General features: G+C 39.2%; 34 protein-coding genes and 6 pseudogenes. 10 read left to right on the plus strand and 30 right to left on the minus strand.

Annotation, left to right across the window (positions count from 1 at the left end; genetic code table 11):
- Positions 1-52 precede the first annotated feature (52 nt).
- The 7 genes from RT422_RS10680 to parA form a co-directional block, all read right to left on the minus strand.
- Positions 53-1,387 carry a GIY-YIG nuclease family protein gene (locus RT422_RS10680; protein ID WP_284035268.1) on the minus strand — a complete coding sequence of 445 codons (1,335 nt, stop codon included), beginning with the start codon at positions 1,385-1,387 and terminating at the stop codon, positions 53-55.
- Between the two features lie 9 nt (positions 1,388-1,396).
- The gene (locus tag RT422_RS10685) at positions 1,397-3,619 is read right to left on the minus strand and encodes a DEAD/DEAH box helicase family protein (protein ID WP_284035269.1); all 2,223 of its coding nucleotides are present in this window, start codon (positions 3,617-3,619) and stop codon (positions 1,397-1,399) included.
- 233 nt (positions 3,620-3,852) lie between these two features.
- The gene (locus RT422_RS10690) at positions 3,853-4,122 is read right to left on the minus strand and encodes a type II toxin-antitoxin system YafQ family toxin (RefSeq protein ID WP_313422241.1); all 270 of its coding nucleotides are present in this window, start codon (positions 4,120-4,122) and stop codon (positions 3,853-3,855) included.
- Entirely contained in the window at positions 4,119-4,409 is a 291-nt protein-coding gene (locus tag RT422_RS10695; RefSeq protein ID WP_060996076.1) for a type II toxin-antitoxin system RelB/DinJ family antitoxin, read from the minus strand. Before RT422_RS10695 ends, RT422_RS10690 begins: the two co-directional genes overlap by 4 nt.
- 147 nt (positions 4,410-4,556) lie before the next feature.
- A complete protein-coding gene (locus tag RT422_RS10700; RefSeq protein WP_313422244.1) occupies positions 4,557-7,424 on the minus strand; it encodes a DNA methyltransferase in 2,868 nt (955 codons plus the stop codon).
- Between the two features lie 206 nt (positions 7,425-7,630).
- On the minus strand, positions 7,631-7,846 hold the full coding sequence (locus RT422_RS10705; RefSeq protein ID WP_036590400.1) for a hypothetical protein: 216 nt from the start codon (positions 7,844-7,846) through the stop codon (positions 7,631-7,633).
- 10 nt (positions 7,847-7,856) lie between these two features.
- Positions 7,857-8,489, minus strand: coding sequence for a ParA family partition ATPase (gene parA / locus RT422_RS10710; protein ID WP_313422245.1), 633 nt, complete (start codon positions 8,487-8,489; stop codon positions 7,857-7,859).
- Positions 8,490-9,284: 795 nt separating this feature from the next.
- Between parA and RT422_RS10715 the strand changes: the two genes are divergently transcribed.
- Positions 9,285-10,652 (plus strand): replication initiation protein, encoded by a 1,368-nt coding sequence (locus RT422_RS10715; protein WP_284035272.1) that lies wholly within the window; start codon positions 9,285-9,287, stop codon positions 10,650-10,652.
- A gap of 43 nt (positions 10,653-10,695) precedes the next feature.
- Here RT422_RS10715 and RT422_RS10720 read toward each other — a convergent pair whose 3' ends face one another.
- Complete coding sequence (locus RT422_RS10720; protein ID WP_284035273.1) at positions 10,696-10,935, minus strand: helix-turn-helix transcriptional regulator; 240 nt, start codon at positions 10,933-10,935, stop codon at positions 10,696-10,698.
- A 169-nt stretch (positions 10,936-11,104) separates the two neighbouring features.
- On the opposite strand from RT422_RS10720, the gene RT422_RS10725 reads away from it, so the two are divergent.
- Positions 11,105-11,389 carry a hypothetical protein gene (locus tag RT422_RS10725; RefSeq protein WP_100271355.1) on the plus strand — a complete coding sequence of 95 codons (285 nt, stop codon included), beginning with the start codon at positions 11,105-11,107 and terminating at the stop codon, positions 11,387-11,389.
- A gap of 575 nt (positions 11,390-11,964) precedes the next feature.
- Here RT422_RS10725 and RT422_RS10730 read toward each other — a convergent pair.
- The gene (locus tag RT422_RS10730) at positions 11,965-13,137 is read right to left on the minus strand and encodes an NYN domain-containing protein (protein WP_284035274.1); all 1,173 of its coding nucleotides are present in this window, start codon (positions 13,135-13,137) and stop codon (positions 11,965-11,967) included.
- Positions 13,138-13,304: 167 nt separating this feature from the next.
- The gene (locus RT422_RS10735; RefSeq protein WP_284035275.1) at positions 13,305-13,793 is read right to left on the minus strand and encodes a hypothetical protein; all 489 of its coding nucleotides are present in this window, start codon (positions 13,791-13,793) and stop codon (positions 13,305-13,307) included.
- Between the two features lie 299 nt (positions 13,794-14,092).
- On the opposite strand from RT422_RS10735, the gene RT422_RS10740 reads away from it, so the two are divergent.
- From RT422_RS10740 to RT422_RS10760, 5 genes are all read left to right on the plus strand, one after another.
- The gene (locus tag RT422_RS10740; protein ID WP_284035276.1) at positions 14,093-15,400 is read left to right on the plus strand and encodes a MobA/MobL family protein; all 1,308 of its coding nucleotides are present in this window, start codon (positions 14,093-14,095) and stop codon (positions 15,398-15,400) included.
- The gene (locus tag RT422_RS10745) at positions 15,400-16,842 is read left to right on the plus strand and encodes a hypothetical protein (protein ID WP_313422249.1); all 1,443 of its coding nucleotides are present in this window, start codon (positions 15,400-15,402) and stop codon (positions 16,840-16,842) included. Before RT422_RS10740 ends, RT422_RS10745 begins: the two co-directional genes overlap by 1 nt.
- Before the next feature lie 267 nt (positions 16,843-17,109).
- Entirely contained in the window at positions 17,110-17,397 is a 288-nt protein-coding gene (locus RT422_RS10750) for a hypothetical protein (RefSeq protein ID WP_284035278.1), read from the plus strand.
- Positions 17,398-17,423: 26 nt separating this feature from the next.
- Positions 17,424-18,107, plus strand: a complete 684-nt coding sequence (locus tag RT422_RS10755; protein WP_284035279.1) for a DUF421 domain-containing protein — start codon at positions 17,424-17,426, stop codon at positions 18,105-18,107.
- Between the two features lie 296 nt (positions 18,108-18,403).
- On the plus strand, positions 18,404-19,663 hold the full coding sequence (locus RT422_RS10760) for an IS256 family transposase (RefSeq protein WP_313422251.1): 1,260 nt from the start codon (positions 18,404-18,406) through the stop codon (positions 19,661-19,663).
- Positions 19,664-19,761: 98 nt separating this feature from the next.
- Here the strand turns inward: RT422_RS10760 and RT422_RS10765 are convergent, their stop codons facing one another.
- The 3 genes and pseudogenes from RT422_RS10765 to RT422_RS10775 form a co-directional block, all read right to left on the minus strand.
- Positions 19,762-21,480 carry an AMP-binding protein gene (locus RT422_RS10765; RefSeq protein WP_095356901.1) on the minus strand — a complete coding sequence of 573 codons (1,719 nt, stop codon included), beginning with the start codon at positions 21,478-21,480 and terminating at the stop codon, positions 19,762-19,764.
- Between the two features lie 267 nt (positions 21,481-21,747).
- Positions 21,748-21,837: pseudogene (locus RT422_RS10770) on the minus strand (IS5/IS1182 family transposase); the annotation flags it as partial.
- Positions 21,838-22,023: 186 nt separating this feature from the next.
- Positions 22,024-23,250: pseudogene (locus RT422_RS10775) on the minus strand (IS3 family transposase).
- A 99-nt stretch (positions 23,251-23,349) separates the two neighbouring features.
- On the opposite strand from RT422_RS10775, the gene RT422_RS10780 reads away from it, so the two are divergent.
- A complete protein-coding gene (locus RT422_RS10780; protein ID WP_219300744.1) occupies positions 23,350-24,579 on the plus strand; it encodes a TerD family protein in 1,230 nt (409 codons plus the stop codon).
- A gap of 215 nt (positions 24,580-24,794) precedes the next feature.
- Here the strand turns inward: RT422_RS10780 and RT422_RS10785 are convergent.
- From RT422_RS10785 to RT422_RS10795, 3 genes and pseudogenes are all read right to left on the minus strand, one after another.
- Positions 24,795-26,000, minus strand: a pseudogene (locus tag RT422_RS10785) (DUF389 domain-containing protein); the annotation flags it as partial.
- Between the two features lie 391 nt (positions 26,001-26,391).
- Entirely contained in the window at positions 26,392-27,354 is a 963-nt protein-coding gene (locus RT422_RS10790; RefSeq protein ID WP_313422257.1) for a mechanosensitive ion channel family protein, read from the minus strand.
- Positions 27,355-27,364: 10 nt separating this feature from the next.
- On the minus strand, positions 27,365-28,618 hold the full coding sequence (locus tag RT422_RS10795) for a sodium:proton antiporter (protein ID WP_313422259.1): 1,254 nt from the start codon (positions 28,616-28,618) through the stop codon (positions 27,365-27,367).
- A 151-nt stretch (positions 28,619-28,769) separates the two neighbouring features.
- Here RT422_RS10795 and RT422_RS10800 point away from each other — a divergent pair.
- Positions 28,770-29,030: pseudogene (locus RT422_RS10800) on the plus strand (transposase); the annotation flags it as partial.
- A 406-nt stretch (positions 29,031-29,436) separates the two neighbouring features.
- Here the strand turns inward: RT422_RS10800 and RT422_RS10805 are convergent.
- The 12 genes from RT422_RS10805 to RT422_RS10860 form a co-directional block, all read right to left on the minus strand.
- Positions 29,437-29,961 (minus strand): PaaI family thioesterase, encoded by a 525-nt coding sequence (locus RT422_RS10805; RefSeq protein ID WP_284035283.1) that lies wholly within the window; start codon positions 29,959-29,961, stop codon positions 29,437-29,439.
- A 14-nt stretch (positions 29,962-29,975) separates the two neighbouring features.
- Positions 29,976-30,758: an SGNH/GDSL hydrolase family protein gene (locus RT422_RS10810; protein WP_284035284.1), complete on the minus strand. Its 783-nt coding sequence runs from the start codon at positions 30,756-30,758 to the stop codon at positions 29,976-29,978.
- Between the two features lie 35 nt (positions 30,759-30,793).
- On the minus strand, positions 30,794-31,378 hold the full coding sequence (locus RT422_RS10815) for a hypothetical protein (RefSeq protein WP_313422260.1): 585 nt from the start codon (positions 31,376-31,378) through the stop codon (positions 30,794-30,796).
- Positions 31,305-31,691 carry a hypothetical protein gene (locus tag RT422_RS10820; protein ID WP_284035309.1) on the minus strand — a complete coding sequence of 129 codons (387 nt, stop codon included), beginning with the start codon at positions 31,689-31,691 and terminating at the stop codon, positions 31,305-31,307. The genes RT422_RS10815 and RT422_RS10820 overlap by 74 nt, the downstream gene beginning before the upstream one ends.
- Positions 31,692-31,754: 63 nt before the next feature.
- Positions 31,755-32,576: a crotonase/enoyl-CoA hydratase family protein gene (locus tag RT422_RS10825; RefSeq protein WP_284035310.1), complete on the minus strand. Its 822-nt coding sequence runs from the start codon at positions 32,574-32,576 to the stop codon at positions 31,755-31,757.
- 15 nt (positions 32,577-32,591) lie between these two features.
- Positions 32,592-33,167: a TetR/AcrR family transcriptional regulator gene (locus RT422_RS10830; RefSeq protein ID WP_284035311.1), complete on the minus strand. Its 576-nt coding sequence runs from the start codon at positions 33,165-33,167 to the stop codon at positions 32,592-32,594.
- A gap of 5 nt (positions 33,168-33,172) precedes the next feature.
- Positions 33,173-33,598, minus strand: coding sequence for a hypothetical protein (locus tag RT422_RS10835; protein ID WP_284035312.1), 426 nt, complete (start codon positions 33,596-33,598; stop codon positions 33,173-33,175).
- 340 nt (positions 33,599-33,938) lie between these two features.
- Positions 33,939-35,516 carry an aldehyde dehydrogenase (NADP(+)) gene (locus tag RT422_RS10840; protein ID WP_284035313.1) on the minus strand — a complete coding sequence of 526 codons (1,578 nt, stop codon included), beginning with the start codon at positions 35,514-35,516 and terminating at the stop codon, positions 33,939-33,941.
- A 305-nt stretch (positions 35,517-35,821) separates the two neighbouring features.
- Positions 35,822-36,763, minus strand: a complete 942-nt coding sequence (locus RT422_RS10845) for a dihydrodipicolinate synthase family protein (protein WP_160000977.1) — start codon at positions 36,761-36,763, stop codon at positions 35,822-35,824.
- A 434-nt stretch (positions 36,764-37,197) separates the two neighbouring features.
- Positions 37,198-38,658, minus strand: coding sequence for an alanine/glycine:cation symporter family protein (locus tag RT422_RS10850; RefSeq protein ID WP_284035314.1), 1,461 nt, complete (start codon positions 38,656-38,658; stop codon positions 37,198-37,200).
- A gap of 141 nt (positions 38,659-38,799) precedes the next feature.
- Positions 38,800-40,080 carry an NAD(P)/FAD-dependent oxidoreductase gene (locus RT422_RS10855; RefSeq protein ID WP_284035315.1) on the minus strand — a complete coding sequence of 427 codons (1,281 nt, stop codon included), beginning with the start codon at positions 40,078-40,080 and terminating at the stop codon, positions 38,800-38,802.
- Positions 40,081-40,104: 24 nt separating this feature from the next.
- Entirely contained in the window at positions 40,105-41,058 is a 954-nt protein-coding gene (locus tag RT422_RS10860; protein WP_284035316.1) for a proline racemase family protein, read from the minus strand.
- 174 nt (positions 41,059-41,232) lie between these two features.
- Here RT422_RS10860 and RT422_RS10865 point away from each other — a divergent pair, with 174 nt between their 5' ends.
- Positions 41,233-42,009 (plus strand): AraC family transcriptional regulator, encoded by a 777-nt coding sequence (locus tag RT422_RS10865; protein ID WP_284035317.1) that lies wholly within the window; start codon positions 41,233-41,235, stop codon positions 42,007-42,009.
- A gap of 21 nt (positions 42,010-42,030) precedes the next feature.
- Here RT422_RS10865 and RT422_RS10870 read toward each other — a convergent pair.
- Both RT422_RS10870 and RT422_RS10875 read right to left on the minus strand, forming a co-directional pair.
- Positions 42,031-42,210 (minus strand): annotated as a pseudogene (locus tag RT422_RS10870) (transposase domain-containing protein); the annotation flags it as partial.
- Between the two features lie 268 nt (positions 42,211-42,478).
- A pseudogene (locus RT422_RS10875) lies at positions 42,479-43,576 on the minus strand (IS3 family transposase); the annotation flags it as partial.

The raw sequence follows: 43,576 nt of genomic DNA on the forward strand, positions 1-43,576 counted from the left end.
GTATTTAAGTATTTAAGTATTTAAGTATTTAAGTATTTAAGTATTTAAGTATTTAAGTATTTACAAATGGTAAAACTGTTTTAGAAGCACTGTCAAATTGATATTGATTGATTTTGCCCTGAAAAATCAATTGCAAGGCTTTTTCGATATTGACGATATCCACATCAAACCATTCATTGGGTTTGTATTCCTGACTTCCCACTTTTAATGTCATATTTAATCGTTGATTATGGAAGAATTGGTGCAACCGATACTCAACCTGTTGCGGGTTACTATCATACAACGCCCATTCTGCAATAATATCCACCTCAGAGAATAAAAAGGTGGCATCCATTTGTGAGCTTTTAGCTCGTAGCTCACCTCTATTTTTACTAAAGCCAATTTTATGCAAGTTGCTATACTTCGCTAATTCAATTCGTGGTTTTTTTAATTTTGCCACATAGACGATACCTGTCAGTTTTCTGCCATTTTGATTTTGCAGATTTGCCATATCATGTGTAGGTGTATCAGCAAAACCACTGAGCAAATCCAGATTTTGCCATTCTGGGGCAGTAATTACTACTTGATAGCTATCAGCATCATGACGATATTGAGCGGACGCCAATGAACGTATTAGCATATTGGATTCTGTGCCATTAGCAAAAATCAGACGTAGTCGTTGTTGGTTGCGTTCATTCTTGCGGGTTTCGGCTTGGTAAATACTAGCGACATAACAGACTAGACCATTTAATACAAAAACACTGCCTTCTCTAATATCCTTGACCGAAGAAAATGCGGCCTTATGGTATTGCTTGGTTCGCATCGCTTCATGAATTAAGGAGAAAATAGGCGAGAATTTGTCAAAGTCTTCACATATTTTACGTTTTGCCACCAGCTCATCGCTAAACTGGTCAGGGCTTGCTCTATCCAAAATCGATCGATTGTCAGTATGAGCCAATAAACTGCTATCAATACCGCCTAATTGTGCTAGTAAACCTTGACTATCCATGCGTAAAATATCGTCAATTGACGTTGGGGTTTGTTTGACTTGCGTTTGCTTCAAAGGTTCAGCATTAGGATTCGGCTTTAATTCAGTTAGCAAACCGAAGTTATCATAGGGTTTTAATATATCTACTTTTTCAGTGTCCTGCTTTAAAGAAGCCAATCGCCTAGCTAACTTTTTCTCTTCGAATCCGTTAGACTTGGGATTTTGCTCGCTAGGTGAGTGTCCATGTTGTTTAACAAATTCATTAATTTCTTGAAACTGGCTGACCAAGTTATCATCAATACTTAGCGTTGGTCTGGCAATGATATTAGCCAGTAAGCCATTGTTATCATTTGCTAAAATGTCTGCCAACGATTGATACGGACGGCTTTTTTGTTGTTGGTTGCGAGCATTCAAATTCATGATTTAGCCCTATCCATTATTTTGTGCTTCACTATTTGACTGGCTGTTTCTTTGTTCTGCAACTTTGATACGGATAAAGTTTAACGCTTCCGCCATACGGACTTCATGAGCGTCGTTGCTATTGCGATTGGGTTCATTGCCTGTACGAGCAATAAAATCATTTATACGCTCCCACAATCCAAACGCTTCTTGCTCGGTCATAGTCGAGCGTGTCGCCAGCACAACCTCATTGATAGTATGCAGTGCTTGGCTATCAAGATTTTTGGACAATACCTCATAACCGCGTTGGAATGGATTGACCGCATTAATGAGATTAATAGGCAAATCAGCCACATTGATGAATTTTTTGCCAATTTTGACAAACTGTTCATTGGTGGTATTCGTCGTTCGTCGGCTATCTTGATTGGTAGTTGGGTCAAAAATCGTGACGTTATACGGTAAATGTCGTTCTTTGACGATATTGACCGGGTCAAGCGATTCCCTTTGAGCAGCTGGTAAATGGGTGATATCAATATATTTGCCATTTTGCTGGGTAAATTGCCGCTCGCCTTCAATTTCGGCATCGTCTGGGATTTGGTTAATTTCAACTATTCCACCACTATTATTAATCAGCAATTTCGTCATCACCCCTTGCTGGACTTGTCCGATTTCATCATCATCCAAGTATGGATAACGAATACGAAGCATAGTCGGCAATACCGTGTCTGAGATAAGTTCGGCTTGTTCATCAGCGTCTAAACCATTCTTAAAATCAGGCGTGGCTTGAATATATTGTTTGGCTAACTGGGTATTTTGGCTAATTTCGGCGATGATTTCATTGCTATCTTGATTCAGAATTTGCAAAGCCCGTTTTGATGGCGGATTAACACTGTCTTCAATGATAATAGTCCCAATCGGTAATACTTCATCAGGTTTGACTTCACTTCTGGGTTTAAAATTGACATTCGGGGCTAAGACTTGCTCCATCAATAGTGATAATGAAATGGCTTTCAGCATATCATTAACCGCATTGGTGACCTCAGCTTGACTGGCTTCGGGCATAGCGATGAGGTTGGTAAATTGGGCATGTGTTTTTCCTGCCACATCTCGTGTCGCTCGACCAATGATTTGTATCACCTCTGTCATTGAGCCACGATAGCCAATGGTCAAAACATGCTCACAATATACCCAGTCAAAGCCTTCCTTTGCCATACCCAGAGCGATAATGATATCCATATCATCACGATCATTGATATTGGCTAAATAATCTTGCGTTTTGACCCGTGTTGCATCGTCATTAACCAAGTCAGCGACTTTGAGGAGTCTGCCGTCATTGGTTTTGACGGTCAAAATTCCTGTCGCTGTATCGACATTTACTGTTTCCCCAATATAGCCAATGATTTTTCTGACTGTTTCATATTTATCGGTTTCTGCGGCTATGGCGTTGACGTTTGGAATGTGAATAATGGTTTTAAGATGCGTATCTAGGCAATCTGGCAAAGCATCAAAAAAGGAATCGGTATAAAAGCAGTAGTTTAGGCTTAATGATTTTAGATAATTATAGCCATTGAGCTGTTCATAATAGGTATAAGTGACCTTATCAAATTTTTCTTCGTCTTTCTCGAGCAAAATCGGCACAGCATCGCCCCGAAAATACGAGCCTGTCATTGCCACGATATGCGCGTTTGATTGGTTCATGATTTCATCAATGATTGCCCCAAGGCGGTTATTATCGCCTGCTGATACATGATGAAATTCATCAATACCAAGTAACACATCATTGAATAAACTGACATCCGCCACTTTGTCATAACCATAACGCAAACTATGATGGGTACACACCAATATCTTGGGAACATCTTCCCCTACCCCATGCAAAAACTCGCTAAAAATCTCGGTTTTGCTATTGTCGCTTTGATAGTTATTGAGGCAAAGGTTGTATTTATCTTCGACTTTCCAATCGGCAAAAAATCCATACTGACTTAATGCCGTTGATTTAAAGGATTTGCCAATGCTCATTTCAGGAACAGCGACAATGACTTTTTTTATGCCTTGATGAATGAGTTTATCGAGTGCCAAAAACATCATGGCTCGAGATTTGCCCGACGCAGGTGGGGATTTAATAAGCAGGTATTGGCTTTGGCGTTTGGCAAAGGCACGCGACTGCATTTCACGCATACCCATGTCATTCATGGTGGTGCTGTTGCCTGTTTGGGCGTAGGTTTGATTAAGTAGTTCAACAGTTTTGCTCATGGTTCTCCCTAACTATAAGTAATTATTTAAGTATTTACTTATATATTTTTATAAGTTTATAAGTAAATACATCTATACTTATTTAGGTAAATACTCACGATTATCACGGTAACTTTGGCTTATTTAATTTTCAGCGATTCGATTTTTGCGACAGTGTCGCCAACTATTATTCCTATTAAACTGTCAAATATACTTATATACTTATTCAAGTAAATACCTAAATAAGTATAAATTTATCCAAATAGTTCCGAATGCGTTTTGAGATGGTGCAGTTCGACTTCATCATCATGGAGTTTATACACCAATACCAAATCTGGCTTTACGTGGCAATCTCGATAGCCTTTGAAGTTACCCGTCAAGGCATGGTCACGGTATTTTTCTGGTAGTTGGATTTTTTGTACCAAACAATTTAATACTTCCGCCCATTCTGCGGTGGCTAAGTGTATGACTTGTTTTGCCATGTCTTTTTTAAAGCTTTTAGCAATCGAGATTTTACGTTTCACTTAGCGAGCTCCGCCACTGACTTATTAAAATCATCAACCGTGGTAAATGTTTCATATTCGCCATTTTCAAATTCTTGAATGGTTTGGCGTAGTAGATTTTCACCTTGTGGGCTTAATTGATACTCTTTTTGATAATCAAAGGTCAATGGCACGGTGCGAGTTTTGGCAACTTGTTTTAAAAATAGCTTGATGGCTTGTGAAGGTGTCAAACCATAGCTATCTAATACTGCAAACGCCTCATCACGCAGTTCTTGGTCAAGTCGAATATTATAGGTAACAGCGGTCATACTATTAATCCTTTATACGTTAGTTATACGTTAAGTATAGTACAACTGCTTAAGGCTGACAATTGATAAAAGCAAGCTATTTATATGATGAGTATATAAGTAAATATATAAATAATTATAAATATATTTACTTAAATACTTATTTAATTATTTACTCTTTTTCTTTTTGGCTTTGTTGTCAATGGCTTGCTTTTTTTCGGTATTGATTAGGCTTTCGTAGCGTTCGAGTAGATAAGCCAAACGACTTGCAGTATCGGCAAAGCCTTTGGGGTTGTAGAGTTTGTCCACGGCATCGTCTAGGTTTTGGTGGGCGATTTTAAGCGGCTCTGGCATGGTATCTGGGTCGTAGAGTTTGGCTAAGGTTTCGCCTGCGAAGTCTTCACGGGTGAGTAGGATTTCTTCGGCTAAGTGTTCGATGTGCTTTTTTTGCTCATCGGTGACGGTGGGGAAAGGGAATGTGTTGTAAACAATCGTACCTGAATAACTGTAGTCGCTTTTCATTCTTCCACAACTTAAACGCATCCAGTCATTATGAGCCGACGATGTTAAAATTCCAAATTCAAAAGTTGATCCATTTTCCAACACAAAAATCTTATTTCCTGCAATAATATTCTCTTTTTTCAAATCAATAGGTATATATTTCCTTCTCTGACTCGAAACAACAGGAATTGCAATATAATTTGATTTTGGTTGTTTTATTTCGTCAAATAAATGTGGCGTTTCAGCTAATTTCTGGGTTGCCAACTTTTTACTCGCTAATCTATGCCCTTTAACTAAGTTTAGTTTTTCTCTAAAAACATCTATTTTGTTAAATTCTTCATATTCTTTCTCTGTTATATCTGAAAGCCATAAACACCATCTAAAACCGCCATTTATTAATTCTTCTCCCATGATAAATGGTCTAATAAATTTCTCTAGATTATTATTTTCAGAAATTAATTTTACCCTCTCTTGGTCAGTAAGAAAAAAATTTCCACCATCATTAGGCTGACTTCCTCTTAATATTACTTTTCTATCAATTTGTATTGGGTTCGATCGACTTTCTACCGCAACATTCGACCCAGCGATAAGATACGGGCTGATATTTTTGACCTTTTCACTATGCCAAATCCCATCCACCTGTGAATAAATCGTCTTTTGCCCCTCATTCATCATCTCAAGCCCAATAATCACCACATGAACGCCTGCATTGTGCTTGGCATTATTTTTCCACGGAAACGATTGATACGCAAAACCAATCCCAACGCCCAACCCAAAAATATACGGGAACAACATTGCCACTTGCTCACCTTGGGCTATCGAATTGGTCGAAACCAATGCCATTTTGGCTTGACTGCCTTTATCATGGCTATCTTTGAGATAATTCGCCCCTTTCCAAAACCAAGCGGTGACAAAATCCAAAAATTTGAACTTTTTAAACCCGACAAATACCTTTTCCATATTAGCGGTTTGCTCATCCGTGCGATTGCCCGAACCACCGAACGGCGGATTGCCCACCACATAAATTTCTTGCTCACCGTCATTGGGGCACACTGCTTGCCAATCGAGTCGCAAGCTATTGCCATGCACGATATGACCGCTGTCTTTAAGGGGTAGCGTGGCACGACTTTGCCCAAAGGCTTCACGGAATTTGACATTCATCTGATGTTCGGCAAGCCACAGCGACAAGCGAGCAATCTGTACCGCAAAATCATCAATCTCAATGCCAAAAAAATTGTCCAAACTAACCACACTGTCAAACCCAAAGTCCCATGACAGATTTTGGCTATTGCCTTTCATCATGTCCAATTTGGCTTGCCATACCTTGATTTCAAGCATTCGCAATTCTTTATAGGCAATAATCAAAAAATTGCCCGAGCCACACGCAGGGTCAAATACTTTGATATTGCCTAAACGGGTTAATAGCTCATCTAAGCGTTTGGCTTTTCGGTTTTTGTGGGCATTATCATTGCTTAGGCTAGTCAATTGCTCATATTCTGCTCTCAAACCTTGCAAAAAGAGCGGCTCGATCACTTTCATGATATTGCTAACTGACGTGTAGTGCTGCCCCAAATTACCCCGTTGCTGGGTATCAATCACCGCTTGGAACATCGAGCCGAAAATATCGGGGTTAATCTCTGCCCAATTCATCCGTGCACAATCAAGCAAAATCCGTCGAGTGCGAGCGTTAAACTCAGGTATCCAATATTGCTCACGGAACAATTCGCCATTGACATAGGGGAACTTGGTCAAATGGCTAGGCTTGTTTGCTCGCTGTGGGCTATCCATCGGCAAATCGAGCACTTCAAACAGGTCTTGCAAAAAGGTATTGGTATCCGAGCCGTCCGCCTGTGTCGTGGCTTGTAACGTTTGGCAAAAACTGTCTTTGTCAAAAATCCCCGTATCTTCGGCAAAAAAACAAAACAGCAAACGGGTTAAAAAAATATTTAACGCATGGATATCGTCTTTGGTGTCAAACTCGTTATATCGCTTGATAAAATCAAACAACCGCCCCATTTTCTCGGATGCTTTGACATCAGCAGGGTGCTCGCTAAAATCTTTGGCACGCTCTAGCCCCACCAAGGGCAAAAAGAACGCATAATCTTTATCCAACTCGACAAACTCAACATCGAGCGTATCATCGGTTTTGATATCGTAAGCCAATAACGTCTGAAAATCGGTGACGATAAGTAGGCGGATCTTGTGGGTTTTAATGAGTGGGTCAGTTTTGAGCGTTTGTAGGGCATTTTCGAGTTGCTCACTGCCGGTTAAACCACTATCGGACAACAAATCGCCATAGTTTTTGCCCACAGGTTTAAAATAGATTTTCTGTTTTAGGGCGACTTCGCCAAGCTCTGGGTGTTTGGCGATATTGGTACGGGTGTTTTGGCTTTTTATATCGTTCAGGGTCGTTTTTGAAATATCAAGTAATGCCAAAAAATCTAAAATAAACTTGCTTTGCGGTTGCTGACCATTTGCAATCGCTTGTGTGATTGTTTCAAGTCCATCAAAAAATTGCGCCTGATTAAATGCCATTCTTACCTCAAAAAAAGTAAATATTTGCTTATATAAGTATTGATATAAATACTTATATACTTACAAAAATTCTACCTTGCTTATAATTAAAATTGAACTTGTGACCCCGAATTTCTACATGTAATAAAACTCAAAATCTCAACCCCGAATTCTTACATCTATTAAAAATTATTTCGTACTTATTCAAGTAAATAAGTATTTACCTATTATCGTTTATTTACCGTTTGCTCGATTAACTCAATTAAAATCTGTGTCACGGTTTTACGGCTGTCTAACGCGTGTTGCTTGAGCTTAATATATAAATCTTCATCGATATTAAAATTGGCTTTGATTTTTTTGGGTTCAACATCTGTTACGTCTGACAAGCTGAGTTCTTGCTCGGCTTTTTTTTGACTCGGTCTGCCTGCCATTAAATTACTCATTCTCTACTCCTTACTCCAAATAGCTTTTAACTTCAGTAGCTAGGGCATTCATCTCTGCCACCGCATCGCTGTTTTTGCTTTCCGTCTCAAATACCGTTTTACCAATTGCTGCGCTGTTAGGATAGGCAATACGCTGGACGATTTTGGCATCTAATACAGGCAAGCCATACTCCGTTAGTACTTCTGATACCTCACCGCTGATTCTAGTGTTTTTAATGGCACGAGACACCACAAACGCTGATTTGAGCTTATTATCGGTCATCTCAATACGTTGCTTAACCAAATCCACCAAATCACTGGTTGCCCAAATGTCATAAGGTGACGGTTGCACAGGAATCAGCACAAAATCTGCTGCTTTAATAGCAGACACTGCAAGATCAGTTGCTTGCGGCGAACCATCAATGACTACAAAATCTTTATCAGAGATATTCTTCAAATCTCTATCTAGAGTAGGGCGATCCAGTCCAATAACAGTTACAGGATTGCTTTCATTAACTGCACTCCAATCCCTTGCAGAACCTTGCTTATCACTATCGACTAATAATACACTACTACCTTGTAGCTGTAAGGCTCTGGCTAAGTGGGTGGCGATGGTGGTTTTGCCACTGCCACCTTTTTGGTTTAACACTGCAATCACTTTCATACTTATATCCTTAAAAGATTATGTACTTATGTAAGTATATAGGTAAAAAACTTCAGAGACAATCGTATTAATTTAATCTACCCAAATTTTTACACTTGTTATTTATACCTCTTACTTACAAACCCCGAATTTTTACATCTTATTGCATACCCCAGAATTTTACAGCTATTTCTTAAACACCTTAAATCTTTACCCCAAAAAAATACACCTTCAAAACCTATAGTTATGTTCAAAAAATAAATTTACAAAATTTAAGCGTTTTAACAGCTTTTACTATCGATTGGCTACCTAAGTACCATTTTAATTCCAGTAGCCTGTTAAAACGCATCCTATGCGATTTTAGCGCTATATAATTCATGATTGGTTAACACTGAATTTTAAAATATGTAAATTGACTGGGTTTAACCCCAAAATTTTACACAGTTAACGTATTTTTCAATCTTAATGCTCAGAAAGTACGCCTGTCTATAAAATTTACCCCAATAATTTACATCTTTCAAAAAAAATTTCCTTTTTGCTTTTTTAAAGCTTTCTTCTTTTTAAAGCTTTTGTCGAAAAAATAAAAAACGCTGTAGCCATTGGTACGACTGGTCTAGGTGAAGTTTTTTTAAGAAGATGTATGTAAAAAAATGGGGTAAACATGTAGAAATTTGGGGTTTAACATGTAGAAATTTGGGGTAAGCATGTAGAAATTTGGGGTTTAACATGTAGAAATTTGGGGTATATATGTATTTATAAACGTAGAAATTACATATATAATATTATAGAAAATATATTCGATTTGGAGATGAAAAAATGCCGACAGGAGATATGACGCCAGAAGAATTTAAAGAATTTCAAAATAATTTGAGGGAAGCTATAGGTAATACTTATACGGTAGAAGTGGGTAAAATATTAACTCAAGAGGAAGTAGAAAATTTAATTCGCTATATTCGTGTTATTCACAATGATCCTGATGCGACTATTCAAATAATACAACCACTAGAATATGAAAAACCAAATTTTGACTTTGAAATTATTGCTAAAAATAATCAAATTATTTTGCAAAGAGAAAACTTGGATTCACTGTCATTAGACTTGGAGATAGAGGAGGCATCATTAGCGCCTACAGAGTCTATCAAGTTAAACGAGTTATATGTTAGTGAAAATGCTACTAGCGATAATGACAAAATTTCAAAAATTTATGGTGAAAACTGGATTGTATTGCAAAATCGTTTATTAAATGCAATTAGCGATCTTAATCGGGATGAAAGAAGATTTGTTATATTCCTATCCCCATTGGTGCGAAAAGCGGTAGATATCAATCCACACCAACGTAACTTTACTGTAGTAGCAAAAGATTTTGCAAAAGAATATGACATTGCTGAAAAACGTGTCTATGAGAAGTTAAAGAAAATTTCTAAAAGTATTCATGGTAAAGTTTTTTATTATTGGAATTTTAGGGCTAATAAAAAAGCTAATTTAAAAGGCGTTTCTTGGATTGGTACAGCAGAATATAAAGATCAAGAAGGTATGGTGGAAGTATCGCTGCTTGATGAAGTGATACAAATGCTCACGGTATTTGATAAATCCAATCCTTTTACCAAATATGAGCGTAACCACATTGCTAATTTAGGTAGCCATGGCATTATCTTATTTGAATTAATATCAAGCTGTATGCACCAGTTATTCAAAAGCAAATCTTATGAAATAGAATTCCTACGAGAAAAATTTAATTGTAAGGATACTTATTTGCCAATTGCAGAATTCAAAAGGAATGTAATCGATAAGGCAATTAAAGATGTTGAATCGAATACGCCGCTTAGAATCAATTATGAACAGAAAAAAACTGGGAAAAGGGTGACAGAGCTACTATTTAGTTTCTATGATTCAAGTGTCAAGAAGGAACAACTAGAAGAAAATATGTCGGCGAAAAATGATGCTGCTGCTATGGGAGATAAAAAAGTATTTGGATGGCAAACCAAAGGCTTAAGCGATGCTCAAATCAAGAAACTCGCTGTCTATCAAAAAGAGTTCATCGATGCCAACACTGGTAAAATGTCACCTAATGATCGTCGAGACTATCCTGAAATTTTCGAAGATTGGAAAGTAATGCTCAAAGACCCCAAACAAGCGATGACTTTTCACAAAATACAGGAACTTCTTGATCGGCAAAAGTCCTAATTTCTTTTTTTAAACTTAGTTACGTTAAAAAAGAGCAAACCAATCAGTTTGCTTGCTCTTTTTGTTTATCATTAATTTGGGCGTCTTCTTCGTAAAGAATTATATCGCCAGGTTTGCAGTCTAACAGCTTGCATAATCTATTCAAAGAATCAAAGTCAATTCTAGTTACTTCATTATTGTAAAGCCTATAAAGTGTAGAACGTCCCATATCTGTCAGTCTATCGGCATCAGCTACTCTGATGCCTTTTTGAGCAAATAAAACAGGTAAATTAAGCTTAATCATAAAAATTCCCATAAAAAATAAAAAAGTTATTGCTAGTGGGATGACTATGCTTTATAATTCCCACTAATGATAAATAATTCTCTTAAAAAGAAATAATTCCATCAATAGTGACTATTATTACATAGTTTAAGTATGCATAACAAAGCTTATCCAATAAGGAGAAAGAAAAATGATTAATCAGCCGACTATCGAACAATTAATAGATGAAATCACCCTTCAAAAACAAACCAAAATGCGAATTGATAGCCTTTCCCGAGCGCTTATTCAAAACCTTTATATCCCATACTGTGGTGACCTCTATTTTCATCTTAAATTGACTAAAGCCTGTGACAATCACACAGCTATCAAGCGTTGGGTCAATGAAAAATTTACTGAAATAGATACAGGTGACTTTGACAGTAACTATCGTACTTTAAAACAACAGCTATTAGCTATTGATCCTGCCTATGCATAACCAAATGGAGCACAAAATGAATTTACATTATGTCAAGAAAACCGATTTAACTGACTGTGAATTAATGATTTGTCGGGACTATTTTGAACTGCCATTAGATCAATTCAATAACCGACTCGATCACATTTGTCACATCTGTCACTATTACAATATAGACATCAATCAGCTAGTAACTATCACACAAAAAGTGAACGTTTATGATAAAAATATTGTTTGTCAGGAATGCAATATCGGTAGAAAAGTGACAGGCCCCAGATATCAAGTTGAACGCCGATTATTTAATTACATCTGTGATCATTGTCATCATTTTATGCATGATAATTCAATCGTAGGCAATTTATTAAGTGATGATGATTGTCCATTTTAGTAAGCGTTGGCTAACTAGCTAGGTGTTTAACGTTTTATTATGAACCAAGCATCATTTTTATTCGTATCTTCTAAGTCTTCGATATAGATAAATTTATTGCAAGCTAGGCAATACGTGCGATTGTTCTCCAAATTTCGTTTAAAAGTTTAAGCTCTTATTATTGGTATTAATATTAAAAATTTGCAAAACTACATATCTCTAATGAAATTCAATCATCATACCAATCCCAAGCATCGCTTGGGATACCCATATTTGCCATACAACTTTCCCACTCATTTCGAGGGAGTCGTTGTGGTGGCCGATAATGAAAAGATTCGCGATAGCCGTTAGGATTGACGCGGAAATTATCACTTGCTTTACCACGGCGAGACTTACCTCGATTCGAATTCTTAAAGCGAAATTGAATCACACCATCGACTGATTGCTCCTCAAAAAATGACCTAGCAGCGACTAAATAGGAAGTAGCCTGCGCAGAGTTAGGATCCACCTTTAAAAATGCTAGCATGGTCTCAAAATTCACCCAATCATCAATCCCACCCGCTCTAGTACTATAGAAAGCATGCTTAATGCTCGTTAAAATGCTACTCGCTAAAGGCTTACTTAAAGTGCTTAACACAGCTGAGTTTTTTACCTCTGTTTTAGATGGAGTATTTTCCTTCTTCGCTACTTGATTCGATTGATTTAAGCGGATCAATATCTGGCCCAACCCCTCAATCTTAGTCTCAATATAGCTCAAATCGAAAAACAAATCGCGCCAAGACTTATAACCGTAATCTCTAGATTTTAAGCACCTGGGTTCATTGCCTAAGATACCTGCAATCGAAGAGATTTTGACGTAATTGTTATGTTTTGATTTTTCAGCTAACACCGATTTAATCTCTGTAAGCAAAGTTCGATTTGCATTTAATTGCTTTTTACGCTCTTCAGGTGATAAAGGTTTCGGAGTAGGGGTTAATACAGGTGTTTTAATTTGAGAAAATGTCACATACGAATCACAAGCTTGACGAAGCTTAGTACTTGCGTTGGCATTACCGATACCGATTACCTTCTTATCACTTTCTTTTAGACGGCTAATAAAATGAATAAAGTCCCCATCACTTGAGATAATACAAAAACAACCAATATGCGGGTATTTAATCAATAACTCAGTACCGTGAATCGATAAAGAGAAATCGGCACTGTTATTACCTTCATGCTGATGTTCTTTAATGGTTATAGCATAAGTCTGTATAACCTCGACCCATTTTTTACTATGTAACGTAGACGCGCGACCAAACGCTTTAGCCATTTTAATGTTGCCGATACTACCGAGATAACCGAACACAGCTGGCATATGTTTAGCCGCAACATTATCAGCATCAATTAGTAATGCAATTTGCATATATGAATCATTCCATGTTTATAATTTTATAACCGCTAAAACAACTATAAATAAATTAAAGGGGTAATGACCTTCCGTTGCTTTTTAGTGTAAGTAGTCAAAACAAACACCACGTTGCGTAGCTAATATATAACCATTATCCTCTTTAAAAAAATCTCTGCTTAGAATCATTCATTAGCGTTATTGTTGAAATTGCTTTGATTTTCAATGGGTGAAAGTAAATCCTCTTGTTTACTAATCAAAAACTCAGAAAACAAATTATTACCTTCTTTATCAAACGGATTAAGTAATTTTTGTGAAATCATAATCTCAATTAATTGTCGATAGCTTAGAGACTGATTAATTTTTCTATCATCCTTTATAGCGGCCCATAATCCACCGCCTAATATAAATTTTTTATGTTCTAATGCTTTGCGTTCTTTTTCTTTATCTGCTTTTAGTAGATCTTTAATTGCTTTATTCGCTTTTGATGCTTGCAAATATTTTTTCTCAGCATTCAATAATGCACGAATTTTTTTAAAATCGTCTTCGCTTTTGTTCTCTATATCATAAAGCGCTATTAATAGTTGTTGTGATTGGTTTGGCTTTCGAAAAGTTTTAAATTTTTCTACTTGACCTTTAAAAAACTCATTCTCTTTTTCAGTTAAATTTGTCATTTGGAGTACTTGCCTTCTACCATACAGTGTTCTATGATTATAACAAAATTTTTTATAAAAACTATAGATTTTGGCTTCGAATTTCATTCACTGGGGAAGTGAATGCACGGTTAGTAGTTTCTCAAATTCCGCTAACGCTCCATTTGCAGAAACAACCGTGCAAAGGGACTAAGCCCCTTTTGAATCCCCAGTTAGGGGTGAACCCCTAACAACCCCACCGAACCGTACATCAATTACACATACTGTGAAACTGATGACACGGTTCGGAAAAGAGCAAACCATAAAAAATAGAGAGAAAAATGGCAATAGGCAGACTAAATGTTCGGGTAGGAAAAAAAGGCAAGGGGTTAGCTCATGTCAATTATATTCTACGTGAAGATAAATATAAGCCCCATGCTGAAAAACTCGAAAAACTTGAAAAAGTGGGTCACGGTAATATGCCAGAATGGGCTAACAATAATCCAAAGCTATTTTGGCAATTATCCGATGAATTTGAGCGTGAGAATGGCAGTGTGTATCGTGAGCATATTATCGCCTTGCCTCGTGAACTATCCGAAGAGCAACGCTTAGCGTTAGTTGTTGAATGGATAGAAAATGAGATTGGTGATAAACATCCTTATAGTTTTGCGATTCACTGTCCTTTAGCCGCAGATCATAAAGAACAACCCCATGTGCACTTTATGTTTAGTGAAAGAACTCATGATGGTATTGGACGAGGTGCTGACCAATTTTTTAAACGCTTTAATCGGAAATATCCCGAGCGCGGTGGAGCAGAGAAGAGTAATAAAAATGCCAGCTGGACGGATAGAAAGCAAGCGTTAAAAGATAGGCGAATGCGTTGGCAAGAGCTTTGTAATCTCCACTTAAAACAAGCGGGCTTAGAAGTTCGTATCGATATGCGAAATTATAAAGAGCGTGGTTTAACTCAAAAGCCTCTCAATGTCCCGATGAAATATATGTTTAAGCCTGGCATGAAGGATGCTTATAAAGATTGGTTAAATGCCAAGCAAGATTATCGTAAATCTATGGTTTTGGTGCGAAAAACATTGGATGGTAATAGTCTTGTCAATGAAATTAATTTTCAGCAAGAAAGGAAGCATGAGGAATCAGTTCGGGCAGCCTTTAAAGCCAAATATAAGCAATGGAAGTCTCTTAAACATCAGTTGCAACCGCCGATAAATTTAAACGCGATCAATGGTAAAAATTTATCTAATGATGAGGTTAAATCTTCTCATGATTTGTTTACACAATCGTCTTTAAGTTCATCAAAGTCTTTGCCCGATCCTCAATCCAATATCGTGCCTACGCCTAGTTTTAAAGAACGACGACAAGCTTGGAATGATCAGAAAGAGCGGATACGCCAACAAGAAATAGAACGTGAACAACAGCGAAAACGTGAACAAGAAGCCCAGCAGAAAAAGCAAGCAGAGCTTGCTGATAAGCAGCAGTTAGAAAGACAGTTAGAACAACAACGGATTGCTGAGATTGAGCGAAAAGCCGCTGAAGCAGCGTTATTAAAGCAACAACAATTAGAACAACAACGTCAACGAGAGATTGAAGAGCAACACGCTCAGAAGCGACGTCGTGATCGAAGAGGTCCACACTAATGAGCCAATTTACTCAGTTAGAAGAAAATATTTTTGCGTTACTTGAAAATGCCGAAAATACGCAAGCTTATGCTTCCAATCTTTTATCAAAAGTTAGTAGTGTGCTTGAGCGGTTAGAACTTGCTGAAAAGAAACGCAATGAGCAAGTTGAGATGTTAAAGCAGCAGGCCATAAAGAAAGAAGAAGAACGACAGCTCGAGTGGCAAGCGTGGCAAGATGCTCAAGCTAAACAGTATGAAGAGCGTAAAATTGAGCTTGAAACTCAGGCGCGGCTTCAACAAGAGGCGCAAACACAAAAATGGGAAGCCTGTCAACAATCACAGCAGCAAAAACTACTCGCAAGTATTGATGGGTTTAACGCAGAATCAAAAAGAATTATTACGAGCTTGGACGATAAAATTAAAACTGTTGATTTGTCGCAATCTGCTGTAGAGCGAAAGATTTCGGAAGGCGTGCATTCGGGTGTTTATAACCTGCTAAGTAATGAAGTGACGAAATCTTTTGGAGCAAAATTGGCAGAAATGACGGGTTCATTAAGTTCTACCCATGTCTACCTTAAAAGAATCGGGGACTCGGTGACGCAAGTATATAGGGTGGTAAAGGACCTTGAAAGTAGCACGTTTGATGCGTTGGGTGAAAAGGTCGAAATCCAAGTTGCTAAGGCTGTTGACAATGGACTAGCTACAGGTCTTACGGAAGGTTCTGAAAAAGTTAAGTCTACCATTGAGTCAGTTGAACAAGTAAGCAGGCAAAGTCAGAACAGGTTATTAAGTGAGTTAGAGCAAGGCGTTAAAAAAGTAAACGATGGTTGTAATGTCTTCGAAAATTCCATCTTTAATGAATATAACCATCAACAAAATCGCATTGAGAAAGAAGCCAAATTAAGCATTCATTCGCTACAGAAAGTGAAACAGTCGGCGGATCAAGTCGTTGAGGGTGTTGAAGCGTATCATGATAGACTGGTTAATAAGCAACATTGGATTTGGGTACTTGGTTGGACCGCTTTTATCACCCTATTTGTGACAGTGGCGGGTATTATTACTTATCAGGTGAATAAACCTGATATTCAACAACGTATCCAAGTTGCACAAGATATTGAAAGGCTCTTACAACAAAAAAAGGCAATTGAAAGTAGTTACGCAATGCAAAAAACTAAAAATCAAAATGGCAAGTTTTATACGTGGATCGATAAAGAAGATTGTATCGACGGTGATTATTGTCGACAAAAAGAGCCGACTGGCTATAGTATTCCAACGCAGCAACAGTTGTCACGGCCCATCACAAACAATAGCTACCAACAATCTCAGCAAAGTTATCAGCCGCCTCCTGCGCCACCTACAAATAATCAGAGTTTCGGGAATGGTAATAACCCGTATTCGACTAATGGAAATCCGTTGGGTGGTAGCAGTAGTAATAGTAATGCAAATCCCTATAAATATTAATAAAGAAGTTGGTTATTAAATATTAATAGCCTAAGTATTAATAAATTAACGGATCAGCCTAAATTCAGAGTGTTCGGGAGATAGTTTGAAAAGATAGTATTTGAAACGCTGTGTCATTTCAAAGGATTGTTAACTAAAACAAGAATGATGTAGCGTTCTAAATATTGATCTTGTTTTTTTAGTCTATTTAACAATAAATTTAACTGATATAGTTGGGAGTATATTGGCAAACATTTTAAATACTTTATAAAATGATAGCGGTTTCTTGTGGATGGCGAATTTAAAAATAAATTCACCAGGGTTGGTAAATTGCGAAAATTTAAACCGACTTTCTTATCAAGTTATATTTTGGAAAAATTTACATTAAAAACAAAGACTTGGAAATTTTTAGTTAAGGCAATAATCGCAGCACTTTTACTAATATTTCTCTATAGTTTTATTATGCATGATAGCAGTAACAATTTATCAGCAAGTAATAGTGTTGGTGAACCCTGTTACTTGCCAAGGGATGTAGCTGTCTTGGTTTATTATGCCACTACAGGACAACTTTTTTAAGCATTTACTTTGTAGGAAAAGAACCTATGGATTGGGCCAATATATTTATTCTCGATACGACGTGGGCATTTGCTGCTGAAATTGCTGTGCGTGTCACTGTTATGTTTATCATGATCATTTTATTTCTACGGTTAACTGGGAAGCGTGGTGTTAGGCAGCTCTCTATATTCGAGTTAACTATCATTCTATCATTAGGGTCCATCGCAGGGGACCCTATGTTTACTAAGGATTTACCATTAATTCAGGCATTGCTTATTATGAGCATTGTAATATGTCTCTATCGATTATGTACTTGGCTTATGATGAAATACCAACCATTTGAAGACCTTTTAGAAGGTACTTCGCTTTATATCGTAGAAGATGGTCTATTGGTCCTTGAGAAAATTGAAGGAGGTGAGATGTCACATGATGAATTTTTTTCTGAAATGCGTATGCAAGGTGTTGAACATTTAGGTCAAGTTCGAGTTGGTTTGTTAGAGACCACTGGAGATTTTAGCCTATTATTATACCCTCACGACCAGGTACGTTATGGTTTACCACTTTTTCCTAAACAATATAAATTAGTCGATCAGATAAATGCAAATGAGTATTATGCTTGTATGTATTGCGGCTATGTTGATAAGCCTTTGAAGGTAGATCAACCTTGTGGGCGATGTCAAAATAAGTGCATAGGATGGGCTAAAGCCATTAATAACAAGATTGTAAGGTAACCAAGTTTTAAAAAACCATACTTCGTTGTAGCTAGAAGGGGCAGGCACCTCCAATCTGTAGTGGCATAATAAGTTAAGACAGGTAATAAGAGATTATAATACCCCAATTGGAGGGTTAATCTCATGACAAAAGTACGTAAAACATGCACACTCGCATTCAAACTAGAAATGATAAAAATCATAGAAGAACAAGGGAAAAAGATAAGTGATGTATGTAGTGGTCAACTAATTTTGGAGGTAGTGTTCAAAAAACTGTGTCATTCCCATAAACTGTCAAATAAAACAGGAATGACACCATGCAAAACTTTGACTTTAACGAAGCCTTAAAAGCTATCCAATCAGGAAAGCCTATTACAGGCAGTGACGGGGTGCTAGCCCCGCTCATAAAGCAACTCACCGAAGCGGCACTATCAGCTGAAATAGACAGCTACCTTGAGCAAAGTCCCAGTAGCAATCGCCGTAACGGCTACAGCAAAAAGACCGTCAAATCAGCGATTGGCAGCTTTGAGCTTGAAACACCACGTGACCGTAATGGGGAATTTGAACCTGTCTTAGTCAAGAAGCACCAAACCAAACTCACCCCTGAGATTGATAACCGAATTCTATCGCTGTTTTCGCATGGCATGAGCTATGGGGCAATCAAAGACCACATTGCTGAGATTTATCAGCTTGAGGTATCCGAAGCCACTATCAGCAGTATTACTGACCAATTAATACCTCAGCTTAAAGCATGGCAATCTCGACCACTCGATAGTGTCTACCCGTTTGTCTGGCTCGATGCCATTCACTACAAAGTCAAAGATGAAGGTCGCTATGTTAATAAAGCGGTTTACACGCTTTTAGCACTCAATACTGAGGGTCGCAAAAAACTCATTGGGCTATACTGCTCGGAAAGCCTACTCGAGCATAGCTCTCGCCTTGCGCTCGGGCGAAGCGATGCTTCGCTATTTCCTTGCTCAGGCGCAAACTACTTGCTGTCGGTACTCACTGATTTGCACAATCGTGGCGTACAAGATATTCTGATTGCCTGTGTCGATGGGCTTAAAGGCTTCCCTGAAGCGATACAGGCTATCTTTCCTAATACCGAGGTACAACTATGTGTGATTCACCAAATTCGCAATAGCTTATGTTATGTGGCAAGCCGTGACCAAAAAGCCTTTATGCGTGATTTAAAGCCTGTCTATAAGGCAGTGAATAAGGAATCTGCTGAGTTAGCCCTTGACGAACTCGATAGGCTTTGGGGCAGTAAATACCCTGCTGTGATTGCTTCTTGGCGAGACAAATGGCATTTACTGTCTGCTTATTTTAAGTACCCCGAAGCGGTCAGAAAGCCAATTTATACGACCAACGCCGTTGAAGCAGTGCATCGCCAATTTCGTAAGCTAACTAAGACTAAAGGGGCTTTCCCTAATGAAACCAGCTTGCTTAAACTTTTATATGTTGGTATGTTAAATGCGTCGGAGAAATGGACAATGCCAATTAACAATTGGGGACAAACAATGATGCAGTTGTCTATCCATTTCCCTGGTCGATTAGATGCTGTAATGAAACTTTAATTTATCGTGACACAGTTTTCTGAACGCCCTCGTTTTTTAATCAAAATCTCTTAAAGACTGTCTAATCTTAGTTGACCCCTATACCGCTACCTACTATTTTATTCCTTCTTCTCTAACGCTCTTAACTCCTTACGTAGCACTTTGCCCACCGCAGATTTGGGCAAACTGTCAACAAACTCGACTTTTCGTGGGCGTTTGTAGCCTGTTAGATTCTCTTTGGCATAATTAAGTAGGGCTTGTTCGGTTAATTGGCTATTTTTACGAACTGCAAACACTTTAGGTACTTCGCCACTAGAATCACTCGGCACCCCAATAACGCCGCATTCAAGAATATCAGGGTGTTGCATGATGACTTCTTCGATTTCATTAGGATAGACATTAAAACCTGAAACCAATATCATTTCTTTTTTACGGTCGACGAGCTTAATAAAGCCTTTGTCATCCATAACCCCAATATCACCTGTTTTAAAATAGCCTGTCTTACTAAAAGCTGTGAGCGTTTCAGTAGGTGCATTGTGGTAGCCTTTCATGACTTGAGGGCCTTTAACGGCAATTTCACCGCGTTCACCCAGTGCCACAGGTCTCTCATCATCATCGAGCAATACCACATCCGTTGAGGAAGCAGGGATCCCGATTTTGCCCGTAAAATGTTCAATACGAATGGGGTTAAACGCCACCACAGGGGAACATTCTGACAAGCCATAGCCTTCAACAATGATAGTGTCCGTGATTCTGTGCCATTCTTCAGCGACATTACTATTGACTGACATACCGCCAGCAATCGTAACCTTTAATTTAGCAAAGTCAGCTTCCCTAAATTTCGGGTGATGTACCAAGGCATTAAATAACGTGTTAATCCCAATAAAAAAGGTCAGTGAATAGCGATTAATATCTTTTACCATGGCGTCTAAATCGCGTGGATTGGCAATTAACAATTGCGTGTAACCCATTCTAAAAACGTATAAGCAGCATATGGTAAAGGCAAACACATGATATAAAGGCAAAGCGGTTAATATCACATGTTCTCGTTCGCGCTCTTCTTGGGTAAAACTCGTGTCGACTAAGGCATCAATCTGTAAAATATTAGCAATTAAGTTCCCGTGAGTCAGCATAGCACCTTTGGCTACCCCTGTGGTACCGCCTGTATATTGCAGCAATGCGGTATCTTCTAAGGTCAGATCAGGACGCTGATACAAGGCAGGGTTGGATTTAAGCACGTCGCTAAACCAAGAAAATTGCTTAATCTGCCAATCAGGTACCATTTTTTTGATATATTTTGCTCCAAAATTAACCAGCGTGCCTTTAACTTTACCTAGCATATCGCCCACGCGACACATAATCACATACTCGACCAAGGTAGGCGATATGGCTTGATAGGTATGGGCAAAATTTTCTAAGATAAAAATGGCTTTGGCGTCCGCATCTTGAAGTTGATGCTCAAGTTCGCGACTAGTATAAAGCGGATTGACATTGACTAATATCAGCCCTGCACGCAATACAGCGATTGCAACAATTGCATATTGAATCACGTTCGGCAGCATGATCGCGACCTTATCCCCTTTGACTAATCCTAACTCTTGCAAATAAGCAGCTACGGTTCGACTGGTCAAATCCAGTTCGCGGTAAGTAAAAGCTCGACCCATACTGAGACTTGCGATGCGATTAGGATGATTCTGCATCGTTTTTTCAAGGATATCGATGAGAGAGGTATCCTTGTTAGGCATGTGGATATTGGGCGAAATACCGTAGCACTGATAAGTGGCGAACCAGGGTTTATTAAAGTTGTTTTCAAAAGAGTTATCATGGGCTGAAGTCATATGAAACCTATTATCTTTGATAGTGTTATATAAATTAAATAACTATTTTATCAGTCCATACTTTATTAAAATAGGTTAAACCTAGCATTTGTGTGCACGATCGTTCACTTAAAATTACTTTACCAATGCCAAAAAATATGGCTCACCAACAAAAGTTTTCTACTGTGGATGTTGCTAAATTAATTCGATCTGAGATATTAATTAGCTGTATTGAACATTTGAGATACAAAAAGTGTAATGATGAGGTGAACTGTACTGATAACCTGTTCACAATCTTTTCAATAATAATGCAATGAAAGCCAAATGTACAAACTGCAAGCTGGTATTTAAATAGCGCTCACCGTTTTTCCAAAGTTGTAGTGGTCAAGTTTAATTAGACAGCCTTTAAAAGATTTTGATTAAAAAACTGTTTTTCTTTCTCGACTGGTGTTAAGTAAATATTGAAGCTATGTGGTCTAACTTGGCTGTAATAACCTAGAATATAACTGGTGTAACTGGTGTAGTGGTCAAGTAAACTGTACTGGGTGAATAGCCACCAAAATTCTAGACACACATAACCATCTGTTGATGGTTTTTCTCATACTCTAACGGAGAACGTTGACCAATGGAACCGTGTCTGCGTTTAGAATTATAAAACATCTCAATATACTCAAAAATATCTGATTTAGCTTCCTCTCTTGAAAGATATATTTTCTTTTTGATTCTCTCACGCTTTAGCAACTGAAAGAAGCTTTCAGCAACCGCATTATCATGGCAATTGCCTCGTCTGCTCATACTGCTTTCAAGATTATGATGCTTAAGAAACGTCTGCCATTCATGACTAGTATATTGACTGCCTTGGTCAGAATGAATCAGCACTTTATTCTTAGGGTTTCTTCTAAGCAAAGCCATCAATAATGCATCTAGTATAAGGTCTGTTGCAATCCTTGACTTCATAGACCAGCCAACCACAAGACGTGAAAACAGGTCAATTACCACTGCTAAATATAGCCATCCTTCATGTGTACGGATATAAGTAATATCTGTGACCCATGATTGATTTGGCTCAATTGGATTAAACTGTCGGGCTAACGTGTTCGCGGCAACAACAGACGGTGTACCTGCATAGGACCGAGGTTTACGATAGCCACGCTGTGATTTAAGACCATTTGCTTTCATCAGTCGATGTACACGATTGACACCACAAGCTTCACCAATATCTTTTAAATCATAGTGAATCTTGCGATAGCCATAGACACCACCCGATTCTAGCCAAAACTGTTTGATTAATCCTGATAGCTTTTGATTTTCTCTAGCGGTTTTGCTAATGGGCTTTTTTAACCAAGCATAATACCCACTGTGATGAACATCTAAAGTAGAACATAGGCGACGAATAGACCATAAGTTCTGGTTGTCCCGAATAAAGGCGTACTTCATTTGGACTGACTTGCGAAGTACACCGCGGCCCACTCGAGCATAGCTCTCGCCTTGCGTCGGGGCGAAGCAGCGCTTCGCTTATCCTTCCTTATTTAATATGTCTCGTTCCAGCTTAAGCTGTGCGACTTCTTTTTTAAGTCGCTGGATTTCTTGTTGTTCGGGTGTGATAGCTCTACCTGTGATGAGTGGTTTGCCTGATTGTTCTGCACGGTATCGTTGTAGCCATTTTTCTAAGGTTGATTTGCCAACATTGTATTGTCCTGCAACATCGGGCACTTTTTGCCCTTGTTCTTCAATTAATTTAATGAGTTCAAGTTTAAATTCTGCTGAGTATTGATTTCTAACTTTTGTCATGAGATTATTCCTCTACTTAAGGTATTATAATCTCTTATTAGCTGTCTTGGTTTACTATGCCACTACAAAATACAACAATTAAAAAAACAAGGACTAATTATGCAGCTGATTCGCGGTCAAAAATTAAAGGTCAATGATATATTGCCGAATGCCTCATCATTTTCTTTACAAGTAGATATAACAAGTTCGCTTGTGATTGATGTCTCAATATTTGGTCTAGATCATGCAAATCGATTAAGCGATGAAGCTTATATGATTTTCTACAATCAGCCCATTAGTCCTTGTAACTCTATCAAATTGACAAAAAACAGTGACAAACACTCAGTGTTTGAGGTTAATTTATCTGCCTTAGACACTAAGATTGAGCATCTGATGGTGACATTAGCGATCGACGGACGTGGTATGATGTCGCAAATTGGCAATAGCCAGATAAGCATCTTAAACTTACAGGGGCAGGTAGTAGCCAGTTTTGCATTTGATGGCAATATGTTTGAACAGCAGCGCGCTATTATGCTATTGGAATGCTATAAAAAGGACGGTATTTGGCGCTTCAATGCAGTTGGTCAAGGATTTAATGGTGGCTTACCAAGTCTGATTGAGTATTATGGCGGTGAAGTTGCAGAATCGAGCCAAGCGCCTGCATTAGATGCTTCTAAAGCTCAGACACAGAATGTCGCAACACCAACCAAAGTTTCGTTAACAAAGGTTACACTTGATAAGCCTAATATCCCACATAGAGTGAATCTAACAAAGCAGCAGTCATCATTTATTGTCGAAGCAATTTGGGTGGATAATGGTGATAGCTGTAGTGATAACGATGACTTAGATTTAAGGGTAGGCATTTTGATTGAAGGTGAGAAAAAAATGCATTATATACATGCACCAAAGCAAATGGGCGCTTTGGAAAAATTTCCTTTTATCAGACACTTGGGTGATGTTACTGGCGCTAGCACTAGCGAGCCTGGTGTTGAAAGAGTCGAAATTAATAGTGACATTGCAAAATTAATAGGTGGTCGGGTTGGAATCGTATTCTCTGTATACTCTGCCATTAGCAATGGTGCGGTATCAATTGCTTCGCTACAGCCGAAAATGCGTATGCAGTATGGCGACCAAATTGTAGAGTGTGTCTTTAATCCTAGTGTCTCTGCCAAAGCTAAGAGTAGCTATGTTTACACGTATGTCATTGGTACTGCAGTGATCGATCAACAAGGCATTGTCATTGAGCATTCGGGACAAACTTCAAAGTTGCATAGTGAAGATACACCACGACTCCATTGGCAGCAAGGAAAGCTATCTACTACCATTGATGGTGAGCCAATGTTTAAGTGACCAATTTTTGGATTAAACAATGTACTAGAAATCAACATTGAATTCTTTAGCGTACAATATGGTTCGAATTCTGTGCTGACCCCAAATATCAGAATGCAAAAGACCGCATTAAAAGGTCGGTCTTTTATTTTCAATAATAACAAGAGGTATTATTGATGATTCACACTATAAACACTATTGCTTACCCTTTTGGCAATAAATAACATAATTGAGTCTTACTTGTTACTCTCTTTAATCTGACTAAGTGATGCCTCATCAAGTTTAACATCATCTTTAGTGATTGGCGTTGTTTCAATCACTTGTTCTGGTACGAATCGTACTTGCAGTTTAGCTTGTGGGCGACTTGGAAAACGCGCCTTAGATAATGCAATAATTTTTTGTTCCATTGATTGGATATCACTATGTTTCGGTGCTGTTAAACCTTGTAATAATACGCGAATAAGGTAAGGTTTAGACGTATCAGTAGGCGATTTTATAGGGGTTTTATCTGCCACATCATAGCTAATGCTAACTACATAATTTGGCTGATTTGCAATGGATTGTTTAACAATTTTATTGACGGCTGCTTCATAACTTTGTTGTTTAAGTTTTTGCTGAAAATTCAGGGTTAAATAAATACTAATCCCGATTAAAAGTACCAAGGATACGGCATTGCGACGTATAAATAGTAAGCTTTGCTGCCATTTAGAATCCTTAACTTTTTCATCTTCTGCAGCATCCGTATCAAGCCTTCGAAACCCTGCAACCCAGAGCACAAGTGCATTGGTAAACTGAATCGCTAAGATATTGGTTAGCGTCAAAATCAATGCCCCTAATGCCAAATCGTATTTACCATTTGCTAACAATATGCCGCTAGCGGTCAGCGGTGGCACCAAAGCGGTCGCCACTGCTACTCCTACTACGGCAACAGATAAATTGCGAGAAATCATGGCATACGCACCGGCTGTACCACCTGCAAGAGCCACCATCACATCCATAGTATTGGGGGCGGTACGGGCGATGATTTCTTGGCTTTGTGACTGTTCTGGGTAAAGCCAACCCAATATCATACCAATCGCATATATCAGCACACCGCCTGAAAATAACGTCAGTAAGGATTTTTTGAGTAAGGCAAAACGCGCATCGATAATGGCTAGCGCAATACCGCTGATAGGTCCAATCAGCATCGCCACTAGCATCGCACCAATCACAACCGCAGGGGAGTTGGCCAATAAACCAAAACCAGCAATGATTGCCGCCAGTCCATTTAATAAATAAAATGCCCGTGTGGGTAATGCCCCCGATTCGATATTGATACGCACTTGACGATAATCAATGGTTTGTTCGCTATTTTTTTTAGCAAGATACTGTTTAAAGGCTTCGTACTGAGCTTCTTGCTGTTCTTCTAAAGGCTTTTGTACAGTTTGATGAATATTCTTGTCGATCGTCTCAAAGGTTAACGTTTTATTTAGTTCATTTGAGGCGTCAATATTATGAGTTTGATGCTTAGCATTTAAATGAGGTTCTGTGGTCGATTTCCTGTCAGTTTTATCGCTATCTTCCTCTTCATTGGCATTACTACTAAGCTGCTCATTTACCGCTTGGGCAACAGCTTCGATAGTTTTCTCATCAAATCCTTGATCGGTTAAATTTTCAATATCCTCTTGCGTCAGTGCAAGGGCGTCGGTCACTTCTACTGATGCCTTGTCGGGGACAACTGAGGTTTTATACAAGCTAAAAGATTGATCAACTAGTTTAGGATTATCTTTTATTTTGGTAAACGTTAATGTGCTTAAATCCATCATAATAATTTTACTTGATTAAAGGACAAGGTTAGTTTTTTATATCTGAACTATTTTCTATTTTTACCAATAATGGATGGTTGGTATCCAATGTAGTAATCGGAAAAGGAATGGATATATTCGCTTTTTCCAATGCCTCCTTAACCAAAATAATAACTTCATTGATAGAAGCTACTCGATTAGTCTGTGTACCATCATCGATAAACCAACGCACCCTTAAAACCACGCTGCTATCTGCTAACGCTGTAGCAATTACAGACGGTTCTGCCAGTTTCGATACCGTTGGCGCTGCCTTTAACACACTTAAAATCACTCGTTGAGCATCAATGATGTTGTTTTCATACCCGATGCCTACATCGAATTCTAGACGGCGTTGTGAATAGGCAGTATTGACGGTCATGGTACTGGTATAAAGTTGAGAATTAGGAATTACGACTTTTCTGCCGTCATAGGTGCGGATTGTGGTTGCACGTATTTGAATATCTTCGACCGTGCCTTCAAAATTGCCCGAAATAATTTGGTCGCCAATACGAAATGGCTCTGATAATAATAACAATATGCCTGATAATAGATTTTGGAAGATGTCTTTAAAAGCAAAACCAATCGCAACCGACCCTATCCCTAATGCACCAATGAGTTTACCCGGTGTGAAGCTTGGTACAGCGATAATCATGGCGACCATAAAGCCTAAAAATAAAATAAGTGCACTACCCACCCGCCTAAAGACTGTAACTAAATTTTGATGGTGTTTACGACTCCCTAGTATTATAGTGACCGCTTTTTTAAAAAAAATCGACAACACCCAAAATATTACAAACACAAGTGAAGCAACTATCAAATATGGAATGCGGCTTATCATCTGCTGCAATAGATGATTCGCTGATGTCATAATGGTTTGGTATTCATTCACCTTGTCGCCCAGCATATCCGCTTGGCTCACCATACTGACATAGGCAGGCAAATAATCAATAAAAGATAGGATTAATTCAAACATATCGATACCTTTAAAGCACCTTTAGCTGACTGGCTGTCACACTTTTTGCCACTCGGCCAATCGTTAGACCTTGAATTAAAATGGAAAATACCACAATCGCATAAGTCAACGTTAATAACAAATCTCGCTCGGCACCGGCAGGTAATTGTAATACTAATGCCACTGAAATACCGCCTCGCAGTCCACCCCAAGTCAATACTTTCCAAGCACCTTTGGGCAAACCTAAATATTTTTGTAGATTAAACGTTACACCGCCAACAACCATCAAACGAGCGAGTAACCCAATGGCTACCGCTAATATCGCCGCTATTAGCAAATTGCTATTCAAACTCACCATCACAATTTCAAGACCAATCAATACAAACAAAATGGCATTTAAAATCTCATCAACGAGTTCCCAAAACAAATCCACATAGTGACGAGTATTATCGCTCATGGCATAGCTTCGCCCTTGATTGCCGACCATTAAACCCACGACAACCATCGCAAGTGGTGCTGATAAATGCCAGTGACTGGCCAACGCATAACCGCCTAACACCCCAGCCAAGGTTAATAACACTTCTTCTTGATACGAATCAATGCTTTTTAACAAATAATACAGCACGGCACCTAGTAACAAGCCAAATGAAATACCGCCGCCTGCTTCAATTAACAATAAATGCCCAATATGCCCTGCTGTTGGTATCTCGCCGCTTGTCAGTACGCCAAGTAGCAACATAAAAATCACCACCCCAACCCCATCATTAAATAATGACTCGCCCGAAATTACGGTGTTAAGGCTTTTAGGGGCATTAGCATTGGCTAAAATCCCCATAACAGCAATCGGGTCGGTTGGTGAAATGAGCGCCCCAAACAATAAACACCAGATAAAACCAAGGTTAAATCCTAGCCATTGTAAGGCGACATACGTCAATGCTGCGACAATAAAGGTCGATACCACGGTACCCACCACGGCGAGTAAGGCAATAGGCAATTTATACCGACGTAAATCCTGCAAGTTAACATGCAAGGCACCGGCAAATAACAACATGGAGAGCATCCCATCCATGAGTATTTCAGTGAAATCAAGCTGACCGACCAGCATTTTTTCATAATCAATCAGTGTATCAAATCCTAAGGCATTGAGAACAATCGCAATAAGTGACAGCAGCAGTGAGATGACCATCACACCGATGGTAGTCGGTAGACCGATAAAGCGATGATTGATATAAGCAAGTAAGGCAGTCAAGGTCAAGAAAATAGCAGCAATGTCAAAAGCATTCATGCGTCTGATCTCAAAATAAAATTTGTATCAGTGTAGCGAAAACTAATGCATAATTCAGCTAAAATCGCAATAAGGGTGTTGATGTGAATTACTTAGGGTTCAATCTTAGACAAGCATCGGCTGTTTGTCTTTAACCTGGGGTCAGCACAGAAAGCATCATATGGCGATAGATAGCCAAGGCTTGCCGCATGCTATCTGTATTACCACTGCCAATATCACCGACCGTGAGGATGCTAAAACGTTACCTCGTCAACATGCTAAACGATTAAGCCGCGTAAAAAATGTGATGGTTGATGGCGGTTATCGAGGTGAGGCATTTGCTAATAGTATAAAGACCCTTTTAGGCGAAACCATTACCACAGAAGTTGCCAAAAGAGATGAACTGCATACGTTTAAAGTCATACCAAAGCAATGAGTTGTAGAACGTTCGTTTGCTTGGCTTGAGAAAAATAGACGCTCGTGGCAGACCAAGCGGGGTAATTCACCATTCCGATAAAGGTAGTCAGTATCTATCGATTAAATACGGTGAATGGCTGAAACAGTTTGAACTTGCCGCATCAGTCTGTAGTGGCATAATAAACCAAGACAGCTAATAAGAGATTATAATACCCTAATTGGAGGGTTAATCTCATGACAAAAGTACGTAAAACATGCACACTCGCATTCAAACTAGAAATGATAAAAATCATAGAAGAACAAGGGAAAAAGATAAGTGATGTATGTAGTGGTCAACTAATTTTGGACAGATAGAAATTACTCAAAAATACTCGATAAAATCCCTTACCGTCCTATTTTTTTCCGTTTTCTGTGCTAATCCCTTAAATATCAAAAATTAAACACGTCGTAGTCGCATGTGCATACACTTTACCATCTACCCCAATAATTTTTCCTTCAGCAACCGCTGTCTGTCTACCCACGTGGAGGGTGCGACCTTCTGCTCGGATGACAGGCAGCTCTTGTGTTAGAGGACGCATCATATTTACTTTAATTTCAAGGGTCGTATAGCCTTTACCTTTAGGCAGTTGTGTCTGTATAGCACAACCTACGGCTGAATCTAATAAGGTACAAAACCATCCGCCATGCACTGAACCTAAAGGGTTATAATGATGAAATTGGGGATTACCCTGAAAGATAACCTTGCCTAATTCAACGTGAATTAAGATAAAATCTAAGGTATTAGCAATAGGTGTTGAAGGCAATTCACCTGCAAGCATTTTTTTAAGAAATTCTAAACCAGTGTAAGCGGCTAATTGAGCAATCGGTATGACACCGACTGGATGCAGACGCTCACGAACTTGCCGTTCTTCTTCTAGCCACTGGTTTAATATATTTTCAGAACTCATAAAATTATCCATCGTTATAATAAAATCTCTGTAACAAAATCGACCATGTTTTTTGCCCAGTTTTGGTAGGTGAACGCACTTGGGTGAAAACCATCTTTGGCAAACAGCGTGGTTTTATCTAACCCAGCTTTCTCAAAATTTGCCAGTAAATAGTGCACATGTTGATTACCATCGGTGGGCGTATCCTTTACTACCTGTTGTAGCACTTTGTCCAAGCGTTGTGCCATCCTACCTATAAAGTTATTTAACGGACTGGGCAGTGCAGGCATCAGCTGCATTGGCGGAATACTAACAAATAAAATATGCCTAGCTAAAAACTTGCGTTTTAATATAGAAATCATCGCCTGTAGGTTGTGCTGCCATTGGGACACAGCTACATTCATCACCGTGTCATTGACACCCACACTGATGACCACAATATTAACAGCATGGGCTTTCATGACATAAAGCTGACGCAATATGTCAAAACTGGTATGTCCAGTTGTCGCTTCCAGTTGCCAATCTATATGCGAGTAATATTGCGCCAATGCTTTGTCTTGGCTTAACCCAGTAACAAATTGACCTAAAAATGCTTGGTCTTGATGCTCGACACCCACACCGACCCCCGCACTGTCACCAATAATTAATACCTTAAGCGGGGGTTGCTGGGGATTGGCGTCAACAAAAGCGGTGGTGCCGTATCGCTCACCGATGGGCTCATCAAGGCGTAACGTGTTTTTTTTGACTTGTTTGGCTTGGTATAGGTAGAGTGGACTTAACAACAAGTGCTGCCATGTCCACAATGGTTGGATTGACATAGTGCAAAACCATCCTTTTGTTAAAGCGTTGGTTATTAGGATGGATTGTATAAAAGCGACTGATTCATCGTTGTTTCAATCCATGATAAGACATTTTCCCATAATGGTTGGGCGTTGGCTCTAAAATAGCCCATATGCCCAATCTTGGGCAGTGATGCAGTTAAGGGAATGTCTAGCAAGGTTAAGTCTGCGTTTGTATAGCCTTGCATAAAGGCATCCCGAGATTTTGGCAATGCCCACAAATCATCCACCGCGTTTGCCGCCACAATAGGCACCTTTATTTGGGCAAATTTTTCTTGCATTTTTTCTGATACAATTGGGTCATCAAAAAAATAATGCGGATATTTGCACCATTGTCGCCACTGCTTATAGACCCCATAAGGCAAATCTTCACCCATTCCTAACATTGACATCGGGGTATAAACTTTAAAGAACGTTAAAGCAGGTAAGATAGCATTCCACAACAAATTAACGCGCATCGATTCTCGGCGTGTCATCCATCCACGCCACCCTGCACCCGTAGCAAACACATACATATCCGAAATTTTATAATGGTTGGGTAGAAGTCCAAAGGCATGACCACCAAATGAGTGTCCAACGATATAAGGTTGGGGTTTCACCTGTGGCAATCTCATCAATCACTGCCGCCAAATCTAACCTAGCCCAATCAAGAAAACTTGCTTTAAAGCCTTTAAGCCTCGCTACCTTAGATCGACCAATCCCTCGATAATCAAACGTTACTGTGCGATAGCCATTGTCTGCGGCAAACCTAGAAAATCTTTGGTAAAACTTTTGTGGCACACCCGTTGCCCCTGCGATCACAATCGTGGCTTTATACTCTTCAGGCTCATAGCTTGTGGCTGCCAATGCAAAGCCATCGGCTGCTACAACGGTAAAATCTCTTTGGGTGAAGTGTTCAAAAGTAGGTGTCATAAGTCACAATTCATTGGTTAATAAAATGCGTCGATAAACTAGGCATTGACCTTAGTCATCTCTTTACTCGCCTTGAAACTGAGCTGGTCGCTTCTCTCTTAAGGATGCGACACCTTCTGCAAAGTCTTGGGATAAAAACAAATCTGGTAAGTAACCAAGGACATTGGCAAAGGCAGTTTTAGGATCTTGCTCAGTTCCTTGTTTGGCAGATTGTAATAAACTTTTGACGGCTAGCGGGGCAGAATGGCTGCTAATCTGTGTGGCAATCTTAAGTGCGACGGTAAACTGCTCGCCTTTAGGCACTACTTGGCTGACCAATCCCATCGCATCTGCCGTGGCGGCATCAAAGCGATCGCCAGTGAGCAAATAAGGCATGGCTTTTTGCCAACCTGCCGTTTGTACAAAACGGATGGTTGCCCCACCAAACGGCATCAAGCCTCGTTGCACCTCCATTTGGGCAAAGCGGCTGTCATCACTGGCAATCACAATGTCGGCATTGAGCATCAGCTCGATACCCGCCGTAAAACAAAGCCCTTGTACCGCAACGACATAAGGTTTAGTGCGTTGCATACCTGACACACCCCAAGGGTCTATACAGTCGTTCGGATAATCAAAAATACCTGACATTACTTTGTCTTGCAGCTCCATTAGATCAAGCCCTGTGGTGAAATTCTCCCCACGCGCATACAGTAAGGCACAGCGTAATTCATCCCGCTGCTCATACTCAGTAAGAGCCTTTGATAGCTCTTGAATCATCAAGCTATCAAAGGCGTTATATTTTTCTGGGCGATTGAGCTCAATGAGTAACACGCTACCTTTTTGTTCCACATTCAGACGGACATAATCGGTCTGGAAACTGGCTTTATCTTGGTTATTAGATGTCATCTCTGACTCCTTGTATTAGTTGGCTAAAACTGGCTTACTGGCTAATTGAGCATCGATGCGTTCATAAACGGCTTGTAGATAACTGGGATCATCATAAATTCGCCCCAGTAAAATTGCCCCTTCATAATCCGCCACACTTTGCTTGGCTAAGGCATCCGCCTGTGCTTTAGGATAGACCTCATCAAATAACACCTGCATGGCTTGTTGCCAACGGGTGAAAAACTGCTGCGTTAATGCCAGTAGCGATGGCGATAAATACCTTGCCTCACCACCAATCACCGCTACCAAACAGCCCATACCACCTTGGCTAAAAAACTTGACCGCTTGCTCATGTAGCCGTTGATAACGTGATTGGGCCGAGCTCGCCTCATACACCAAACTAAATAATTTATGGTCAACCAATTGGTGCACATAGCTGAGCATATCCGCCACTAAGCTTTCTTTGTCTTGATATTCGTAATAAAACGCCCCTTTTGTCAAATCACAGGCACTTGCCAACATCGCCATACTGGTGCCTTGATAGCCATGTTGTTTAAAAACAGGCATGCAATACTGTAATAGCTGCTCTCGGCTGAGTTTTTGTGGTCGCATCTTAGCTACGCTCCATTCTTTAAGGTGAAGGGCTTTGTCATCTGTACATAGCCCATGACATACGTTAATAGCCCAATCGCCGCAAATGCCTCTAGCCAAATAAACGCATGAATCTTTAAGCTAATGTGCTCACTGGGGATGAGATAGTGACCCAATACCAATAAACTCATTAGGCAATACAGCACCATACTCACCAAGCCCCAATACAAGCGCTGATGTTTAATCAGCCAAAGTGCCAAAAGGGCAAATGGGGTCATCACAAACCAAAATGCATCCACCAACGTGGGATTGAGCCAGGTAGGTTCGGGATAATGCGCAAAAAACAAAATATTATCCACATAGTGCAAAATCGTGGTGAAAATATTAAACCATACCAACCATTTTAAGGTGGCAAATGTCTGATGTGGATAGTTAGGCGGCTTATTGGGCATGGCGATTTTCTTAAGTATAAATTGAAATTGGTACTGCAGCAGAAACGTTGATTTCTAATTTAAACGATTGTTTAAAAACAATCAAGAAAATTCTCCCAGTATTTTTCTAGTATGCAACTAACCAATACGAGCTATTGCGCCCTTAAAAATAATGAATATTAGCTACTTTCTGTGCTGACCCCTCTTTGATAAATTCGGGGCGGTTCAAAGCCAATATGAAAAATACATCGTAAAAAACCCTGTAACCATTGTAGTTACAGGGTTTCACCTTAAAATCATTTAAGGTAATTAGGTGTATTTTTCGCGCCGTAACTTTACCAAGGTCTGGTTTTTTTGCGCCTTAATTAATGGCATCTTTTGTTAAAACACTATTAACCAAACGATAAATTCCTAGTGGATTATCATCTTTTAACGCACTGGGCAGCAATGATTGAGGGTAGTTCTGATAACAAACAGGACGTAGATAACGATCAATAGCGAGGGTGCCTACAGATGTACCACGAGCATCTGACGTGGCAGGGTAAGGTCCACCATGTACCATTGCTTCACAGACTTCAACCCCTGTTGGATATTCATTGAGCAATAAACGTCCTGCTTTTTCTTCCAAAATCGGTACAATGTCGGCAAAGTCCAGCAAGTCCTCTGGGTTAGCAATCAATGAAGCCGTTAATTGACCATTCATGACTTTTAATGCGTCATATAATTCTGCTTTGTCAGCCACTTCCACAATGATAGTGGTAGGTCCAAACACTTCTTCTTGTAGCAACTCATCGCCTCCTAATAATAGCGATACATCTGCTTTAAACAGTTGTGGTAAGCCTTGATTACCCTGTTGTGTTTGACCTGCCAAATGCTCAATACCTTGCTTATTTAGCAGATTTTCAACACCTTTACTATAACTTAATAAGGCGCCTGCATTCAACATAGTCTGAGCAGGTTTGTTTTCCATAATTGTTTTTAGTTGTTCGACAAATACATTAAATTGATCTGATTTAATACCAATGATCAGTCCTGGATTGGTACAAAATTGCCCGCAGCCTAATACCACCGAGTTCGCTAAGTCGTTGGCAATTTGTTCACTGCGAGTCTGTAACGCTTTAGGTAGCATAACCATGGGGTTAATACTGCTCATCTCAGCAAAAACAGGAATTGGGTGAGAGCGAGCAGCTGCCATATCGCAAATCGCACGTCCACCTTTTAACGAACCTGTAAAACCAATAGCCTGCATGCGAGGATGCTTAACAATATATTCGCCTACGCCATTGCCATAAACCATGTTAAACACACCTGCAGGCATATTGGTCTTTTTCACTGCTTTTTCAATCGCTTCTGCCACATAATGTGCCGTGGTCATGTGTCCACTATGGGCTTTGAACACTACACTACAGCCTGCAGCGAGTGCCGAAGCGGTATCACCCCCAGCGGTTGAAAAAGCTAAAGGAAAGTTACTGGCACCAAATACGCCAACAGGACCTATACCCATTTTGACTTGACGAAGGTCTGTACGGGGCATGGGTTTTCTATCCGGCATGGCGGTATCAATACGTGCCCCTAGAAAATCACCTCGGCGTAATACTTTGGCAAATAAACGCATTTGCCCACTGGTACGTCCACGCTCACCTTGCAGTCGAGCTATTGGTAAAGCTGTTTCTTGTGATACGATATTTAAGAAGTCATCACCTAATGCATCAAGTTCATCAGCAATCGTTTCTAAAAATTGGGCACGCTTTTCAGGTGAAATATGACGATACGTTTGAAACGCTTGATACGCTGCTTCACAGGCTTTATTAACTTCGTTTTGAGTCGCTTGGTAAAAGGTATACGGTAAGTTTTCACCTGTAGTGGCATTCACGCTTTTTAGTGAGACCTGCCCTTCGGTACTTTGTTGACCTGCAATAAAATTATGACCGATTGTCATGAAGGTTCTCCTTAGATATTCACTTTCAATGCTTTCTTCTAAACCTTTGAAAATAATGCTATTAAATTTTCATCAAAGTATTAATGAAGTTTTAACACTTTTATCGTCAATCGGTTATGAAGCGTTCAAAGTGGATTTTATTATATTATTACGGTAGGTAAAGGTTATAAGTTATTTACTAGGTTGGGGTAGTGAAACGTAACCCACCAAAAAAACTTACGAAAAGATAGATACATTCGAAAAATGAGCGTATCCATCCTACAAATCATGGGTTTAAAAATATACTAATTGTATATGACCGTTAATCATATATTGTTAATAGATGCCCAACTCTTGTACCAATCTTTAAACTGTTGATATTGTTTTTCAACATACTTACGTTGCGACTCACTCAATGCATCACTTTCATTAAAGTGTAGTTCATATTCTTTATTACCATTTAGTACCAGTAAATACTTATAATAAAGAACTAGATCAGGGCCTTCATCAAAAGATGATAATACATTTAGGGCTTCAGATAATTCTTTACCTAGACGATAAGCTTTTGCATCGCCTGCAGCGGCTTTTTTACTCAAGTCAACCAACAGTAAAACTTCTTTTGGCAATGCATTCCCAATGCCCGTGATAGCACCTGTTGCATTACAGTTGACAAATCCGTGGAACACTTGCGTATCAACCCCTGCCATCAATGTAACAGATTCATCTTGCGAAGTAATAAACTCAGCTGCATAGCGCATGTCATCAGCACCACCGAATTCTTTGAAGCCAATAAGATTAGAGTATTGACTACGCAAGTCAAAAAATAGGTCAGCACGAGTCGCAAAACCATAATAAGGGCTATTATAAATAACAGCGGGAATGCTAGGAGCCGCTTCCAAAATTGCAGAAAAATGAGCCTTTTGAGCCACTGGAGAAGCCCCTCGAGATAGAACTCGTGGAATAACCATTAATCCCTGAGCACCAACTTTTTCAGCATGTGCAGCATATGAAACAGCTTCTTTGGTATTAACAGCTCCAGTACCAACAATGGTTGGAATATCTGCAGCAACTAAACGAGCAACCCCTTCTTGACGCTGGGCTGCTGTCAATAAAGGCCAATCTCCCATCGAACCACAATACACGACCGCACTCATTCCTGCCTCAATAAGTTCTTGCCCTTTTTTAACCAAAGCATCAAAATCAGGCTCACGGTTTGCTGTGCAAGGTGTCATTAATGCTGGGATACAACCAGTAAAGATATTACTCATAATTACTCCGTTTATTTTAACTAGATTAAGTAAGTGATTAGATAGCTAAATGCTTTCTAACACTGTTTTTTAACGCCTATACATACAATACAAATTATTTATATCGTATAAGAGAGTCTTCAAAGACAGAAAGTATCACTTTGTTGTTGGTCGATCTTGTATTACTTTGCTATCTTTAAGACTTTATATTTGAAATAAAACCAAGGGTTTATCGAAGTTTTATCTCAATATTACTTAAAATTTATCTCATGTAAGCTTGATGAATTATTTTAGTAAGATGATTACAACAAAAGATTTATCCAATAAGCATGGTTTAGATAATGTCATTACCTATCATTGACTGATGCGAGATTGAAGGTCTATATATGGAACAACTTTTAAACCTTGTCATAATTTTGTCAGCCAATGAAGGAATCAATTATGGCAAATATGCCTCATTTATCTTCTCGGTGATATTTATACCTATCACTATATTCAATCCAAAAATCAGCATCTTCAATACCTACCGTCCTTGGATCAAAAATTGGATCAAGCCCTTGTTTTTTCTGCTCATCATAATCTTTGAGGACTTTGAAGGCTTTTTTGCTTAGTAAGAAAATTGCTATAAAGTTTAGATAACACATGCTGCCAAACCCAATATCACCTAATGCCCACATCAAACTTGCAGAGTTAATACCGCCAAAGAAGCACACGATTAGGAAGACAAGTTTCAAAACGTTTTTGAGCATGGGGAAGCGCTGTTGTCTATCTACAAACACTAACGTAGTTTCAGCAATATAGTAGTATGCTAGCAAGCACGTAAATGCAAATAAGAACACTGCTATAGCAACAAAACTTGCACCAAAATTGGTGAATACTGTTGATACAGCTGCTTGGGTAAAGGCTGTACCTGCTTCAACGCCTGGTAGATACTCTACTAACATCGTGTTATTAGGTCCCTTGACATTGTACATATTGGTAGACAAAATCATCAATGCAGTCGCAGTACACACGACAACGGTGTCAATATAAACTGAAAAACCTTGTACCAGTCCTTGTTTGGCTGGATGAGAGACTTCAGCTGCCGCAGAACTAAAAGTCGCTTCTCCAGCACCAGCCACATTTGAAAAAACCGCACGTCTTACGCCCCAAGAAACAGCTGTACCGACTAGACCACCGAAGACAGCATCCATACCAAACGCGCTTTTAATAATTAGAGCAAACATGGATGGAATTTGTGGAAGATGAAAAGCAAGGATAATTACCATCATTAATACATAACCAATCGCCATGAAAGGTACTATCTTGTCAGCAACATTGGCAATGCGTTTGACTCCTCCAAAAACAATAAATGCTAATGGCGTTACTACCAACAAGGTCGTCACGGTAGGGGATAATCCAAACGCTGTATTAAAAGAATCAGAAATAGTATTAACTTGAACACCTGGGACTAATATCCCATAAGAAATACCTGTCACGATCGCGACCAAAATGGCAAAAGATTTAAGTTTTAGACCTTTTTCAATATAAAAAGCTGTCCCGCCTCGATATTGTCCATGCGAATTTTCCTTATATAGTTGAGCAAGCGTTGACTCAACAAAAGCACTTGCGCCACCAAGAAAACCCATGACAATCATCCAAAATACAGCACCTGGACCACCTGCGGAGATAGCGGTAGCTACGCCTGCAATATTTCCCACACCAATACGACCCGACAGTGCTAAACAAAAAGCTTGAAACGATGAAACCCCTTTATCAGAGATTTGCTTATCAAAAAGCAGTCTAATCATTTCCTTTAAATATCGAAATTGGACACCTCGGGTTGCTATGGTGAAATAAACCCCCAGACTTAAAGCCAGATATACTAAGGCGTCGCTCCAAATATAACTCACAATTTTGTTAATAAACTCTTCCATATTACAATCTCCATCCATGAAAATATAACTACAACTTGGCTTATTCCTTTAGTGCGTTAAACTAATACCAAGCTAGAATAATAATAAAAAAGCAGTACCAAACTTCAGTAAGCGTTATTTATAGCAATACTCCTAGCGTAATTAGGCATAGTTTTGGATAAGTTTTGGATTGGGTAACCCAAATCTACCCAGTCGAAACGGCGTTATATCGATTTTAGACTCTTCATCAAAATACAAATTACTAATAATCTCTGCACTACTAACAGCTTGAGTCAATCCTAGATGTTGATGACCAAAATTTAATAACACTCTGCCAACTTTGTCGATTACTGGTAGAGAATCCACTGTTGATGGTCGACAGCCCATCCATTGGGTTGCATTCGTATCATTTAAGTGAGTTTTAAACATAGGGTCAGCAAGTTTCTTTAGCATCAAAGCTCTTTTCATGTTGGGTTTTCTATTTAACCCTGCATACTCCGCAGTACCCGCTAATCTCAGCCCTGACTGCATCGGTGTCATAATAAAACGACGATCCATACTGGTTACAGGTACAGATAAGCGAGCTCTTTCATTGGGTAACATTAAATGATAGCCCCGCTCGGTATCCAAAGGTACTAATACCCCTGTTGCTTGTTTAACCAGTGACTTAGAAAAAGCGCCTGACGCAATCATGATTTCATTAGCCATGACATTACCTTGAGTGGTTGTCAATTCAATACCATCTACGTGGTGAGATAGAGAATCAACCTTACAAAACTCATGGATAACTCCACCCATACTTATAAAGTGCTCAATCAGTCTTTGATGAACTTTTGGCAAATCAGTCACATGACCTGTCTCTGGAAAAAAAACTGCACCCAGTTGATTTTCTGCTAATAGTGGCTCTCTTTGGCGAAGTTCGTCTTGAGTGAGAAACTCAGTAGGTATGCCCATAGCATTTAATCTTTGTTTATGGGTTTTTAGTTGATGGAGATTTTTGAGCGTTTCCGTCGTTAATAATGAGCCATTGACATGTATCCATTCAGTTAACCCCCATTTCGTTGAAAAATTTTTCCATGACGCTAAGCTAATACCGTTAATACTTTTAAGTGCTTGATGAATTTGTAAAAATTGCCTTTGTCGCATATTTAGCAACAATTTAAAAAACCATGGTAAAATTTGAAACGTATATCGCCAATCAAGTGTAATAGGCCCTAACGGGTTTAATAGCATGCCAGGTAGTTGACTAATTAGACTAGGGTCAGCAAATGGGAAAACCTGCTCAACAGCGAGATGACCTGCGTTACCAAAAGAAGCACCGTTGCCTACTTTATCGGCATCTAGGATAACCACAGATTTTCCGCGAGATTGCAGTTCAACTGCAGAACATAAACCGATAATGCCGCCGCCGATAATATATAAGTCTGCATCTGTTTTAATCATATTTGCTATGTCCTATTAAGCGAGTTAAATCACTGCAATACCGTAGCAAAAAGGGTCATTTTCATTAAAAATTAGCGTACTTTCACTACATACAGCTGCAGTCCCACGAATAGTGGGAATGATGTCGCCATTATCATCAACGCTATAACTGGCTTCAAAAACACTGCCAATAACGCTTTCTTGTTGCCAAGTATCCCCAGGGGCTAATTTATTATCTGCTGCTAGACTGGCAATCTTTGCACTTGTACCTGTACCACAAGGCGAACGGTCATATGCTTCACCTGGACAAAGAACAAAACTCTTACTATTTGCCCCACTCAGCGAAGGAGCAAACAGTTCTATATGGTCAATTTCTTGCCCATCTTTTCCAGTAATGCCATTTACTTGAAGTGATTTTTTGATATTGGTACATACATTTGTTAAATGTTTTACATTCGTATGTTCAATTTTTTGGTTGTGATCTTCTACTAAGAAAAACCAGTTGCCTCCCCATGCGATATCACCATGAATTAGTCCTAAATCTGGTACAGTAAGGGGGATATTGGTTTGATAACGATAGGAGGGTACATTGATAACACTGACCTTATGGTCCTCATCAAGCACTGCTTTTACCATGCCTACAGGGGTCTCAATCCAATGTTCACCGACTTGAATTTTACCTTGATATGCTAAAGAGATGATGACGCCAATAGTGCCATGGCCACACATCCCCAAATAGCCTGTATTATTAAAAAAAATAACGCCTGTAACTGCTTTATCGTTCGATGGTTGGCATAGTAATGCACCAACCATAACATCATTACCTCGAGGCTCCAAAATAATCCCCCGACGCAAATGGTCATAATTTGAACGAAAATCTTGCATTTTATCTGCAACTGTTTGACCAGTCAGTTCTGGAAAACCTGCATAAACCATACGAGTAGGCTCACCTCCCGTATGTGAGTCAATGATTTTGATTGGCAGATTTTTTTTAGACATTAGTTATTCCTTTATCATCAATCCTATTTAATAGTTAGTATATTAAGGTGATAATTATTCTTAAGCTTGTCGTTTTTTTTGAGATAAATGCTGAATTCAGCACAATTTTTCTTGTGGCTATGATTTTAAGTTTGTTAAGATAAAAGATATCAATAAGAAATGGCGTGGTGAGATATGCAAAATTTATCGAGTATTCTTCTAAAAAATAGCAATCACTCATCGCCTCATGATTTAGAAAGTTTTATCAGCCATATTGTCAACTTAATGCCATTGTTGGATGAAATTCCCAATATTGTTTTTTTCGTCAAAGATGTTGAAGCAAAGTACGTGTTAATAAATAGGACGATATTAGCAAGAGCTAAATATGCAAATAAAGATGATATTATTGGGTTACAGTGTTGTGAAGTATACCCTGGCTCTAAGGGACTGCAGTATATGCGACAAGATTTTCAAGTTTTAAAAGGGAAGCAGATTTCTAATAAACTTGAACTTCATAATTATTTGTCTGGGAAACTTGGATGGTGTATTACCCATAAAATTCCTATTTATAATAAAAATAATATCATTATAGGTATGGCTGGAATTTCTGTGGATGTAGAGAAAGATACGAGTCGGCAGCTAAAACACCATGAGAAACTTGGCAAGATAGTTGATTTGATTCAAGAGAATTTAGAGCAAAAAATTACCGTAGCTGACTTAGCCAAATATATCGATTTAAGTGTTTCTCAGCTTGAACGATTGTTTAAATCTGTTCTTAACTTATCGCCCACTCAAATGCTACAAAAAATACGCTTAGAATACGCTATTCAATTGCTAAATAATACCAATCTATCTATCATTGAGATTGCTATCAGATGTGGTTACAGTGACCATAGTGCCTTTACTAGGCAGTTTAAGCACATGACTAGCCTAACCCCAAGTGCATTTAGAAAAGAGATAGTTCAATTGTAAAGTAAGCCCCCGACCATCCCCTTATTGAGTTGGCTTCCAGACATTTGGTAGCCGAGCATCAATCTGGCTATGTGGATGCGTTGGGAGACGTTTCAGCACATCTGCCAAATATGGATACGGCTCAAGCCCATTCAATCTAGCTGACTAGCTTAGTGACATAATATTTGCCGTTCGCTGACTACTCTGTAAGCATCTGACAAACCCGGGACAGTTCACTGTGTATAAAGCAGTTAATAAAGAATCTGCTGGAGATTGCAAATTTTTTTGTGTAAACCTTCAAAGGCAGCCTAAAATAGCGGCATAATCAATAACCAACAAATATCTTGTATTAATAACCCTCCCCTCGATGTCCATATAACATCACGAACTGACGCATCGCAGGCTTCCAAATTTGAATCGGCATCGTCCATTTTTGCATCGTATTGATGTGTAAATACCCCAAACTTAAAACAACATCAAAGTAGAAACATTAAGCCACCTGTTTAAACTCAGCAGGCGTCATATCATTCAATGAATCATGCGGTCGTTCGTGGTTATAAACCTCGATCCATTCATCGGTTAATTGTCTAACCTCATTTAAATTATTGAACAAATAACAATCTAACACCTCATTTCGATAGCTACGATTGAATCGCTCAATATACGCATTTTGGTATGGACATCCAGGCTTGATATACTCAATCAAGATATTGTTAGCCGCTGCCTAATCTGTGAAGATACTTGAGGTAAACTCACTGCCATTATCAACCCGAATCTTGTTAGGATAGCCATGCCACTCGGCTAACTGATCCAAATAGCGAATCACCCGTAAAGATGGAATGCTCGTACCAATATCAATGCCTAATAGTTCACGGTTATAGTCATCAATTACGTTAAAGGTGCGAAAGCGGCTATTGTTATGCAGCTTGTCACTCATGAAATCCATTGACCAAGTATGGTCTAAGCTATTTGGTACTGTCAGTGGCTCGGGAGCACGTGTAGGCAGTCGCCGTTTGGCTTTGCGACGCAGATTGAGTTTCATCGCTGTATAGACCCGATATACGCGCTTATGGTTCCAGACATACCCAAGTTTACGTAGCCGCTTATAGCACTTTGGAAATCCCCAGCGGGTATGCTTGTCAGTGAGCTCGGTAAGCTTATCAACGATAGCGTCGTCATCGTTAAGTTTAGGCTCATAGTAGTAAGCAGTTCGGCTGATACAGACAATCTGACAGCTAACCACGATACTAATATTATGCTGTGCCTGTAGTTGTTGTGCTAATGCTTTACGCTCGACTACAGGCACTATAGCTTTTTTATGATTTCTGCCTGTAGCTGCGATTTTAGGCTTAAGTCAGCATACATTTGCTTAAGCCTGCGGTTTTCTTCTTCGAGTTCTTTTAATCGTTTAACGTCAGAGGCTTCCATGCCACCGTATTTGGCTTTAACTACGCTAGCGCTTCGCCTTGCGTCACTAAAACAGTCCCCCGGACTGTTTCTTAACGTGACTCATTATAAAAAGTTGAACTTGCGATGCCATGCTGACGACATAGTTCTTTTACGGGTACACCAGCATCGGCTTCTTTTA

The organism is Moraxella sp. CTOTU49803 (assembly GCF_032097965.1).
Lineage (GTDB): Bacteria > Pseudomonadota > Gammaproteobacteria > Pseudomonadales > Moraxellaceae > Faucicola > Faucicola tetraodonis.

What these genes read in the sequence shown, in the direction of transcription:
- RT422_RS10790 (WP_313422257.1), bottom strand. Translation starts at nt 27,354, where the DNA reads ATGTTTGAATTAATCCTATCTTTTATTGATTATTTGCCTGCCTATGTC.
- RT422_RS10780 (WP_219300744.1), top strand. Translation starts at nt 23,350, where the DNA reads ATGCAGCTGATTCGCGGTCAAAAATTAAAGGTCAATGATATATTGCCG.
- RT422_RS10705 (WP_036590400.1), bottom strand. Translation starts at nt 7,846, where the DNA reads ATGAGTAATTTAATGGCAGGCAGACCGAGTCAAAAAAAAGCCGAGCAA.
- RT422_RS10850 (WP_284035314.1), bottom strand. Translation starts at nt 38,658, where the DNA reads ATGGAAGAGTTTATTAACAAAATTGTGAGTTATATTTGGAGCGACGCC.
- RT422_RS10740 (WP_284035276.1), top strand. Translation starts at nt 14,093, where the DNA reads ATGGCAATAGGCAGACTAAATGTTCGGGTAGGAAAAAAAGGCAAGGGG.
- RT422_RS10765 (WP_095356901.1), bottom strand. Translation starts at nt 21,480, where the DNA reads ATGACTTCAGCCCATGATAACTCTTTTGAAAACAACTTTAATAAACCC.
- RT422_RS10760 (WP_313422251.1), top strand. Translation starts at nt 18,404, where the DNA reads ATGCAAAACTTTGACTTTAACGAAGCCTTAAAAGCTATCCAATCAGGA.
- RT422_RS10720 (WP_284035273.1), bottom strand. Translation starts at nt 10,935, where the DNA reads ATGATTAAGCTTAATTTACCTGTTTTATTTGCTCAAAAAGGCATCAGA.
- RT422_RS10855 (WP_284035315.1), bottom strand. Translation starts at nt 40,080, where the DNA reads ATGATTAAAACAGATGCAGACTTATATATTATCGGCGGCGGCATTATC.
- RT422_RS10680 (WP_284035268.1), bottom strand. Translation starts at nt 1,387, where the DNA reads ATGAATTTGAATGCTCGCAACCAACAACAAAAAAGCCGTCCGTATCAA.
- RT422_RS10735 (WP_284035275.1), bottom strand. Translation starts at nt 13,793, where the DNA reads ATGACAAATTTAACTGAAAAAGAGAATGAGTTTTTTAAAGGTCAAGTA.
- RT422_RS10695 (WP_060996076.1), bottom strand. Translation starts at nt 4,409, where the DNA reads ATGACCGCTGTTACCTATAATATTCGACTTGACCAAGAACTGCGTGAT.
- RT422_RS10840 (WP_284035313.1), bottom strand. Translation starts at nt 35,516, where the DNA reads ATGACAATCGGTCATAATTTTATTGCAGGTCAACAAAGTACCGAAGGG.
- parA (WP_313422245.1), bottom strand. Translation starts at nt 8,489, where the DNA reads ATGAAAGTGATTGCAGTGTTAAACCAAAAAGGTGGCAGTGGCAAAACC.
- RT422_RS10725 (WP_100271355.1), top strand. Translation starts at nt 11,105, where the DNA reads ATGATTAATCAGCCGACTATCGAACAATTAATAGATGAAATCACCCTT.
- RT422_RS10820 (WP_284035309.1), bottom strand. Translation starts at nt 31,691, where the DNA reads ATGACACCTACTTTTGAACACTTCACCCAAAGAGATTTTACCGTTGTA.
- RT422_RS10805 (WP_284035283.1), bottom strand. Translation starts at nt 29,961, where the DNA reads ATGAGTTCTGAAAATATATTAAACCAGTGGCTAGAAGAAGAACGGCAA.
- RT422_RS10700 (WP_313422244.1), bottom strand. Translation starts at nt 7,424, where the DNA reads ATGGCATTTAATCAGGCGCAATTTTTTGATGGACTTGAAACAATCACA.
- RT422_RS10715 (WP_284035272.1), top strand. Translation starts at nt 9,285, where the DNA reads ATGCCGACAGGAGATATGACGCCAGAAGAATTTAAAGAATTTCAAAAT.
- RT422_RS10755 (WP_284035279.1), top strand. Translation starts at nt 17,424, where the DNA reads ATGGATTGGGCCAATATATTTATTCTCGATACGACGTGGGCATTTGCT.
- RT422_RS10810 (WP_284035284.1), bottom strand. Translation starts at nt 30,758, where the DNA reads ATGTCAATCCAACCATTGTGGACATGGCAGCACTTGTTGTTAAGTCCA.
- RT422_RS10860 (WP_284035316.1), bottom strand. Translation starts at nt 41,058, where the DNA reads ATGTCTAAAAAAAATCTGCCAATCAAAATCATTGACTCACATACGGGA.
- RT422_RS10685 (WP_284035269.1), bottom strand. Translation starts at nt 3,619, where the DNA reads ATGAGCAAAACTGTTGAACTACTTAATCAAACCTACGCCCAAACAGGC.
- RT422_RS10795 (WP_313422259.1), bottom strand. Translation starts at nt 28,618, where the DNA reads ATGAATGCTTTTGACATTGCTGCTATTTTCTTGACCTTGACTGCCTTA.
- RT422_RS10745 (WP_313422249.1), top strand. Translation starts at nt 15,400, where the DNA reads ATGAGCCAATTTACTCAGTTAGAAGAAAATATTTTTGCGTTACTTGAA.
- RT422_RS10825 (WP_284035310.1), bottom strand. Translation starts at nt 32,576, where the DNA reads ATGACATCTAATAACCAAGATAAAGCCAGTTTCCAGACCGATTATGTC.
- RT422_RS10835 (WP_284035312.1), bottom strand. Translation starts at nt 33,598, where the DNA reads ATGCCCAATAAGCCGCCTAACTATCCACATCAGACATTTGCCACCTTA.
- RT422_RS10845 (WP_160000977.1), bottom strand. Translation starts at nt 36,763, where the DNA reads ATGAGTAATATCTTTACTGGTTGTATCCCAGCATTAATGACACCTTGC.
- RT422_RS10830 (WP_284035311.1), bottom strand. Translation starts at nt 33,167, where the DNA reads ATGCGACCACAAAAACTCAGCCGAGAGCAGCTATTACAGTATTGCATG.
- RT422_RS10730 (WP_284035274.1), bottom strand. Translation starts at nt 13,137, where the DNA reads ATGCAAATTGCATTACTAATTGATGCTGATAATGTTGCGGCTAAACAT.
- RT422_RS10865 (WP_284035317.1), top strand. Translation starts at nt 41,233, where the DNA reads ATGCAAAATTTATCGAGTATTCTTCTAAAAAATAGCAATCACTCATCG.